Origin of the sequence: Sodalis sp. dw_96 (genome assembly GCF_018449575.1) — a bacterium.
Taxonomy (GTDB): Bacteria; Pseudomonadota; Gammaproteobacteria; order Enterobacterales; family Enterobacteriaceae; genus Acerihabitans.
In genome coordinates this window covers 57,672-115,342 of record NZ_JAAVUT010000016.1, presented here as the reverse complement: position 1 = coordinate 115,342, position 57,671 = coordinate 57,672, and the positions used below count along the sequence as shown (strand labels likewise).

Below are 57,671 nucleotides of genomic sequence, written 5' to 3'. Positions count from 1 at the left end.
CACCCCCGATCTTATGGGCCATGGAATGCACCAACCCCAGCGAAGCATTGGTAAAGGCGATGCCGGCCAGGGCGGAGGCGTTATGCATATTATAGCGGGCAGTCATATTATCCGGCTGCAGATAAGCGATTTCCAGATTTTCAAACACCAGTTGGATTGCCTCGACGGCATAGGGATCGGTAAAAGAGGTTGCCGCCGTGGAAACATAGGCTTCGAGGGCATGAGTAAGCACATCCATACCGGTATGGACGGTAATATCCGGCGGCATTTTCGCCGGGATACAGGGGTCGAGAATAGCGATATCCGGCACCATGTCCGCTGCCACGATGGGATATTTAATATGGTTTTTCGTATCGGTGATAACCGAAAAAGCAGTGATTTCCGACGCGCTGCCGCTGGTGGAGGGGATCGCCACGAAGCGTGCTTTGGTGCGCAACGGCGGCATTGCGCCAACGGGGATGATGTCCTCGAAACTCAATTCCGGATGTTCATAAAAACACCACATCACTTTGGCGGCATCCAGTGCGGAACCCCCGCCGATGGCCACGATCCAGTCCGGCTTAAAGGCCAGCATCGCTTCGGCGCCTTTGCGCACGGTTTCAACCGAGGGGTTGGGCTCGACATTATCAATAATGATGCATTCGAACTTTGCCTGTTTTAACAGGTCCTCGGCCCGTTTTAAAAACCCCAGGCGTTTCATGGAACTGCCGCCGGTCACCAGTGCGGCTCGTTTACCGGTTAATTGCGATAAATGATCTAACGCATTTTCTCCATAAATAATATTACGTGGTAATGAAAAAGTTGAGATTGTCATAGTAAGTCCTCATATATTTGAGTAATTAAAAATGATTTGTGCATCATCCGGGTTAACGATTAAAATGACTCTTTTGGCGGTAAACATCTTTCGCCCAAATAACCCGAATGCTTAAATTAATTTATTTCAACATAATAAGGGCCATTATCCACCTCAGGATATTTAAGCGCGGTCCGGCCGTATCGCGCGTGTTATCGCCGCCCTGGCAATAACAGATGAAGGTCATGTTTTTGCGGAGCAACGCTCGGGAAGTGTCATTGTGTTTATTAGAACATTTATTTCAATAAAAAATAATTATGAAATTTTAATTTTTAGATCCGGCTCATAAAAAAAAACGCACTGAGGTTACTCGCAGATGACCGACTGTCATAGTGCGTTTCGCGGGGCGAAGGTTTTGTTGCCCCGCGCTTTCGGCATCAACGTTCCTGATCGAAAACGATGCCTAACTGACGTCGCACCTCGTCAATGGTTTGCATGGTTATCAGTGAATCCTCTATCGACCGCAGCGGGGATTCCGTCAGGCCTTGTCCGATGCAATAAGCCAAATGGACGGCTTCATGGTAGATATGATCATAAGCGTATTTGGGCTCCTCATAATGAATAACGTGCTTGTCGTTATCGTAGACATGGAAACTGCCGGGGGTGTAAAACATCCCGTCTAAAACGATAAATCCTTCCGTGCCGGCAATGGTGGCCGCGCCAGGGGTATGGCTAAGTAAAGTGGTATGCAACACAGACTGGTTGTCATCCTGGTGAGTGAGGATAATGGATGCCTGCCCGTTGACGCCGGTGGGCGCCTGCTGTCCCGACGCCAGGACGCTTTTCGCCGGACCGAGAAGTTTTGTGGCAAAGGCCACCGGATAAGACCCCAAGTCCAGCAACGGGCCGCCGGCCATATCGGCACGCATGATACGATGATCGGGATTAAAATGTTCGCCATGGTCGGCAACAATGGAACGAATTTCGCCGATAACCCTTGCCTCGAGCAGTTGACTCAGCACGTCGAACTTCGGCAAGAACCAGGTCCACATCGCCTCCATCAGAAAAACATGGCAACTTTGCGCGGTATCCCGCAGCAGCGAGACTTCACGGGCATTGAGCGCCAAGGGTTTTTCCACAAGGACGTGCTTCCCGGCGCGCATGGCGGCCAGCGCGCAGGGTAAATGCAGATGATGGGGCGTGGAGATATAAACCACATCCACATTCGGATCGTTGATCAATTCTTCGCTGGAACCCCAGGCCCGAGGAATGCCGAAACGTTCGGCAAAAGCCCGGGCACCCGCAAGATCGATGTTACCGACAGCGACGATATTCTGTTGAGTATGCTCCTTAACCGACGCGACAAAACGCTGGGCAATCCAGCCAGGGCCTAATATCCCCCAGCGTAACGTCGGTGCTCTCAGCGGATCGGGATTTCTGGCGACGGGCAGTCTAGTGGGTAACGCCATAAAAGAACTCCTGTTTATAGGTTAAGAAATCTGTTTTGGTTAAAAAGCGATGCAATTAATTCGATTCGCTTTCCAGCGCTGTTCCCTGTCTTACATTGCAATAAACCAATTATCCAACATGGACATTTACTTATTTTTTCAGCACTCCTCTGCTATTTATTCAGTGCGGGATGCTCTGCGGGTCGATGCAGTTTTTCAATTTGCCGGGCCATGACCCCTTCAATATCATCAAGAGGGATGCCCTTTGTTTCCGGGACGAAACGCTGCAAGAAGAGAAAACAAAGAATATTCAGCCCGACGAACAGCCACATGGAAAAGGCGCCGTTGAAATGGCGCTGTAACCAGAGATTGTCATTGAGAACCGGGAAGAATTGAGTAATTAGGAAATTGGCCAGCCAGAGCAGGCTGACGGCCAGCCCCATTCCGAAGGCGCGGATTTTTAGCGGAAAAATCTCTGAAATCAGTACCCAGGCGCCGGAACCCCAGCTCATGGCATAGAGCAGGATAAAAAACAGGATGCCGAAGATGGTGATGTAACCCGTATTGTGCGTATAAAGACTGAATGAGGTTATCAGCAAACCGATAATCGCGCCCAGGGTGCCTATTTTCATTATCGGCATCCGACCGAAACGATCGAAAAGAATAATACCGATAAGGCCGCCGATAACATTGAATAAGGCAATAAAAATCGTCTGGAACAATACGGTTTCCGTATTACCGCCGCCATTTTGCAATACCAGAGGCGCGTAATACATCATGACATTGATGCCGGTGCATTGCTGCAATACCGCGATGAGACAACCGACAATAAGGGCAAATTTCAAGACCGGCGACGTCGCCAATAGCGAGAATGTCCCGTTGGTTTTCGTGCCCGGCGCCGCATCCGCTTTGAGCAAACCGGCGTGTTCGGCGTTAAATTCCGGATAGATTCTCCGGAGTACGGCGGCGGCTTTTTCTTTTCCGTTGCGATTATTGCGATTTACGTTCCATACCGGCGATTCCGGCAGGAACAGGAGCAAAAGAAACATGCTGATGGCCGGAACGAGCTGGGCGGCCATCATCCAGCGCCATCCTTCATTTATCAGCCAGGATTCCGCCATGCCGCGGGCAATAAAAAAATTGACGATGAACACGATAATCTGACCCAGCCCCACCGACAGATTATAGATGCCCGACGCCTTGCCCCGAATAGCCGAGGGTGAGATTTCCCCCATGTACATGGGAGAGGCGGTTCCCGTCAGCCCAACCGCCAGACCGCAGAGGATCCGGCTCAGGGAAAACAGCGTGAAAGAGGCAAACCAGGCCGAACCCGCGGCCGAGAGTATAAACAGCAACGCGGCAAGCAGCAGCGTGGCTTTTCGACCGATACGGTCGGCAATTTTTCCGCCCGCCAGCGAGCCGGCGATACAACCGATGATAATACTGGACACCGCCCAGCCGACCTCCACCGGCGTCAGTTGGTAATAACGCTGTATGGAATGAACGGCACCAGTGATGACCGACGTTGAATAACCAAACATCAGGCCGCCGAGCGCGGCGCTACAGCATAGTAGGTAAACATACCCCGATCGGTACTTGCTCTCGTATGACATATCAATCCTTCCGGCGCGGTGAGTAGTCTAGATAAAATGGATAATTATGGATTTTTTATTTCAATGTTGGGGATTTTTTATCATTTATGGAATTTTTATTTTTCTAACCAGATCAAAAAAATGATAATTTTTAAAAATTATCATTCATCGTGCATTTTATAAATGCCTGTTTTTTAGGGGTTTAATCTCAAATGGCTATTTTTCTGCGTAGTCTTAATCTCTAGAACGAGGCGGGCACGTTTAGGTTTGGTTATTTGTTTCCGTCTATATTGTAAATAAAATGTTTAAACATGCTTGAATATCAAGCATGTTTTCCCCTGTTCCTCTGGTTTAAAAACGGCCCTATTCCCTGATAACACTCCCTAATGACGCTTCCTGCCCGTGCAAGAATCCGTCAGTCCGAGTAAAATGGAAAATAAAACCTTAATTTTTTTATTTGATTTTTTTATTTCATTATAGGTACAGTAAATGCCTCACTCAACGCATTAAGGAATAGCATGAACGCTAAAATCACCCTGGAGGAACTGCTGCGCCAGGAAGCGGAAATTCATTTTGACAGCTTCGATATGGACTCGGCCTGGGAAATCGGCCAGGGGATACGCCGGCATGCGCTGGAAAATAACAGCCCGGTTTCCATCGAAGTTTACGCTTTCGGACAAGAGCTTTTTCTGGCGGCATTGCCCGGATCGAGCCAACACAACCTTTCCTGGATGCGGCGGAAAAGGAATACCGTGCTGCATGAGGCTCATTCGTCGATGTATGTCGGGTTGGAAAATGAAAAGAACGGACAGCGCATGGACCAGCAGCGTTATACAGATCAAAGCCGGTTCACCGACCATGGCGGCAGCTTCCCGCTGTTGCTGGCTCACGGCGGGATTATCGGTGCCGTAAGCGTAAGCGGTTTACCCTCTCATGAGGATCATGCCCTGGTGGTTTGGGGTCTAAGACAATATTTGGCGAGATAATCCCCTGGGCATGCCCATAGCCACCCGTTTCGGCAAAATTGTGCGCGGGTTCCCATTAAAATAAAATTTCATAAAAAATTATTTGAAATATTTATTCCGTAAATGTAGGGTTGTACGCAATTCAGTCATTTCAACATGGCCCGACTTCCGCCGCCGGGTGGCGGGTAGCCCTATCCAGCCAAAGGGTGCGGACAAGAAGTCGGTTTGGGTTCGATTGAAACAGGAGGACCGCGTGACGACATTATTATCAAAGAACCGGGCAAGGGATGCCAGCGGACGTATCCAGCATATTACCCCTGAAAATGCCGGCTGGCGCTATGTCGGCTTTGACGCATACCTGCTGAAGAAGGGGCAGACCTTGAATTTGGACAGCGGCGGCCAGGAGCTTTGCCTGGTGCTGGTGGCCGGTTTGGCCACCATCGCCACCCGCGATGCCGAGTTCAGCCATATCGGCAAACGCTTAAGCCCTTTTGAACGCATACCGCCTTATTCAGTTTACGTGCCGCATCACGACGAGGCGCGTGTCACCGCAGAAACCGATTTAGAGCTTGCGGTATGTCGGGCGCCCGGTAGCGGCAATCTGCCGGCCCGGCTTATCCCACCGGATGATGTCGGAGTTGAACAGCGCGGCAAGGGTCGTAACAAGCGGCTGGTGCATAATATCCTGCCGGAAAACGACCCGGCGGATAGCCTGCTGGTGGTAGAGGTATTTACCGGCGAGGGGGATACCAGTTCTTATCCCAGCCATAAGCATGATACGGAAAATTCCGCCCATGAGACCTATCTGGAAGAGACTTATTATCATCGTCTCGATCCTTCGAGGGGATTTTGCCTGCAGCGGGTTTACACCGACGACCGCTCCCTCGATGAATGTTTACCGGTCTATGACCGCGATGTGGTGAAAGTCCCGCGCGGTTATCACCCGGTGGCGACCCTCGCCGGTTACGACAGTTATTATCTTAACGTCATGGCCGGCCCGGTAAGGAAATGGCAGTTCACATGGGAAAAGGACCACGCATGGATCAACACCGAGGCGTATCCGAAGGCGCCGTAAGAATGAGGTCATAATGAGGTCATCCTGAAAAGCGCCGATTAGCGGCGCAGACGGATTGGCAATCGCCCTCGCCCTTGGCGAGGGTTTGCTTATCAAACCGACCGCCGCCGCGTTCAGCCGATATTTTGCGAGTCGGCCAGTTGATGAGTGGCGTTTTGCATCGCCAGGGACAGCATCAGCGTCTGGGACAAACACATGGATGAGACCTGTGAGCGAAATCCATCCACCTGCGCCTCGCGCACCACAAAGCAGACTTCACTGAAGGCGGCCAGCGGACTGACCAGGCTATCGGTAATGGCGATTTGCTTGGCGCCGATTTTCGCCCCCATGGACACCAGCTCCACCACTTCCTGAGCGTACGGCGAATAGCTGATGGCGATCACCACGTCGTCGGGCTGCACCATGCTCAGTTGCTCGGTAAACATACCGCCCAGCCCGTCGATGAGAAAGGCGCGTCGCTCCAGATGCCGTAAGGCATAGGTCAGATAGGAGGCAATGCTGAAGGAGCGCCGCAGCCCGATAACATAAATATTGTTGGCCGCGGCCAGTAAAGATACCGCACGGGACAAATCGGCTTCATTGATCTGCCCCGGCAGTTGCTGAAGCGCCAGGCTGTTAACCATACTGAACATATTCAGGATTTCCATCGGCGTTTCCGGCGCATTGGCTTCAGTGCCGGCGGCGGTCTGGCGGAATAGCCGGGCGCGTTCGGTGTAGCTGACCGTGTCCTCCATCATGTGCTGGCGAAATACCTGTTTCATTTCATTGAAACCGTCAAAGCCGAACGCATTGGCGAAACGGATCAATGTCGAGGGCGGAACGTTGGCCCTTTCAGCGATGGAGGCGATAGTGTCGAAGGGGATGCTGTTACTGTTATCCAGGATATAACGCGCCACCTGCTTCAATCGCTTGCTGAGCGTATCGTAGCGGTTGCGTATATCGTCCTGCAATGACGACAGTTGAGAAGAAGAAGTTGTCATGAAAACCACACGAGTGAATGCAAGCAAAAGCGCTAGTCTTGATTATTATGATTGAAAATTTCAAATCAATCTATTATTGAAAATATTTCGTCATTTTATTAAGCGAATCAAGCTTAGGTTCACGGAAAGTGCAATTTGACGATGATCTCTCCTATCCCTCGGTCTAAAACCAGGATGATTAGACCCCGGCAATAACGCTTTTGCTCCCCGGCAGTCACACGCTTGCTGTTCAAGCATGGGAATCGTCAACGGCAATTCGGCTCAGCCAGCGCCTGGTACAAGGGACAGTGAACGGTGGAACGCCAAAAGATTTAAAAATTTCATTTCAAAATTCAATGGAAGAATATGCAACCAAAGAGAAAAAATAAACTGCCGCGCATTTTCATCTTTCATGGCCTATCCAATTGATTAATAAATGTTATAATTAAAAATTATTAGATTTTAGTTTTTTTAAGCAAAAATAAGCATAAAGAATAAAAATAGTCTGTTTTACACCTCATTAAACAGCGATTCTCTGTAAGATGCGGTATTTGTTCGCGTTTCACTGAAATGAAAACAAAATTTCCAATATTTGATCTTTCTCTCATAAATGGAATTTTTATTTTATTATACGTTTTTTCTGCCGACTAAATTACCTATAATCACCGCATGTCTTCGCAACCCGATCAGTCATTACATCATAACCCTATGCCCTTCTTGGATTTCCTCAGGCCCGGCGGTTGCCATTGCCGGTGGGATCTTCCTCAGGCAAGGGCAACCGGAAGGAAAACATGAACACAATCAGATTGACCATGGCTCAGGCGCTGGTGCGTTTTTTAGATAATCAATATGTGGAAGTTGACGGCGTCGAAACGAAATTCATTAAAGGGATTTTTGCTATTTTCGGCCACGGCAATGTCCTTGGCCTGGGGCAGGCGTTGGAACAGGATTGCGGGCAGCTGCACATCCATCAGGGTCGTAGCGAGCAAGGCATGGCCCATGCGGCCATCGGTTATGCCAAGCAGTCTTTGCGCCGGCAGATATATGCCTGTACCTCTTCCGTCGGTCCCGGCGCCGCCAATATGATTACGGCGGCTGCCACCGCCAGCGCCAATCGCATTCCCCTGCTGCTGCTGCCCGGCGATGTTTACGCCACCCGCCAGCCCGACCCGGTGCTGCAACAAATTGAACAGTCCTATGATCTGAGCATCAGCACCAATGACGCTTTTCGCACCGTGAGCAAATACTGGGATCGCATTTCCCGGCCTGAACAGTTGATGAGCGCCTGCATCAGCGCCTTGCGTGTTCTGACCGACCCGGCGGAAACCGGCGCGGTCACCCTTTCACTGCCGCAGGATGTCCAGGGCGAGGCCTATGATTATCCGGATTATTTCTTTCAAAAACGCGTGCATCGTATCGAACGCCGGCCACCCACGGCGGATATGCTGGACGAGGCGGTGGAATTGCTATTACGAAAACGCAAACCGTTGTTGATCTGCGGCGGTGGCGCCAAATACTCGGACGCCGGCCAGGCGCTGCTGAATCTCGCAGAGCGTTACGGTATTCCTTTCGCTGAAACCCAGGCCGGAAAAGGCACATTGATTTCCGATCACCCGCTGAACGTCGGCGGTATCGGCGAAACAGGGACCCTGGCCGCCAACCAGCTTGCCAAAGAGGCGGATTTAATTATTGGCGTCGGCACACGTTATACCGATTTCACTACCGCCTCCAAATGGATTTTCCAGAATCCGGCGGTGTCGTTCCTGAACCTGAATATCAACCGTTTCGACGCCTTCAAGCTCGACGGTTGCCAGATAAACGCGGACGCACGCGAGGCTCTGCACGCCCTCAATGACTGCCTGGCGTCGGAAGACTGGCGGACGGACTGGGGGGTTCGCGTGGTCGACGTGCGCGACCAATTGCAGGCGGAACGGGAACGGGTTTATGCGGTTAATTATACCGGCGACGATTTTGTTCCCGAAATTGACGATACCCTGGATCGCAAATCCGTTTTCGCCGAATTCAACAGCATTACCGGCTCGTTGCTGACTCAAAGCCGGGTGCTGGGTATCGTCAATGAAAGCATCCCCCGGGATGCGGTGATTGTCGCCGCCTCGGGCAGCCTGCCGGGAGATTTACAGCGTATCTGGCGCACGACCGCTACCCAGGGTTATCACGTGGAATACGGTTATTCCTGCATGGGTTACGAAGTCAACGCGGCCCTGGGGGTCAAAATGGCCGAGCCGGAGCGGGAAGTGTATGCCCTGGTGGGGGACGGCGCCTTTATGATGTCCCATTCCGAACTGGTCTCTTCCATCCAGGAAGGATGCAAAATCAACGTGATACTGTTCGACAACATGACCAACGGCTGTATCAATAACCTGCAGTTAGAGCACGGTATGCACAGTTTTTTCACCGAATTTCGTTTCCGCGAAAAATCCCCTTCCCGGCTTGACGGCGGTTTTGTGCCGGTGGATTTCGCCAAAATTGCCGAAGGCTACGGCTGTAAAAGTTACCATGTCACTACGGTGGAGGAGTTGCATCACGCCCTGGAAGATGCCCGGAAGCAAACCCTCTCGACGCTGATTGATATTAAAGTATTGCCGAAAACCATGATCCATAAATATTTCAGCTGGTGGCGGGTAGGGGGTGCCCAGGTATCGGAAAGCGCCGGGATACAGGCCGTAGCGCAAATGCTGGCGGAGAATATCAGCAAAGCCCGTCAATACTGAAGATTAAACAAACCCGGCGCAGGGGTATTTCCCGGCGCATTTATTCGATCCGCAAAACATCGATCCGCAAAGATCGCCGGTGGTATTACTGTCATTTATCACCGGTCGGCTGCTGTTGGTAAAGGAGTGAAAAGAATGAAAATCGCTTTCGACGTGGATGTCATTAAAGAGTTGAGTATTACCGATATGGTGAGACAGGTGGCCGATTGGGGCTACCGTTATATTGAGCAGTCACCTCATCCACGTATTAATCCTTTTTATAAACATCCCAAAGCCGGCAAGGATGTCATAACCGAATATAAACAGGCGATGAAAGACAATGGCGTCGATATTTCATCCTTCATCGTGGTGTATCGCTGGTCGGGTCCCGACGAGGCCAGGCGCCAGGCGGCGGTGAAAAACTGGAAACGGATGATAGAAATTGCGGTGGAAATGGGTGTACAGGTCATTAATACCGAATTATCCGGCAACCCCAATGAACCTGAAATCTGCGAAGAGATGTGGTACCGGTCCATGGAAGACTTATTGCCCATCATCGAGCGGGAAGGCATCCGCGTGGAAATCCAGTCCCATCCCTGGGATTTTTGCGAGCTCAATAACGAAACGGCCGATTTGGTAAAATCCCTGCGCAGCGAACATGTTAAATACCTTTACGCGGCAGCCCACACCTTTTTCTACGATAAAGGCGTGGGTGATATAGACGGAATGCTCGCTTATGCCGGCGAGGAGTTATCCCACGTATTAATTGCCGATACCATGAACCACACTCGGAACTGCCGTTACATTGTTAACCCGCCGGGGGTAGACGCGACAATCCATCAGCATGTGGCGATTGGCGAAGGCGAGGTGAATTTTGAGAGCCTGTTCAAAAAGCTACGGGATATGGATTTTGCCAACCGAACCTTTAAGGTTGGGGGCGAGGCAATTATCGCCGCATCGCTGTTCGGCTACCCGGAAAAAATGGCCCGCCAGGCCGTGGAAACCCGCGAAAGAATCGAGCGGGAATTGCTGTAGGAACACGTTTGACAGGTGATATTGCCGACCGTCGCGACGTATGGCGACGATCGGCATCGAGTTATGTTTTCTATGGCTATGAATGGGTTAGCAGGTCAAGGCTTTGGTGGATTTCCCGCTCGATTTGCCCTTCGCTCCAGCTGGCAAGCACTGAAGAAAATGGCTCGAATGAATAGATGCCATGGTAGCCGAGTTTTTCCAGGCGCGTTACCTGGGCAATGTTTTTCATCCGATCCCGGCCGCTCAGCATCAGACGTTCTTCGTCGCTCAGTGTGGATTTGGCACGGCCGTCTTCCACGCCGGACAAATGCACCAGACCGATAAGACTGATATCGATGTTGGCTTCGAAATCCGTCTCGTCCTCAACGAACAGGTAATGATGGAAGGTATCCAGTACGATGCTAAAGGGTACCTGCGCATCACGGATCAGGGACTGGGCCTGCACTGCGGAACGCAGCGAGCTCTGTGGGAAACCCAGTGGCTCCACCAGCCCTTTCACGCCGTATTTCTTAAACAACGGCGCCAGGGTTTGCATCGCCGCCACCGTCTGTTCCGGTTGAATCGGCGTGCCGTCATTCAACGGGCAAAGGACCAGCGCTTTAGCATTGACGCCCTGAGCCTCCGCCAGCAGCCCTTCGGTTTTTTCCAACAGCGCGTCGGTTATCTGATTGAACGGATATACCGCATTGATAGTGATGATTTCCATGCCGTACTTATCCGCCAGCACGCTAACCTGCCCTGCGCTGAGCGCATCCGTCACCTTGCCGCTGGGCATATCGTTACGTAATTCAACTTTGTTCAGCCCGCAGCGTTTAACCAGCTTGAAGAATTGTTCGATAGTCAGATTGGGCGCGATTTTCCGATTGATACAAAACCTGTTTTGAGCAATGTCCATACCTAGACCCCTGCCTCTCGTTGGAGAGGATGATGTTATTCCCATGTTCAAGCAAAAGGCTGTTGCCTTGAACGCCTATGGATTAGCAATGCCGGTCGCGGCCATCTTCGGTAAAACGACTGAGGGTTAAATAGTTAAGCGTGCGGAGATGTCCCGGGACGCGCATATGACGGACATATGAAAACATTTATTTCATAATAAGTTAATATTGAAATTTTAATTTTTAGATCCAGCTCATAAAAAAAAGCATCCCGCGCATATTGCCGGTCATCGGTTTTCACCCTTTCTGGCCGGCCTCTCTCCGCCACGCCTTGAACCCAGGGAAAAAAAAGACGACTTAAAGCACATAATTTTTCTTTAAAACAATTAATTATCATCATATTGACCGCCGTCGAATCTTCTTGGGAGAGTCTGAATTCAGAGGAGGCGGCAAAAAAAAACCTTCAATATATGATCTTCATCGCAGAACAGAACGTTTTTTTTGTATTAGTATTTTATGAAATATATATTTTCATATGAACAAAATATGAATGCGATAACTCATTATCCGGCGCGGTCCCTTTGCGCAATAGGGTTAACGGGTTGCGGTAGATGTGAACTTCAACAGCTGAAAGATAACGTCTTACAGGAGAATGAACATGACGCTGAAATTAGGGGTGATTGGTACCGGGGCTATCGGTCAGGAACATATCCGCCGCTGTAGCCAGGTGCTGCAGGGCGCAAAGGTGGTTGCTGTTTCCGATATCAACCTCAACGGCGCCGCCCAGGCGGTCAAGCGGCTGGGTTTGGACGCCGAGGTATTGCCAGACGGAAAGCAGGTCATCAAGGCCTCCAATGTCGATGCGCTGATCATAACATCTTGGGACCCCACCCATGAAGAGTTCGTTTTGGCGGCCATTGCCGCGGGCAAACCGGTGTTTTGCGAAAAGCCGCTGGCGGTAACCGCCGCAGGGTGTAAACGCATCGTCGACGCCGAAATCGCCTATGGGCGCCGTCTGGTTCAGGTGGGTTTTATGCGGCCTTACGATCAGGGCTACCGGGCGCTGAAAAAGGTGATCGACAGCGGCGAAATCGGTCAACCGCTCATGCTCCACTGCGCGCACCGCAACCCGAACGTGGATGAAGGCTACACCACCGATATGGCCATCACCAATACCATGATCCACGAACTGGGCGTATTGCGCTGGCTGCTAAACGATGATTACGTCTCCGCGCAGGTTATTTTCCCTCGTGCTACCGCGCACACCCACGCCAAACTGCGCGATCCGCAGATCGTTTTGCTGGAAACCGTCAAGGGAGCGCGCATTGATGTGGAAGTCTTCGTCAACTGCCAGTACGGCTATGACATCCAAACCGAAGTGGTGGGGGAAAACGGTATCGCCAGCCTGCCGGAACCGTCCAGTGTTCTGTTGCGCAGCGGCGCCAAACGTTCGCACACCATCCTCACCGACTGGAAGGATCGCTTTATCGACGCTTATGACGTCGAACTGCAGGATTTCATCAACGGCGTGATTCACGGAGAATTGACCGGCCCCTCCGCCTGGGACGGCTACGCGGCCTCGGTGGCGGCGGATGCCTGTGTCGCGGCGCAAAAGACCCCCGGCTTGGTCAGCATCTCGCTCCCGCCCCGCCCGGCTTTTTATGAACGCTAAGCAACCCTGTTTTGTTACATGCGGCGCAAAACTGCGCGCCGGAACAGCTAATCGAATATTACTCCGTTCAAGGTGTATTTATCATGGATAAAAACAAGGTCAGACTCGCCATCGCCCCCATCGGCTGGACGAATGACGACATGCCCGATTTAGGTAAGGAAAATACATTCCAGCAGATTGTCAGCGAGATGGCCCTGGCGGGTTTTACCGGCAGCGAAGTGGGCAGTAAATATCCCCGCGACCCGAAGATCCTCAAACCGATGCTGGATATTCGCGGTATTCAAATCTGCAATGCCTGGTTCAGCACTTTTTTTGCCGACGGGCAAAGGGCCAAAACCATCGAAGAGTTCATCGTGCACCGGGATTTTCTGAATGCCATGGGGGCAAAGGTCATCGGCTGTTCCGAACAGTCGCGCAGTACCCAGGGTACGCCAAAGCCGGTACTGGAGGGCCGGCCTAACTTTACCGACAGCGAATGGCAACTGGTGGCGACCGGCTATAACGAACTGGCGGATCTCGCCGCCCAAAAAGGCATGACCGTCGGCCTGCATCACCATATGGGTACCGGTATTCAGACGGCCAAGGAAATCGACCATTTCCTGGATCTGGTGAATGACGACGTGTATCTGCTTTACGATACCGGCCATGCCTATTATTCCGAAGGCTCGCAGGACGCGATGCTGGACATCCTGAAAAAACACCTGCCGCGCATTAACCACGTACATCTAAAAGATGTGAGGGATAACGTGGTTGCCGAGGTTCGCGCCCACAAACTCAGTTTCCTTGATGGCGTGAAAAAAGGCACTTTTACCGTACCAGGCGATGGGGTAATTGATTTCAACCCAGTATTTAAGCTGCTGGAGGATAGCGGGTACCAAGGATGGATAGTCGTGGAGGCGGAACAGGATCCCGCCAAAGCCAATCCCTTTGAATATGCGGTCAAGGCACGACGCTATATTCGGGAAGTTGCCGGTATTTAACGCCTCGGCACAGGGTTGATTCAATCTCGGTCATTTTCCGCAGGGCGGCTTATTGAGCCCTGCGGCTTTTGGCTAACCGGTATTATGCCTGCCAACACATGAAGTAAAAATTTCAAAAAAAATATTATTAATAAATTCCATATCCGGTCCTTTGTCCGCTATAAAAAAGCCCTCAATAGACATTATATAACTTATTGATTATTAGATATGTTAATTTGATTTTTTGAACCACAACACAAAAATTAAATTTCATATTATATAAAAATGAAAAATAAGATCTAAAGTAGAGTGGCAAGCTGATCAATTGTTGCCCTATTTTCTTTTGCAAGATGTCCCTACAACCCGGTCTAAAAGATCACTGGAGTCATCATGGAACATGAGCAATTTATAACAAATAATCCGGCCTCCGGACCGAACAGTAAGACCAGAACAGAACCCTTCGTTAAAATCATTGCGATCATCTCGACACTGGGCGGCCTGCTATTCGGCTACGATACGGGCGTGATATCCGGCGCATTACTGTTTATGGGTCGGGAATTACACCTTACGCCTCTCACCACCGGCCTGGTCACCAGTTCATTGCTGTTTGGCGCCGCATTTGGCGCGCTGACCGCCGGGCATCTAGCCGACAGCGCCGGACGTAAAAAAATCATTATCCTGCTGGCGATAATCTTCGCCGTCGGTGCGGCGGGCACGTCCCTCTCGCCGGACGTTCACTGGATGGTTTTCTTTCGTCTGGTTCTCGGCGTGGCCGTGGGCGGTGCAGCGGCTACCGTACCGGTATATATCGCCGAAATCGCGCCGGCCAATAAGCGGGGCCAACTGGTCACCATACAGGAGCTGATGATTGTCTCCGGACAAATGCTGGCGTATATCTCCAATGCGACGTTCCATGAAATCTGGGGCGGCGATACCACCTGGCGCTGGATGTTGGCTATTGCAACCATTCCGGCCGTACTGTTGTGGATCGGCATGATGTTTATGCCCGACACGCCGCGCTGGTATGCCATGAAAGGCCGTTTTGCCGAGGCGCGCCGAGTCCTGGAACGCACCCGCGCCAAGGAAGACGTGGAATGGGAAATGACCGAAATCGAGGAAACCATCGAAGAGAACCGAGTCCAGGGTAAAGGCCAACTGCGCGACCTGGCCATACCTTGGTTAAAAAAACTGTTCCTGCTGGGTATCGGTATTGCGGTTATTCAGCAACTCACGGGCGTCAACACTATCATGTATTATGCCCCTACCGTGCTTAAAACCGCCGGACTCAGTACTGACGCGGCCCTGTTCGCCACCATTGCCAACGGCGTGGTATCGGTATTGATGACGCTTGTCGGGATCTGGGTTCTGGGTCGGGTTGGCCGGCGTCCGCTGGTGCTGCTGGGCCAACTGGGCTGCACCTGCTGCCTGTTCCTGATTGGCCTGGTATGTTATCTGCTGCCGGAGTTTCGAAGCAACGGTGACATAAATCTGGTCCGCTGTTATATGATCCTGGGGGGAATGTTACTGTTCTTATGCTTCCAACAAGGTGCGCTATCGCCGGTGACCTGGCTGCTGCTGTCGGAAATTTTCCCCATCCGGATGCGCGGAATCTGCATGGGCGCCGCGGTATTCTCCTTGTGGATAGCCAACTTTTGCATATCCATGGCGTTCCCGCTGCTACTGGCTGCCTTCGGTCTGTCCGGCGCCTTCTTTATCTTCGGGATCATCGGTATCGGCGGCGCGGTGTTTGTTATCCGCTGCATACCGGAGACCCGCGGCCGCAGTTTGGAACAAATAGAGCATTATTTCTATGCCCGCTACAATAATACCCCCGCCACACCAAAACCCCTGTTGAGCAGCGCGGAAAAACGTAAAGTCTGAGCATCGCGGCTTACTCTCTGCCCGCGCTATAGCGCGGGCAGAATCGTTTATAAGGGGCGTATTAAATACGGTTTACCCAGTGCCGCCGCCCTTGTCTGCCCCAGGGGCCCGTCCGGCATCCACAGCCCGGCGCAGCGCATCCAGCAGTAAGGCCAACACCGGATTATCATTATCATCGCGACGGATCAGGGACAGCTCGCTGAAGACCCCTTCTCCCAGATCAATGTCACGAAATACCACGTTTTCAAAACGAATGCGCGCCGCGCAGGCCGGCACCAGCGCCAGTCCCATGCCGCCGTTCACCAGGGAAAGCATGGTGACGGTGGAGCCGATTTGATGCACATAGCGCGGTTGGATATTATTGGCTCGGAACACGCCGGCGAACAGTTCGTAAAATGGCTGCCAGGAGGCATGTCCGTAGGTGATGAACGGTTCCTTATCCAGAGCCTGGAGCCGGATATCCCGGGCCGTTGCCAGGGGATGGTCCCGGGGCACAGCCAGCACAAAAGGCTCTTTGACCAGACTTTCGCAAATAAAGCCGTGCCGGCAATCGGCCGAACGCACAATGCCGATATCCACCTGCCGCAAACGAACCCCTTCAAGCTGCTCGCTGGTGGACATCTCCTGCAGATTGATATCGATCTGCGGGTGCAGGCGCTTCACCTGATTTATCACCTCGGGCAAGAATTCATACACCGCGCAGGACACAAAGCTGATGGTAATAGTACCGATATCTCCCCGGGCAATTCGGCGGGCGGTGTTAACCGCGCTCTGCGCACGCTCCAGCAGATGATTGGCCTCGATAAAAAAGGCGCGTCCCGCCGGCGTCAAGGTCACCGAACGCGTGGTACGCTCGAATAACTGCACGCCGAGATGGTGCTCCAGCAACTGTACCTGGCGGCTCAGCGGCGGCTGGGTCATATTCAGCCTTTCGGCGGCCCGCCGAAAGCTCAACTCGGTTGCCACCGTGGTGAAACAGCGCAACTGCCCCAACTCAAACATTGATTCAATCCCCGTATTAATCCATGCCCTGATTGGAATAGACAGTATTAGTCGTCCATTACAAGATACCAGTAAGAACTAATGAATAAATGTGCTGCTTGCGGCACTTTTATGCGTTGAAAACCGGTTTACCCCACCACCACCCATAAGGACAGCTCATGTCAAAACCAGTAGCGGTAACCCCCTCCGATCGTATCCGCAGCATCAAATTATCCTCGGTGAATGTGCCGCTAAACATGGCGGTCAGCGATGCCAAAGTCCTCACCGGCCGGCAAAAAGCCCTGAAAGACGTGGCGCTGCTGTTTGCCGAAATAGAAACCGAGCAAGGATACAGCGGGCTGGGTTTTACCTATACCCTGCGCACCGGCGCGCCGGCGCAGTTCGCTCATGCCAAAGAGGTGGCGCCGGTATTAATTGGCGAAGATCCGAACGATATCAGCCGTCTGTGGGACAAAGTGGTTTGGGCCGGCGCCTCGGTGGGACGCAGCGGCGTGGCAACCCAGGCCATCGCGTCCATGGATACCGCGCTATGGGATTTGAAGGCCAAACGGGCCGGCCTGCCGCTGGCCAAGCTGCTGGGCGCCCACCGTAATGAAGTGCGCTGCTATAACACCTCCGGCGGTTATCTGCAGGCTTCGGTGGAAGAGATCGTCGACAAATCGGCGCAGTCTTTGGCCCGCGGCATTGGCGGCATCAAAATGAAAGTCGGCCACCCGGATCGCAAGCTGGATCTGCAGCGCGTGGAGCAAGTGCGTAAACATTTGGGGGATCAGGTGCCGCTGATGGTGGACGCCAATCAGCAGTGGGATCGCACCACCGCCCTGCGCATGGGTAAAGCGCTGGAGCAATACGAATTGCAGTGGATTGAAGAGCCGTTGGACGCGTATGACATCGAGGGTCATGGCGCGCTGTCGGCGCAGCTGATTACGCCCATCGGCACCGGTGAAATGCTCACCAGCGTCAACGAAGTGGCCGACTATATCAAAACCGGGGCGGTGGATCTGTTAATGCATGATGCGCCGCGCATCGGCGGCATCACTCCCTTTTTGAAGATTGCCGCACTGGCGGAGAACCGCGGTCTGATGATGGCGCCGCACTTTGTCATGGAGATCCATATACATCTGGCCGCCGCCTACCCCCATGAAACTTGGGTCGAGCATTTTGAGTGGCTGGAGCCTGTATTTAATGAACGGGTTGAGATTGCCGACGGCCATATGCGGGTGCCCCAGCGGCCTGGACTCGGGCTGACGCTGCATGAGCGGTCCGCCGGTTGGACCGTGGCCCAGGTCACCATCGACCGCCGTGATGTCTAAGTCCGCCGGGCCGTCAATGCCAGTTTAATTCTCTCCATCGCCGTTTATCCGGTTAACCGCAACGTACTCTACAACATAAGAATATCAGTATGAGGGAATATAAAAATGTCATCAGAAATAAAGGCAGACATCGTTGAAAAAAAATCCAATATTCGGTTTATCGTTTTGGGATTTATATTCTTGGCCACCGTATTCAATTATGTGGACCGGGCCACCCTGTCCGTGGCCGCCCCCTTTATGAGCAAGGAACTGGGCTTTAGCGCCTCCGCCATGGGATGGGCCTTTTCGGCCTTCGGCTGGGCTTATGTGCTGATGCAGATCCCCGGCGGCTGGTTCCTGGATAAGCTCGGTGCCCGGCTGGTCTATGGCGTCACCCTGCTGGTCTGGTCGGTAATCACCGTGATGCAGGGCTATGTCTATCTGTTTGCCTCGCCTTTTATTGTTCTGTTTATTCTGCGGTTTTTGATGGGGTCGGTGGAAGCGCCGGCATTTCCGGCCAACAGTCGCCTGACGGTACAATGGTTTCCCAATAAAGAACGCGCCTTTGCCACCGCCATTTACTCCGCGGCACAGTATATTTCCCTGGCGATTTTCACGCCGCTGATGACCTGGATATTGCAGGCCCTGAGCTGGCACTTTATTTTTTATTATATCGGCGGCATCGGTATATTTATCGGCATTGCCTGGCTGTGGTATGTAAACGATCCGCTGCGGCACAAAAGCGTCAATTCCGCCGAGATCGACTATATCCGCGACGGTGGCGGTATTCCCGACCTGACGGCAGCCCGTAATATCTCGGCGATTAATCTCGAGCACGTCAAAATACTGGTATGCAATCGGATGATGGTCGGGGTCTATATCGGCCAGTTCTGCTTGACCTCCATTACCTGGTTTTTCCTGACCTGGTTTCCAACCTATCTTTATCAGGCCCGGGGGATGACCATCATTAAAGTCGGGCTGGTGGCGTCCATACCCGCCATCGCCGGTTTTATCGGCGGCATATTAGGAGGCTTATTTTCCGATTACCTGCTGAGAAAAGGCAAAAGCATGACCTTCGCCCGCAAAACGCCGGTGATGGCCGGCATGATTTTCTCAAGCGTGATTGTCGGCGCCAATTATGTGCATTCGGATCTCTTTGTGGTCTGTGTGATGAGCGTGGCGTTTTTTTCCAAGGGTTTCGGCAACCTGGGCTGGTGCATATTAAGCGATACCTCGCCCAAGGAGCTGCTGGGTATCGCCGGCGGCTTGTTTAACTTCTTCGGCAATATCGCCAGTATCGTGACGCCGCTGCTAATTGGCTACATTATTTCCGCCACCGGCTCGTTTGATTATGCCATCCTGTACGTTGGGTTGATGGGTATTCTCGGCACCTGCTCCTACCTGTTTATCGTCGGGCCGCTAAAACGCCTGAAGATAGAATAACCTTACCGAGGAAAACCGTCGACCTGGGTGAATGATTATGTAGGCCGCGTCGGCGGGCTTACATAAATCAAACGATATTCATATCGTCCGAAAGCTCTTGCTGCACTACGGCCAACAGGCAGCGTCTAAATAACTTATGTAGCGATGACTGGCGCTGTGAATAACGCATGATCAAAATAAGCTCACGGTGGAATGTTTGTTCGGCAAGGGAAATGATGCGCAGATTGACCTCCCGCTCCAGCCAGAGACCCGCCCGCGGCACCAGTGCCACGCCCAGGCCCACTTCGACCATTTTAACGATGGAATCAATTTCATCGATTTCAAGCGTATGCGGGGGGTCGATATGGTGTTCGCGCAAAAACTGTGAAACCAGTCGTCCGCCAAACGCGGTGCGATCGTAACGGATAAAGGGTTGGCTGCGCATTATCGTAATAGGATCGGACTCTTTGATGGTCGAAGGGGTAATCAGAACAAAAGGCTCACGCTTCAACGTTTCCCAATACAGCTCTTTGGTCAGGGGGAAATCGGGTTTAATCACCAGGGCAAGATCAATATTTCCCGCTTCCACCTCTCTGAGCAGATTAAATGAAACACCGGGTATTAGCTTTGGTTCAATGGCCGGCGCCTCCACGTGCAGCCTGAGCAACGCATTGGGCAATACGCCGGTTTGCGCGGTGGCGATGGCGCCAATCTTGATGGGACCGCGATATTCGCTGACGTTATCGGGCTGTGACATGCGGGCAAATATCGCCACGATTTCTTCAGCCATGGGCAATATCCGTGCGCCAGTGGCATTGAGCACCGCCGTTCGTCCGGACCGGTCGAACAGCTGCATGCCTATGGCATTTTCCAAAATTCGTATTTGGGCGCTTACCGCGGACTGGGTCAAGCCGATGCACTGGCCGGCTGCGGAAAAAGTGCCGTATTGGAAAACAGCCAGAAAGGTTTTTAATTCGCGCAGCATACCGCTTCTCCATTCATTCAAAATTTTAATGTTTTACGCGAAAAAAATTCGCTTTTAATAAGAAAAATTATAGTTAATGATACGTTTTTACAACATTTAAATGCAATATTTAACATATGAGGTTTTTATGAAGCTTAGCCCTTTTCACTTGGCTATACCGGTTTATGATTTGCCCGCGTCCCGTCGGTTTTATGGTGAAGTGTTTGATCTCAAAGAGGGCCGCGCCAGTGAGCAGTGGGTTGATTTTGATTTTTACGGCCATCAGCTGGTCATCCATGAACATCCGATCACCCCGCTGCAACAGCATGTCCACACCAATCCGGTTGATGGTCACGATGTACCGGTACCCCATTTCGGCATTGTCCTGGAATGGGAACAGTGGCAGCGCCTTGCCGAACGGCTAACTTCCTTCAATATTTCTTTTGTGATTGAACCGGGCATCCGTTTTAAAGGAGAAGTGGGTGAACAGGCCACCATGTTTTTAATGGATCCCTGTGGAAATGCTCTCGAATTTAAAGCCTTTAAAGATATCGGACAGCTGTTTGCGAAATAAGCCACGGTATATGGTTCGATGACAGGACGCACCAGAATGACGCCCCATCAACGCATTATGTCGTAATCTGGTTCAAAGAAATATCGGAAAAATATCTCGGGGCTTTTTATGGCTTATGTCCGAGGAGGAAGTTGGAAATATATTATGACGTATCGGGATGGCGAGGAAATTCTTGGCATTGATTCATCAAAAAAATCTATTAATAAGACATCGTGCGCAAATTTTTTGTGTATCGAATTACTGGCTCGCATATTGCTTTATTTTTAATAGGGGGAATTAAGCCATCGTGAAACAGTGGAATATCAAGGAAATGGAAAAATAGGTTTTCTACTTGGCGGAGTTTTCCCTTTGATAACGTATTCGATTTTATCAGAGACTTTCTGGGATTCAATCGGTACAGCCGTCGTCAGAAGATGACCAAACGTTACTAGCGGAGTAAGAAGAGCATGCAGCAAATATCTGTCGTGGCCGGTAAGAAAAAATCATTCAGGATGATTTTCTGGGGGTTGATCAGCAGTGCCATTATCTTTGCGCAGCCCGCCATAAGCGCCGACGGCGATACCCTGGCGAATATAAAAAAAACCGGTGTGCTGAAAGTCGCCACCGTAGCGGCCAATGCCCCTTGGGAATCGATAAATCCTGATGGGAGCTTTACCGGATACGATATTGATATCGCCGAATTGCTCGGTAAGCAATTAGGCGTAAAAGTCCAATATATCCGTACGGATATTGCCGGACGGGTGGCATCCTTGCAAACTCACAAAGCCGACATCACCATCGCGGTATTTACGCCGACGCCGGAACGCCAGGCCGTGGTGTCCTTTTCCACGCCCTATATGATGGACGGCGTTCAATTGCTGACCCGCGCCGACAGCCCATACAAGGACGTCAAAAGTTTTGATAACGATGGCCTCACCATAGGCGTGACCCGGGGGAGCACCACCGCCGCGAAAATCGGCACCCAATTGCCTAAAGCGAAGGTTTCCGAATTCGCCGGCCAGGCGGACTTGATCAGCGCGCTGGACAGTAAACAGGTCAGCGCGGTTGCGTCGAATAATGGCTTGATAGCATTGGTTGCCAAGAACAGCGGTAATAAATTTCTGGCGTTGTCGCCGCTATTGCTTACCGAAGAGGATGCCATCGGCGCAGCGAAAGGGGACGACGCTTGGGTCAAATTGCTCAATGATTTTATCAACAAGATAAACAGTGACGGCACCAATTACCGGTTGGCCAAAAAATGGTTCGGCATTGAGCCTCCGGATTTTATTAAAGCTCCCGCACAATAAAAGAACTTATAACACATCGGTTTGGCCTGAAAGGCTCACGAGGAAAGACAAATGGAACGTAAGGCGGATTTTCCACTCTTCAACCCGGTTGACTTTAATTTACCCGAAGGCGTTACCCATATTTGCGCCGGCGGTGAAACCGCAGTGCTGCACCGCCACCAAACGGCGGTAGCGACCTATTTCTCCGATAAAGCGAACGGTATGCCGGGTAGGACAGCGCAGGAAGAAAAGCTCCAGCTTGTGCGTCGGCAAATAGCCGCCTCCTGGCAGGTCCAGCCGCGGGATATTGGTTTTGTCAGCAATGTGGCGGAGGGGATGTCGATGCTTATTGAAAGCATCCACTGGCGACCGGGGGATAATGTCTGCGTCTACGCCAATGAATATCCTTCCCTGGTCAGTACACTGTCACTGCAAAAGCAAAAGATGGAGCTGCGGCTGGCGCAGAGCATCGTCCCCCAGGAAATGGCCAGGCATATCGACAACCGTACCCGGCTTATCGCGGTGAGTTATATTTCTTATCTTAACGGCGAGCGGGCGGATTTAATGAAGCTTCGGGAACTGGCGGACGCGGTGGGGGCGATGCTGGTGGTGGATTATACCCAGGCGGCCGGTTACCTGCCTATTAACGCCGACATTGCCGATTTTGCCTTTTCCGCCTGTTATAAATGGCTGCTGGGGGTCACCGGCACCGCTATCGCCTACTGGAACAGCCGGCGCCGGCCGGATTGGCGTCCCCTCAGCGCCGGCTGGCATTCCATTTCCATCGGCACCAAGCGGCCGGATTATCTCGGTGAATTAACGCTGCATCAGGACGCGCTGTGCTTCACCCGCGGCAATCCTTCCCATATTTCCCTGTATGTCCTGTCGTCGGCACTTGACTATTTATCGGCATTCGATATGCATCGGGTGGAGGCGCATATCCGCCAACTGACGGTACCCTTGTTGGCGGCGCTGGTCGACCATTCTATTTCCACATCCACCCCGGCCGAACCTCATCGCCATGGCGCCAGCGTATGCATCGATACTCCCCATAACGCCGAGGTGGTGGCGCTGTTGCGCGAGGAAAAGATTTTCGCCTGGGGCGGTCGCGGGCGGGTAAGGTTCAGTTTCCACGGTTATAACACCCTGGCAGATGTTGCCCATCTCATTGAGGTCCTGCCGCGCATAAAAGAACTTTGCGTAAACTCTTAATCGGAAGCCGGCCTCATGCACATTGGTGAATATCAGACCGATTTCTCAGTATTGTTGCCCTATATGCCGCAGTTGGGTCAAGGGGCGTTATTGACGTTGTGGATCAGCGTGTTATCCCTGCTGCTGAGTTTCCCCCTTGGCCTGGGGGGCTCCCTGCTGCGCCGCTCGCCGAACCGCCTTTTACGCGGGCTGACGGCCGCTTACGTGGAAATTTTCCGCAATATCCCCATCATCGTGGTGCTTTATCTGCTGTTCTTTGTTCTGCCGGCTAACGGCGTTCCGCTGACTGGCTGGCAGGCTGGGGTATTGGGCTTGACGCTTAACAGCACCGCGTTCGTGATCGAAATATGTCGCGGCGGCCTCAGCGCCATTCCCGCCGGGCAATATGAAGCCGCCCAGGCTTTGAGCCTGTCGCGGTCTAAAACGTTCAGCAAAGTCATTTTGCCGCAGTTACTCAGGGTGGTGTTTCCCTCATTAGGCAACCAGGTGGTGATGGTGGTGCTCGGCTCGGCGCAGGCGTCGATTATCGGCGTGGCGGAGCTGACCTACCGTACTCAATCCATCGGTTCGGTGGTTTTTCGCTATTTTGAAGTTTTTTTAGTCGCGGCGCTTTTTTACATTATTTGCGTGCAGCTGATAAACCTTATCTGGCGGTTGTTGGGTAAGCGCCTGGTTAAGGAGATCGTGATGCGATGATGTATTTTACCGTGCCAGTCCAATACCTGAATATTCTCCTGCTCGGCGGCTGGGTGACGTTGAAATTATGTGGTTTATCGTTGGTCCTGGGAGGGCTGTTGGGGACCTTGTTGGGATCCCTGCGCGCCTTCGGAAATAAATTTATCCGGGCATGGATCATAGCCTATGTGGAATTGGTGAGATCGGTGCCGTTCCTGATTCTGCTGTTTTTCTTTTTTTACGGACTGCCGCTCACCACCGGTTTGGATATGCCTCCCTATACCGCTGCCATCGCCGCTCTCAGTATTAACTGTGCGGCTTATATAGCACAAGTGGTTTACGGCGGGGTGAAATCATTATCCAAAGGACAGATTGAGGCCGGCATGGCGCTGGGGCTCGGCCATTATAAAATATTTTCGAAAATCATTTTTCCGCAGGCGTTAAGGACAATGGCGCCGGCCATGGTCAATGTGGCCATTACCGTTATCAAGGAATCGGCGCTGACCTCTACCATCGGTTTTCTCGATCTGTTGGGCACCGGGCTTGCCATCCGGGAATCGAGGGTCGGGCAGCCGGGGCCGGATATTATTATCCTGGTGGCACTGTTTTATTTCATTTTGTGTTTCCTGCTGTCACGGCTTGAATTCGTATTTATCAAAAAATGGCGCTCTGGCTGACATCGCCGCGAACCTACAGGAAAAAGAGTCAATGAATCGGGGAAATGGTGAAAAACACGGGTTGGACCGCGCCTCTTCCATTGTATTGCTTGAAGCGGTATATAAAAATTTCGGCCAATTCATCGCCCTGTCGGAAATCGATCTGGCGGTGAAAAAAGGGGAAAGAATCATTATTTGCGGGCCTTCCGGCTCCGGCAAGTCGACAATGATTCGCTGCATTAATCATATTGAAAAGCATGACTCGGGTCTTATCGTGGTGAACGGTAAAACCTTGACGGACCAGACGCAGGATATCATCTCCATACGTCGCGATGTCGGCATGGTGTTTCAGCATTTCAATTTATTTCCCCATTTGACCATTCTGGAAAATTGCACCCTGGCGCCCATCAACGCCCGGGGGAAAAGCAAGCAGGAAGCGGAGCAGGTGGCCATGGAGTATTTGACGAAGGTGCGCATTGCCGATCAGGCGAAAAAATACCCCGGAGAACTTTCCGGCGGCCAGCAGCAGCGGGTGGCCATCGCCCGGGCGCTGTGTATGCAGCCCAAAGTGATGTTGTTTGATGAACCGACGTCGGCGCTGGATCCCGAAATGGTCAATGAAGTGCTGGAAACCATGATCCAGCTGGCCCGGGAAGGAATGACCATGTTATGCGTAACGCACGAAATGGGTTTCGCCCGGGAAGTGGCCGACCGGGTGGTCTTTATGGATCAAGGCCGGATCCTGGAACAAGCCGCTCCCGAGGAGTTTTTCCAGCATCCCCGGACAGAACGGGCAAAAGATTTTCTCAGTAAAATCATTCATTAATAACGAATAAACCGGATTGATCATGCAAAAAACATTACGTGTCGGCATCGCGGGTTTCGGCTCCCTAGGTCGGGGCGTGGCGAAAGCGCTGGATCAGGGCAAGGCGGGTTATACGCTGGCGGCCATCGCCGTCAGGGATCCCTTATCCCCTCCCGCTGTAAGGTGGCAAAGCGCTGAACCCCTTTTCACCAACATCGCGGGCCTGGCGCCGCTGTGCGATCTTATCATCGAGTGCGCGCCGTCCAGCCTGCTGGAATCCATTGCCGCGCCGGCGCTGCGTCTAGGTAAAACGGTGGTGGTGCTCAGCTCCACCGGATTACTCGCCCTCCCCGGTTTGCAGGATATTGCCCGTGAAAACGGCGGGAAAATCATTGTGCCCTCGGGAGGCATCGCCGGTTTGGATGCCCTGGCGGCCGCCGCGGTGGGCGAGTTGTATTCGGTAAAAATGGTGACCCGTAAACCGCCTAAGTCGCTGGCCGGCGCCCCTTATCTGGTGGATAACGCCATCGATGTGGATGCAATGACCGAACCGACGCGGATTTTCAAGGGCTCCCCCAGGGAAGCGGCGCGTCTGTTCCCCGCCAATGCCAACGTATTGGCCAGCGTGGCGCTGGCGGGTATGGGACCGGATCGTACCGAATACGAAATCTGGGCGGTACCGGGGCTGCAATACAATACCCATACGGTGGCAGTGGATTCTTCCGCCTCCCGTTTTACCCTCAATATTGAAAATGTACCTTCCGCCGATAATCCGCGTACCGGTATTCTCACGCTGTACAGTGTGCTGGCGGTATTGGATCGGTTGAACGCTCCGGTGCGCATCGGTACCTGAACGCCCGGGCCTGACGGTTATCCACCTTAACGGATTAATGACTGCTTTTTGCTGGCAAGGTATATTTCATATTATGAAATAATTACGTCTGGCGTCGCGTTCAATAAATGGCTACGGCTGTGAGCATAGGATTAATTATGCGTTGTTTTCGGTGTATAGCCATGATAAGGTTTTTTATCAGGGCAAACCGGTTTTAATATATTCATCTTTGTTATTTCATAATATGAAATAATTTTCCCGTGGCGCCTGGATCCCGCCATTCTTACCCCCCGCGCGCTATTTCCCGGGGAGGGTGGCGGGGAACGACAATCCATTCATCAGGAGCGGTTGTTATGCAGCGTTTTACTCTCTGGGTGATGGCGTTAACCGCCGGGCTGGTGGTGGCCAATAACTATTACAATCAGCCTCTGCTGGCCACCCTGGCGAAGAGTTTCCATGTCACGCAGCAAAGCGCCAGCGCGGTGGCGGCCCTGACCCAATTCGGCTATGCGCTGGGGATGTTTTTGCTTTTGCCCCTGGGGGACAAAATCGAACGCCGCCGACTGGTGACTATCATGCTGGCGTTGGCGTGCATGATGCTGCTGCTGTTTGCCCGCGCGACGGATTTCCGGCTGCTGTTGGTTTTTGCTTTTCTAATCGGCTTCACCAGCATCGTGCCGCAAATCCTGCCGCCGTTCGCGGCTAAACTGGCCGGCCCGGAAAAGGCGGGGGAAGCGGTGGGACTGGTGATGGCCGGGTTGCTGCTGGGTATCTTGCTGTCGCGCTTTGTCTCGGGCCAGATCGGCACATGGCTGGGCTGGCAGGCGGTCTATTATATGGCGGCGGTCATCATGATTCTTTTGCTGTTCGCGCTGCGGGCGCTGCTGCCCGCCGCCAAGCCGACCTTTAACGGTAACTATATTTCGCTGCTGGTCAGCCTGGCCGGGCTGGTCAGGCGTCATCCGGTATTACGCATCACCTCCCTGGCGGCCGCGTTGCAGTTCGGCGCGTTCAGTATCTTCTGGACCACGCTGGCGTTTTATCTGGATAGCCTGCATCGGGGCTATACCGCCAGAGACGCCGGATTGTTCGCTCTGGTGGGCGCTGCGGGAGTCATGGCCGCGCCGGCGGCCGGTCGTTTGTCCACGCGCATTAGACCGACCCTGCTGTTATTGATCGGCGGAGTGTTGATGCTGCTGTCGTTCGTGTCGTTTGCATTGAGTTTCGGCAATGCATTCGCGCTGATACCCGGGGTGATCATGATGGATTTGGGTATGCAGGTCAGCCACGTTATCAGTATGAATCGCAACTATCAGCTGGATATGAAAGCCGTGAGCAGGCTGAATACGCTGTACATGGTCACGCGTTTTCTCGGCGGTGCGCTGGGCACGCTAGTGGGAGGAGTGGTATGGCAACAGGGCCACTGGTATGGGATTTGTGTTGCAGGCGCACTCTTTTGCGCCCTGGCATTAGTGATACAATCCCGTCTGCTGCGTATCGATCGTCAACTGGCCGGCGCCGGCTGACTTTTCCTCGTGACGGCGCTTCGTTTTCCGCAATAAGGATTTATCGTGACCAGACCCACCGACCCCAGTGCACGGCCTTATAAGACCCCCCCTCGCCGACTGGAGCCGGAGGATGTCAGCCCTATGACGGATTCCCCCCGAGACATTGTGCCGGCGGATACCCTCAGTCCGACGTTATCCCCTGTCAAGCCGGCGGCGCCGGTTAATGACAAAACGCTGATTCAATCGCTAAGCCGCGCGCTGGATATTCTGGAAATCCTTGCCAACCGCCCCGGCCCATTGCGGCTGCAAGAGATTGCCGTAGGATGCGGCCTGAACAGTTCCACCTGCCATCATTTGCTTAATACCCTGGTTTACCGGGGTTATGTGCACCGTCAAGATGATAACCGGACCTATCAATTAGGGAGCCGGCTGCTGGAGCTGGCGCAGGGCAACAGTGGTTCCTTTGATTTGGTAACCGAGTCGCTGCCGGAACTGCGGCGGTTAAGTCATGCGATGGACGAAACGGTATTATTGGCGGCGTTTTCCGGCTCCAACCTGACCATTATGACGCGCCAGGAGCCGAAGGATAACGAACGCGGGATAGCGATAGGCGATATCAGCGCCGCCGCCCATGCCACCGCGGTGGGAAAAGCGATGCTGGCCTGGCTGCCCGAACCGCAGATTGCCCGAGTGGTTGCCGACCGGGGGCTTACGCTCTTTACCGGCAAAACCATTGATTCACTGACTACGCTTCTTGAAAGCCTGCGGCAGATTCGCCGCCATGGTTTTGCGTTGGAAGATGAGGAGTATAAGCCGGGCATATCCGGCATCGCCTGCGCGCTGCGGGGAGAATCCGGCGAAGTGCTGGGCGCCCTGGGCTGTATCCTGCCAACCGACGAGGCCGATACCGTCCGGCTTCAACAGCTGCGGCGGACGCTGTGCGACAGCGCCGCCCTGCTCTCCCGGCGTTTTGTTCGCCGCGCCGAACCGGATACCCGCCAACCACGCAGGTAATCACAGCCGTGTTGCCTATAAGAGCGGATTGCGCAGGAAATGTGTAATAGGGGCATCAGTCAATGGCCCCACCGCCGTCCGCCGGCACGATGGACAGCGGTGGCATACGGCGAGGCCATTATACCGGCTGACACGGTTTTATCTTGGATCTTCAGCGGTGCCGGCCGGCAGCAGCTGGCGTGGCGCGCCATCGTGGGTAAAGCATTGCAGCACCGCCGCCAAAATCGCGGCGCCGGAACCGACGGCAAACCCTATCAGGTAACCCTGGGGATGATCCCAACCGCCGAAATGGTCGATAAGCCAGCCGGCCAGCGGCGAGGCCGGCAGCGTACCGAGAAAAGTCAGCATCAGCAATAATCCCATGGCAGATCCGGAGGCTTTCGGCGCGTGATCCGCCACCATGGCGTAATAGACCGGGAACACAGCGTTTAATCCCAGCCCCCACAGCAGCAGTACCGCCCACAGCATACTGATGCCGGTGATAAATACCAGGGCGGCAATGCTGACGGCATACCAAAGGGAAAGAAAAATCAGCGTATTGCGTCGACCGAAATGATCGGAGATATAACCGAAAAATAACTGGCCGAACCAGCCGGTGATATAAGGTACCACGCCGATAATGGCGCCGGCGGTATCCTGCTGGTGCATGGTAAAGACGATGTAGGGCGCCAGAAACCACAAGCCGACGGTTTGCGCGAAATTTATCAGCGCCGCGCCGATTACCGTCAGGCGGATATTCCTATCCTTCAACACCCGGCGGGTCTCGATTAACTGATCTTTAAACGCCAGTGCCGGCTCTGCTTCGTCATCCGGCGGCGTCAGTTCGTGTGCACGGGCATAATCGTTCACCTGCTGATAGCTTTGCGGCGTGGCGCTTACCCATAGCAATAACGCCAGCAGATAACCGATAAGCGGCGTAAACAGAAACACCAGGCGCCAATTTTCACTGCCGAAGGCAGAAAGAATCCAACTGGTGGCCAAGCCGCCCAGCAGCGCGCCCACCGGATAGCCGGTATGGTGCAATCCAAGGGCAAATCCCCGGTGTTCTTTCGGCCAATATTCCGCGCACTGGGCGATATTGGTCACTTCGGCGCCGCCGGCCGCACCCATGCCCAATACGCGCCATAACATGAATTGCCACAGGTGCAGACAGGTGGCCTTAATGCCCACCAGGATAGACAGGGTGGTAAAAATAATCATATACCACACCTGGCTTTTCTTTCTGCGCCATCCGCGGCCGAGCTTATCGGCAAAGATGCCCGCAGGCAGCGCTATCAAAGCATAGGCGGTAAAAAAAAGACTGATAATATAACCCCACTCGGTGCCGCTCAGCTTGAATTCATTTACGATGGCCGGCTGTACCCGAAACATGATTTCGCGGTCATTGGCATTCATCAGCCACAGCAGCCAGGTTAAAAAAAGAATAATCCAGCTGGCGCGCGCGCCCTTGGGAACGGTTAATATCATGATATTGTCTCCGGGAATGTTCTATCGAGTTTTATAACGATAAACCTTAATAAAATAGGCCAACGCATTTATAAATGTTATACCTGTTGCCATAAAACCAAAGCGGCTAATAAATGGCAGCGGCAACAGAGCCGAGGTGCAAAAGGCAAAAAAAAGGCTGATGGCCATTCCGCAAAAAAACAGTAATGCTATTTCGCGGCGAATAATGATCAGCGTGGTGCGATAATGTAATGGGATTAATTCATTCATCATATCTCTCTTATAATAGAATTCAGTAGGATATAGGCGTTCGGACGCCGGGTACGGTATACCCGCCGGTAATAACAGCGTTGTCTCCTGGTTAAATCGCGTTTCAGATACGATAGTATTTTTCGCAATTACGATAAAACAGCCTGTGCCGCTCGTCGCAGGACAAATTTTCCGTGAGCGTGCCATATGCCTGCCAGAGATCATGGTAGCTGGAATAAAGGCTATCCACCGGCCAGTTCGAGGCAAACATACAGCGTTCCACGCCGAAGACTTCCAGGCAATGTTGAATATAGGGACGTATGGAATCCAGGCTCCAGCAGTGATCGCTCATGCCCAAGCCCGATATTTTACACACCACGTTATTATGGGCCGCGATTTGCGACATGGCCCGGCGCCAATAATCAAAGTAGCGTGGGCTGCGGTATTTTGGGAATCCCGCGTGGCCGATGATGAAGAGCTGATGCGGATGGCGAATAAACAGCTCCTGAAATACCGGGGCCTGAGTCCAGTCCAGATCGACGTCAAGTACCCACTCTTGCTGTGTTAATAAATCGATACCGGTATCGATCTTTTCATTATATAGCGCGGAATCATCACGCAGACAAAACAGACGAATACCGCGAAAATTGGCCGCCGCCCGGTGTTTTTGCAGCACCTCGGACAAATTATCGTCTAACAGATCGGCATAACCGATTATACCGTCGGCGAGTCCGTACCGGTCGGATAGGGCTTGCAGCCATAAGGTTTCCAGCCAGGGCGTGACGGTATCGCCCTGGGTTTCGATGCAGACTGATTTTGCCAGGGTATAGCCGGCGGGCAGGGTTTGCCCTTCCCGAATCAAATCCGGCGGCAGAAAATTTCGGACTAAATTATCCATCTGGCCAAGAATTGGCGCCATATCGGACTCAACCGGCTCACCGTTCATATGGCGGATATGGTCTTTCAGCCATTGATACCCGCCGCGGCCGAGGTCCCAGTAATGGTGGTGCGCATCGGCGATAGGATAGTCCATAACGCATTCTCCCCATGAAAGCCCGGGGATACCGCCGGTCCGGCGTATCCCGTCCAGGGCAAAGCTATTGTTCCTTGCGCTGGTTGAATTTATCCGCGCCGTCTTTATTCTGACCCATGGCAAAACACAGGGTCATCAATTCGTTTTCCAACTGTAGGCCGCTTTGCAAATTACCGTTAAGGGATGCGCGAACGGCCGCTTTAACCGATTCAGTGGCCACCGGCGGCAGAGCGGCGATATTTTGCGCCAAGGCGCGTCCCCGCTGTAGCGCATCGGCCACCGGCATTACCTCCTCCACCAGGCCGATGCGCAGCGCTTCGGCGGCGTCGATGCGCTCGCCGGTCACCAACAGCTTCATCGCCTGGCCGTAACCGATAAGCTTGGGTAAAAACTGCGACGTGCCGCCGGCGCCTATCCAGCCCAGCGTCACTTCCGGCGCCCCGAACACCGCATTATCGGCCGCGATGCGAATATCCGCGGCGGCGGCCAGCTCCAGCCCGCCCCCCAGCGTCCAGCCGTGGGCCACGCAAACCACCGGCTTACGCAGATTACGGATTTGGGTGACATAATCCACCCGATTGCGCCAGGCCCAAAAAGAATCATAATTTTTCAAGGTGTTGATATCGGTTCCGGCGCAAAAGGCGCGCTCCCCGGCGCCGTAAAGCAAAACGGCGTGCACCTCCTCGTCTTCATTGGCCCGTTGGCAGATATCGCGCAGCTGGCTGAACATCTCCGGCGTCAGGGTATTTAATTTGGCCGGCCGGTCCAGAATAATTTCCCCCACGTGCCCCTGCTTTTCAAAACGAATCATCGAATTACTCCTTGCTGCATTAACCGTTCAATGTCTTGATCCCCAAGCCCCAGTTCAGCCATGACCTCGACGGTATGCTCTCCCAGGCGCGGCGCCGGGCGGATGGCGGGACCGTTTTGGCAAACGATGGACGGCGCCAGGGTGCGGTAGGTACCGCCCACCGGATGCTCGATGTCGGTAAACAGCGACTGGTATTGCGGGTGTGCCGCCACCTGGGCGTAATCCATCACCGGTCCGACCCAGATACCCAGCGCGGTCATGAGCTCAAGCCACTCATCGGTCTTGCGGGTGAGAAAGTGCGCGGAAACAATATCGCAGACCCGATCCCGCCAGTCCAGGTAAGGCTGTTCGTCGGTGATATCCGGCCGGGACTGCCCCAGTTCCACCAGTTCGGGCACTGAAAACGCCTCGGCGATGGCCGGGAAGGTGGCCTGGGCAATGGCAATCCAACCATCGGCGGTCTGGTAAATGTTGTAAGGAGGCTCCATCCAGGTGGAAACAAAATGGCGCCCGGAGCGCTTAGCCTGCCGCCCGCTGGTCATGTAGGTGGAAATTTCCTGGATTTGGACTTCCATTACCGCCGAGAGCAGCGACACTTTCATATGCTGGCCCAGTCCGGTACGCAGCCGTTCGATATAACCGGCCAGCGCCGCCTCCACCGCCAAATGGGAGGCGCAGGTATCCACCAGATACACCGGCGACGGCTGCGGTTTTTCACCCCGCACACCGCCGTTGAAGGCCAGGCCGGAAAAGCTCTGCACCAGCAAATCCTGCCCCGGCCGGTCCACCATCGGTCCCTGGTCGCCGTAGCCGGAAATGGAGATATACACCAGCCGGGGATTGACGGACTTCAGGGTGTCAAAGTCGATGGACAGGCGTTTGGCCACCTTGGGGCGAAAATTTTGCACCAGGATGTCCGCATCGGCCACCAGCCGGTAAAGCAATTCCAGCCCCTGCGGCTGCTTCAGGTCGATAACAATGGCGCGTTTGCTGCGGTTCAACGTCAGGAACGCGCTGGATTCCCCGCCGTGAAAGTAACCGGCCAGCGGCCAGAGACGGGAAAAGTCGCCGCTTGGAGACTCTACCTTGATCACATCGGCGCCTAAATCACCCATCCGTGACGTCGCCAGCGGTCCGGCCATGGCAATGGTTAAATCGATCACTTTCAGGCCCGCCAGGGGACCCGGCTGATTATTGGGTATAAACATACTGCTCTCCGTAGATAATGTCCGGGCGGCGCCGCTCCAGCGCATCCCGGATGAAATAATGAGTCAGGATTGCTTTCCCGCCGCGAATTCCTGGATAAACCGCGCCGCCAGCGCGCTAAGAGCCGTCCAGTCTTCCTGTTCAACCACTTTGCGCCGGGTCAGCTCACCGCCGACGCCGACGGCGAACGCTCCGGCGCGGGAAAATGCCTGAACATTGCCTTGATTTATTCCGCCCACCGGAATGATGGCGGCGTGATTGAGCGGCCCGAGCAGGTCTTTAAGATAAGCGATACCCAGCGCGCCGGCGGGAAACAGCTTGAGTAAATCCACCCCCAGCCGATGGGCCTGCATCGCTTCGCTGGGGGTGGCGATGCCTGGGATCATCAATCGCTGATGCTCGTGTACCAGCGTGACCACCGCCGGATTGAAATCCGGCGCCAGGATGAAATCCGCGCCGGCATCGATAGCCAGCTGCGCCATCACCGGATTAAGTATGGTGCCGGCGCCTATCTGCATCCGGCTGCCGAAATGCGCGTTTAACGCCCGGATACCGGACAGGTGATCGAGACTGTTGGCGGTCACCTCAATGACCCGGATACCTCCCTGGTAGAGCGCATCGGCCAAGGGCAGCAGGCAGTCGTGAGGCACGCCGCGCATTATGGCGATAATGCCGGTGTCGCGAATGGCGTTAATCACCTCGAATTTTTTCATGACGGGTTCTCATTGACATAAAAAGTGGAAGGCACTATTCCGCGCCGGCGAGCCAGGGCCAGGGCACCGAGACCCGACAGCGACGTCGGGATGCTCTCGGGGGTCGACAACTCGCCGGTAAAATAGGGATCGTGACGCAAAAGCAGCGCCAGTCCGCGGCGCAGCACCGCTTTGCCATAGATAATGATCCGGGTATCGCCCCTCATACCCAGCGCCGCGCTGTTTTTTATCGCCTGAACATCGGCGTCCAGTACCGCCCCAAGCAAAATATTGGCGCGCTGGTTGCGGCTGAGATCCGAGAACATATCCATGATGCGGATGGTAAAGCAGACCCGGGACAGTCCGACCCGCCGGCTCATCGCCGCGCCGCGCAGCAGCATCGTCTCATCGATGTCATCGCAAAAGCCGCTTTCCAGCGCGTCGGCGATAAGGGTATTTTTGCTGATCACATCCAACAGCTCGCCGGAAAGCGTCGTGATGCAGCCGGTAATGAGACCCTCCCCGCTGATGCTGACCATTTTGGCATGGGACCCGGGCAGCAGGACCAGCGACGCTCCCGTCGAGCCTTCTCGCAGCAGGCCGAAGGTTTCAGTTTCCTCGCCGCGCATCATGTCCATGGATTCGATATTCTCGAGCGTCACCTCCGGCACCGCGTTTTTCACGCCGGGGATAAACCACACCGGACGGTTCAGAAACCCGTCAATACGCCGGTTGACCATGCCCTGCGCCAATTGGCCAAGCCCTACCGGCGCGGTCAGGTGCGGCAGTTCCACCAGCCCCAGGGCGGAGGTGATCATGCCGGCGGCAATCACCACCGGCTCCTCGTCAGGTGCCAGACAACCCTCGTCAACCACCCTATCGCAGAGCCGGGAAATCCCGGCCTTTAACGCAAGGTTATCGCCGGTCAGCACCGTGTCGCGCACGCCTACCGGCGCCGAAGCCTGCGCCAGGCAGCCCGATGCGTTCCACAGGCAAACGCGGGTATTGGTGGTGCCGGTATCAATGGTTATGACATACATGGTTATTCGTCACCCCCGGCCGCTTTTCCATGAACCGGCGAAGCGGCCCGTTGAAATATCGCCCCCGACGCCAGTAATTCCTCCAGTTGCCGCCGGGTGAATCCCCGGGACTCGAGCACCCGGCAGGTATCGGCGGCGTAAGCCGGGGCGCCGGTCAGTTCGGCGGGTTCCGCGCCGATAAAATCAATCACCGGTTTGACCGTGGTATAACTGCCGTAGACCTCATGATCCACTTGCGTCAGGTAAGGTTGGGTTTGGGGGTGGGCCAGGAACTGCGCATAATTCAACACCTTCATGCACCAGATGCCGTGTTCGTTAAGGTAGTTATCCCATTCCGAGGCGCTTTTACCGGCAAACAGCTGCCCCAACAGCCGGTAAACCCGGTCTTTCCACTCGGCATATTCAGCCGGATGCTCGCTGCCGGGCACTTCCGCCGCCAGCGCCGTCAGTTCGCCGGAGTCAAGCAGCCCGCCCAGCAGCGCCAGGTCGCACTGCGCCAGCGCCAAATACCCCTCGGCGGTGGCGTGAATGCCATAGGGCGGCGGCATCCAAACGGTGGCGGACGGGTAATCCACTCGCTCAGGCGGATGATCGTGGGCCAAAAAGGTGCTGATTTCCTGCAGTTGCATTTCCATGATGCCGCCAAGCATGGATAAAGTGGCTTCCTGCCCTCGGCCGGTGCGCGCCGCGTTAAACAACCCCGCCAGCACTGCTTCTGTGGCCGAGTGCGAGGCAATCACATCGGCGATAAACGGCGGGCAGGCCACCGGATGTCCATTGCGGCGGCCCGCGTTAAACGTCAGTCCGCTGAAGCTTTGCAGAAGCAGGTCTTGCCCCGGCCTCGCCGCCAGCGGGCCGCTTTCGCCGTAGCCGGTAATGGAGACGTAGACCAAGCGGGGATTGAAAGCTTTCAGCGTCGGATAATCGATGGCCAAACGCCGGGTCACGCCGGGCCGGAAATTCACCACCACCGCATCGGCGTTTTTGACCAGTGAATAAAAAACTTCCCGGCCCGCGGCGGACTTGAGGTCGACGGCCACTGATTCTTTGTTGCGATTCATCATCACAAACGCCGTGGAATCGCCGAAGGCGCGGCAATCGCCGACAATGTTATAGCGGGAAAAATCTCCCCCGTCCGGCGCTTCGATTTTGATCACCTCAGCGCCCATTTCACCCAGCCGCTGCGTGCACAGCGGACCTGACAGAGCTATCGTCAGGTCCAGGATGGTAATCCCCTCCAGAGGCAGACCTTTTTTTCCCATGGTTGTTACTCCAGGATCGGTCCGGGCGAACGGCCGAAACCCATGGCCGGCGCCGCGGACGGAATCCGTAAAATGTCAAAAACGTCAGCCGGCATTGGCCGGATGAGCCACCGCCAGGGCCAACAGACCGTCCACCGCGTCGTCAAGGCCGACCCGGCCGCGCAAATGAGATTCCAGCAGCGCGCCGGCCCGGGTTTCAAATTCCTGATAGCCCGCGTAACGCGGCCGCATCCACGCGCTTTCCATGGAAGGACGCACCGCGGAAAAAAATCCGTTGAATTTTTTGTCCAACGCCGGGGAGTTCCAGGCTTCCACCCGACCCGGCTGGCCGTGAAAACCGGCGATAACGCCGCGCTGCGTGGCGTCTACCATCAGCCAGTCCAAATAGCGCAGCGCCTGCGGCTGCCGGCGGCTGTAGCGGCTCAGGCCGATAGCGGCGCCCCCTAACACCGAGCCCGCATGGTAAGGCGCCCGGACCCCGGCAAAGCCGGCAAAAGACAGGGGGTGCTGATAGATACCCGGTTCGCCATAGACCGCGAAGCCATAAACGCAGGGGCAGTAGACCAGGTCGTCACGTAAGGACATCTGGTTATGCAGCGCAATGGAATTCCACTCAATGGACTGAGGCGGGCAAAAAGCCATTAATTTATCCAGCCAGTCCACCGCCTGCGCCAGAGTCCGGCGGTGGATCTCCAGCGTCCCTTCCCGCTCGCCTTCCCGCCATGGATTGCCCATATTGGCGCACAGGGCGGCCACCGCCAGCAGCCCGTGATGCGCATTGGCGGCCATGGCGAGATAGAGCCCCTGGCGGCGAGCCGCCTCCCCCAAAACCAATGCCTGCTGCCAGCTTTGCGGCAGCGGCAGGCCGAGCCGGGCCAACAGATCGGCGCGATAGACCGCGTGATTGGTGGCGCCATCCACCGGCGCGCCCCACTGTTTATTCTGGTAACGGTAGCTGGACAGCGAGGAACCGATAAAATCGGCATCGTGCTCCGCCGACAGCGCGTCCAGGGCATCAAGGGGCACAAACAGCCCCTGTTGCGCCAGCATGCCGCAGTGCGGATGATCGAATACCACCATATCCACCCGGCGCACAATATCGGCAAGGGATTGATGCTCAAAATCCCGCAAATCCCTGACCTGCCAGTCAACGTCGCAGCCCTCCGCCGTGTTGCTGTATTCTCTGGCCGAAGCCACCAGGGGATCCATGGCTCTGATGTGTCCCCATGTCATGCCTGTGAGTGTCATAACGTTGTCCGTGGTGCTGTAATTAGCAATAATAATATATCATATATTAATATCAGATGTGATACGTATCCCAAAATTAAGCACAACTGACAATATTGCTGCTAAATATAACCGTTTTAGTGATTATCATCACACAAAGAGAATATTTTGCGTTAAATTGCAGCTTATTCATAGACAGGATCTTCGGATATCATTAATTATAATATACGATTTATTATCCTGGTTCGCTCACCAGAATCGGCGATGGGTAAAGATCTGTTTCATCACTGTCCGGACGTTTTTTTCCATAATAAAAATGCGGGAAAGGATGGCAGTTGCCTTTCAGCTGGAATTACAGAGGAACTTTTTTATGAGTGCTTTGAACCCTACAGCCCTTCAGGCGCCGAACTCCCGCAAGCCGATGCTGGCCGCCATGATGGGCAGTATTGTCGAATGGTATGATTTCGCGTTATATGGCGCCGCCGCCGCGCTGGTGTTTTCCAAACTGTTTTTTGACGCCAACGCAGCCGAAGCCTCGGCGGTCTGGGCCTTTATGACGTTTGCCGCCGGGTTTCTGGTCCGTCCCCTGGGGGGCATCATCTTCGGTCATTATGGCGATAAATTGGGCCGGCGGCCGATGCTGGTGATTACACTGATTTTGATGGGTGTCTCCACCACCCTGATCGGGCTGCTGCCGACGCGGGATATGGTGGGCCCCTGGGCGGCGGGTTTATTGATCGTACTGCGCTGTTTGCAGGGGCTGGGAGCCGGCGCCGAGTATGCCGGCGCCATCCTGGTGGCGTCCGAATCCAGCCAGGCAGCCAAACGCGGCAGCGCCGGCGCCTGGCCGGCGGCGGGCAGTTGGATCGGTTCGCTGCTGGCCCTCGGCGTCATGGGCGCGGTATCTTCCAGCCTGTCCGATGCGCAGTTCCTCAGCTGGGGCTGGCGCGTGCCGTTTCTTATCAGCATTCTGATTGTGGCGTTCGGCTATTGGGTCAGGACCAGCGTGTCGGAAACCGCCGAATTTGAAAAGACCAAACGGGCACAGGCGCTCACTAAACACCGACCCGCCCGGGCGCCGATTGTGGAAGTATTGCGTGATGACTGGCCACGCCTGCTGGTGGCAATGGGATCCACGGTCATTCATACCGGTTATTCTTATATTCTTCAGGTATTCGCGTTACGTTATATGACCGCCCAGATCCATTTGACCTCGGCGCAGGCTTTATCCATCAGCTCCACCGCCTATGCGGTGGGGATTATCGTTTTGCCGCTGTGGGGCAAACTGTGCGACCGTATCGGCAGCCGCGAGGTCTATCTGGGGGGCGCCATTTTCAGTCTGCTTTACATCGTGCCGTTCTTTTATCTGGTGAATACCGGCAACGTCTATCTCGGCGCACTGGCCCTGACCCTTGGGCTGGCGGGAGGAATGGGGTCACAATTCGCCGCGCAGGCATCGTTTTTAACGCAGCTGTTCCCGGTACATATCCGCTATAGCGGAATCGCCTTTTCCCGTGAAATCACCAGCGCGCTCATCGCGGGCCCCGCGCCGGCAATCGCCACTCTTCTGGTGAGCTACGATCGCGGCGGCTGGCATTATCTGTCACTGGAAATGGCCGCCTGCGCCATTATTACCATTATCTCGCTGCTGTGCGCCCGTAAATTTATGACCGAATAATCCTAACACGGGCTCGATTTGGCACATGTGCATGGAATTCATGGGGAGGGACAGGATGCTGGAAGAGTAAACCGTCCGCGCCAGGGACCAATACGCCGGGAGCGTATTGGAACAACGCCGTCAGGCGTTGGCCCGAAGGGTGACCCTCAGGGATGAGGGTCATAATCGCGCGGATCGAGCCTAAATGGATGGATTCACGGCGTGTTTACGATCCGGCATCCTGTCCTGACCGGGCAGCGTTTGAGCTTGAAGTGCTGCATAAACGGCTGCCGTAGGATAAAAATATCGGGTAAACCCTGTCAAAGTTGTTGACTTGAAAGACGGCTACTTTACTCATCCTGACGATTTATTGATTTCAGGCCCCCATTCCTCTACCCTGTTTACAACAAAGCGCCCTTCCCGGGATGACCGGCGCAGAGGGGGGTTAAACATGGTGTACCCGTTGAACGATAACACGTTAATTCAATCCGACAGCATCAGCCATCAGGTTTATAAAGCGCTCAGAAAGCGCATTATTTCCGGACAGGATGCTCCCGGCGCGAAGTTGATCATCAGCCGCCTGGCGCTGGAATACGGCGTGAGCGTTATTCCGGTGCGTGAGGCGCTGGCGCGGCTGCATGCGGAAAAATTGCTCTCGTTCGAGCAAAACAAGGGATACCAAATATCGCCGGTCCCCTCAAGTGAAGACATGCTCAAATGGCACGAAGCCCGCCTGATGATTGAGGCCACCATTGGTGAGTATGTCATGGAGAATATTACCGAGCAGGAAATAGCCGAGCTGGAAGAGCTTAACCAGACGATGCTGAACGGGGAATACGGCGCCGATTATCAGCATTACGATAAATTCATTGAATTAAACAGCCAATTCCATAAAAAAATCGTTTCCACCACCCGTAACCCCTACATCATCGAAATGTATGCCACCCTCAGCTACGGCCCGCAGGTCGGTCGGGTGCATCATGGCCGCGGCGTGCCGGATATTGAGCTGCTCTGTCAGGAACACGCCGCCATAATCCAGGCGATCAAGCGCGGCAATGTGCAAAAATTTATCCTGGCGGTCAATGAACATATCAAAGGCGGCTACAACCGGACGATACATTACCCGGAGCTGCCGCGCTAGCAAGCCGGCAAACGACTTTAACCGTCAGACTTCGCGTTGCGGGTTCGTAGGCTTTCCCGCATCTTGAATTATCTAGGCCATATATCACCCGTTGGTGATTCATGAGCGGTACGGTTCTTCTCCTTCATGGCCGGTATCCGTTGCCTTGCCCTAGCGAATATCGCGATATTCGGAGGTCGCGGGTTTATTGCGGATCGCTTCGGACATAAAATTAATCACATAGCGTACCGCGGTTGTCACAAAGCCCTCCTCTTTCAGGCGACGCGCCGACGTTTCCATGATCATTTCCAGGTCGAATTGCACCCGGCCCTCGCCGGACAGTCGGCGGGCGATATTGGTATCTTCCCCATAAAACGCAATGGAGGTATCGAATCCGCCAATGCGCAACAGGGCCTGTTTACTGGCGGCGAAATTGCCGCCTACCGCCATATAGCCGGTGAACCAGTAAGTGGGTTTGGCCAGCAGCAGCCAATAAAGCTTCACCAGCAACCCCTTCACCCCCGGCAAGTCGAAATAACGGTACGGACCGCTGACGCACACCAGATCGCTTCTTTTCTCATAGGCAGCCAGCACTTTGCCCAGCCAGCCGGACGGCATACGCGTATCGGCGTCGATAAAGGCCAGAATATCGCCGGATGCCGACTCCAGCCCCTTCTGCCGGGCGCGGGTCAGTCCTTTTATCGGCTCGTAAACCACCTTCACATTGTCAAATCCGGCGGCAACGGCCGATGTCCGGTCAGTGCTGGCATTATTGACGACGATAATTTCAAACTCTCCGGGATTTGCATGCGCCGTCAGCTCCTTCATCGCGCATTGCAGGCAGGTCGCAAGATACAGCTCTTCGTTATAAGCGGGAATTATCAGACTGAGTTTCACGATTACGCTCCTGAAATACGCGACATTTCCTCGGGTACTGCCAGACTGATCCGGGCATAAATCTCTTCCCAGCGGCTTGTCACGGTAGTGATGGAAAATTGTTTCGTTTTAAGGGCGGCATGCTCGCCCATTTGTTTGCGCAACGCCGGCGAGCGTAGCAAGTGTGTCAGCCTGCGGGCAAAATCCTCACTGTCGCCCGGCTGCGCCAGAAAACCCGACTGGGGGTCGATATATTCCGGCAACGCACGCCAGCGCGCCCCTACCACGGGCAAACCCGCGCTCATCGCTTGAATCAATACCATACTTTGGGTTTCAGACGTGCTGGCGATGGCGAAGATATCCGCCGCATGAAAAGCCTCCGCCAGTGTGGCTTTATCCAGGGTGCCGAGAAACCGGATGCGTTCCCTTACCCCCAAATCCCGCGCCAGTTGTTCAAGATGACGGCGCGCGGAACCGTGTCCCGCCAGCGCCAGCATCACATCGGGCATCTCCGTTGCGATAAGCGGCAGGGCACGGATCAATACATCGATTTTTTTTTCTTCCGCCAAACGACCGGCGTAGATAATGGTTGAATGACTGAAGCCGTAGATTTTTTTGAGGGCTTGGCGATGTGCGTCCGGCAGCGGGCGAAATTGAGACGTATCCACCGGATTGGAGATCACGCAGTGGGGGCGGCGCAGCCCGAACGCGCTCATTTCGTCCGTCACGGAATGTGACGGACCGGTCACCATGTCGCAGTGATTGTAGTAGCGGGTTACCGCCCGGACGCTGATGTCGCGGAAAAAATTCGCCGAAAAGGGCGTATAATTGCTGAATTCGCCAATGGCCCAGTGGTTGGTTCCCACCACCGGGACGTCAAGATGGCGCGCCGCGCTCAGCGCTTCCAGCCCCGCGCCCAGAAAGGTATGGGTGTGGATAATATCCGGCGCGAAAGGCAGTAACTGTCGCCAACGCCGCCCGGTAGGCACCAGAAGACGGGACTGCCCGGTGGAACTGGGCACCGGCAGCGAAAACAGCCGCCGGATCTCGACATTTTGCCCGGCGTCAACTTCACGCCCGGGTACGCCGGCAACGTTAAAGTCATGGCGGGTGGCATGTGGAGCGAATATCACCACCTGATGACCGCGTTTGCCAAGCTCCCGGCACCCGGTTAATACCGAGTCCTGGATCCCTCCCAGCTCAGGATAAAAACTGTCGGTAAACACAGCGATACGCATACTTCTACCCTCCTGGCAGCACAGATCCGGTGATCCTACGCAGATAAACCACAAGCATGATGCAAAGCACAACCAGGAACGAACAGGATAATAACCACAGCCATAAATCGATACGCTGCCATGCGGCGCCGGCAAAAAATCCCAGTAACACTAACAAACCGGACTTGGGTAAGGTCGCCAGCAGATTAAAGCCCAGAAACAGCCAGACAGGAATCCTTGCCGCCCCGGCGCTTACCAGTACCACAAACCCCGCCACGTGCGTCAGTTTCGCCGTCACCAGAATACGTCCGGGATGAATACGAAACCGTTGCACAAGCGGCTCCAGTCGCCGGCGGCCAAGGTCAAAACGGCGGCACCACGGCAACGCCGTTATGCGGCCACTCATGCCAAGCCCGTAGAGAATCAAATCTCCGGTCAGATCCCCCGCCACGGCGACGGTGTAGACACCCCCCAGATGCAGCAGTCCCTGTGACGCCAGAGCCGCGCCAAAGAGCGTCGCCATCGGGCCTTCAATCAGAGCGGCGATGAACAGCGCGGCGTATCCATAGTTGGAAATGGCGGACAACAACCATTCCGGCATGTTCCCTCCCGGCATAGCCCCTCCCTAATCCTTGTTATTCACAGGTGCGAAAGATGTGGTTTAGGTTGCTTGTTCGGTCCGGCGGCCGACATGTCCTGTGCACAACCTTGAACAGACATCCTGAGACTTCATAGTCACGGAACCTGCTCCGCTTTACTGCTGTTTGAATCATACTATCGGGATGTTACTGGAATCTTACTAAAGCTCTGTATTGGAATAGCTGGTATAAACGACTTATGTGGAAATTCAAAAGGAAATATGTGTAACATTATGATAAATAATATGTTTAAAAATATTACTTAATACACTATTCCCATTGCCTATTACCATTTGTATCAGACCCCGTATAGCGCGCGGTTATCATTGAGTATAAGTTGCGCTATAAAATTGGCCCGCCGATTTTTTTAAAATCCTATTTTCCAGATCAGCCGGTGAGATAATAAAAACCGGTGACAGACGCAAAGAAAGATAACCGGCAGTCTGAAGCAGCGTGCGACGCGTAGTATTTTAGCCGCCCATAGGCTATTTTTATCAGAGACTGCCTATTAAATAACCGAGTCCGATTCATGTCGTTGGCAGCCTATCCGGCATGGTCTGTACGGCAATGCCCTTCCTGTGCCTACCCAGAGAACTCTCATCATGACAACGAAAAAAATTTTAATGCTGATCGGCGATTACGTCGAAGATTATGAAACCATGGTGCCTTTCCAGGCGCTGCAAATGGTTGGCCATCGCGTGGATGCCGTCTGTCCCGATAAAAACAAAGGCGATTATGTTTTAACGGCAATTCATGATTTTGACGGCGCGCAGACCTACAGTGAAAAACCGGGACATCGTTTTGTGCTTAACGCCGATTTTGCCGAAACGCGGGCGCGGGATTATGACGCCTTGGTGATCCCCGGCGGAAGAGCGCCGGAGTATCTGCGTTTGAACCCGGATGTGATAAAGCTGGTGCGGGATTTCGACGACGCCGGTAAACCCATCGCCGCCGTCTGCCATGGACCGCAAATATTGGCGGCCGCCGGCGTGTTGAAAGGACGAACCTGCAGCGCCTACCCCGCGTGCGCGCCCGAGGTTCGCCTGAGCGGCGGCCAGTTTGCCGATATCGGCATCGATCAGGCTTATGTGGATGGTAACCTGGTCACGGCGCCGGCCTGGCCGGCCCACCCGCAGTGGCTGGCAAAGTTCATTGAACTGCTGGATAGGTAACCACATTACGTGACGTTATCACCGGTAGCGATTTGCCATCGGTGATAACCGGGTCGATTAGGACCGAAGCCCGTTGATAAATAACCTCAATTTTTTTTGAAAATGGCCCATGTCAAATCTCCAGGATTGTCGGCGATAATTCTGCTCACCTCAGTCGGCAATAACGCCGACTTGGCCGCAAAGCAGCCTTTTTGCCCATAGGCCGATCTTTTGAGGATCTGCTTAAAGCAGCTTCGATATTTTGCCAGCCCAAGATTCCGGGTATATTCTGAACCGTTCGTTCTTTTACATAAACCGCAGGCAACGTGAGCCGAGGAAGATTTCTATGGGTAAGCTGGATAACAAGGTAGCGGTGGTGACCGGCGCGACGGAAGGTATCGGCCTCGCCATTGCAAAGACATTTGTCCATGAAGGCGCCTTTGTATTTATCACCGGCCGGCGCGAAAAAGAACTCGCCGAAGCCGTTGACCAATTAGGGCCAATGGCCGTCGGCGTCCAAGGGGATGTGGCAAAAATAGCCGATATCGTCAGGCTTTACGACCGGGTGGCGCAGCAAAAAGGCCATCTTGATATTGTCGTCGCCAATGCCGGTCTGGGAGACGTCATGCCCCTGGCGAAGGTAGACGAATCGTTTTTCGATCGCCTGTTCGACGTCAATGTGAAAGGGGCGTTTTTTACCCTTCAGCAGTCCCTTCCCCTGTTGCGCAACGGTGCTTCCCTTATTATCACCGGCTCGGTGGCGGGTTCAAAAGGGACGCCCGGCTTGGGCATTTACGGTGCGACCAAAGCCGCCGTCCGTTCGTTCGTGCGCACATTAACGGCGGAGCTGGCCGATCGAGGCATCCGCGCTAATGTGCTAAGCCCGGGGCCGATCCAAACGCCGCTCATGGATCGCCAGCCGGCGGAAACCCTTCACAGAATGGTTTCAACCATTCCCATGGGCCGCATCGGTAACGTGGATGAAGTGGCCAAAGCCGCGCTTTTTTTGGCTTCCGATGATTCGAGTTTCACCACCGGAGCGGAAATTTTTGTTGATGGCGGTCGGGCACAGGTGTGAATGATCACGTGCGTCGGGAAAAATGAATGAGGCCCGGGGATGATGGACCGTCCAAGAATGAAAATCATCAGTGATAAGCGACCCTGACCGGGAATATTTTCCTATAGTGGTAAAGGTGGAATTCTGCGGATAATATCCAAAGACTAAGGCATGTCCCGGTTAACCTTCAACACAGGGGGGTGATGCAATGGCAGGTCTGACAAGACGGCAATTCTGTCTGGCGGGCGCGGCGATAAGCCTCTTGGGAGGCCGCGCAATGGCGCAGCCGGCAATGTCAGGCGTGCCGCTGCCGGACGGCAGCAAAGCGCCGGCCCTGGGCCAGGGATCCTGGCATCTGGCACTGGGCCGCCATCCGGCCGCAGAAGAGGAGGCCGCCCTGCGAACCGGCATCTCGCTGGGTATGACGCTTCTTGATACCGCCGAGCTGTACGGTGAGGGCCGTGCCGAGCGGATGATTGGACGCGTTATCGCCGGACAGCGCGATAAGGTATTTCTGGTATCCAAGGTACTGCCCTATCACGCCACCACCGCCGACGGGATCCGCCAGGCCTGCATGGGAAGTCTGAGCCGGTTGGGCACCCATTATCTCGACCTTTACCTGCTCCACTGGCGCGGCGACGTATCGGATCTGAGCGTGGTGGTCAATACCTTCGAAAGCCTGCGTGGGGAAGGACGTATCCGGCGCTGGGGGGTATCAAACTTTGACGTCGCGGATATGGAAGACCTGTTCCGCGTCCCCGGCGGCAATGCCTGTGCCGCTAACCAGGTGCTTTATAATCTCACGCAACGGAGCATCGAGGCGGACCTGCTGCCCTGGTGCATACAGCACGGACTGCCGATTATGGCCTATTCCCCCCTCGGCATGACCGGCGGCCTGTTAAGCAATGCCGCCTTAACCCGGGTTGCCCAGCGGCATCAGCGCAGCCCGGCCGCGGTGGCTCTCGCCTGGACGATGCGAAGCGGGCATGTCATCGCCATTCCTGAATCCGGTTCGCCCGATCATGTGAAAGAAAATGCCTCTGCATTGTCGTTGCGGCTGACGGAACAGGATGTGAACGAGCTGAGCCATGGCTTTTAAAACCACGGTATCTGACCTGTTAAATCGGCTCTTGTTGCAACCACAGCGGTTTGCCCACATACGCCGGGATGAGATCCGCATGCTGGCCTGGTCCTGGCTTTATATTTTCGCGCTTTTCCTGGCCTACTATGTACTGCGCCCCATCAGGGACGAACTGGGCGTCGCGGGCGGCGTGCGAAACCTGCCCTGGCTCTTCACCGGCACGCTGCTGGCCATGCTGGCGATCCATCCCGCTTTCGCCTTTGCGGTGCGGCACTGGCCGCGCGAACGGTTTATTGCCATTACCTACCGTTTCTTTATGCTGAATTTGCTGGTGTTTCTGATTTTGCTCGCCCTGGCGACGCCGGCGCAACATGTCTGGATCGGACGGCTGTTCTTTATCTGGGTCTCGGTCTTCAACCTCTTTGTGGTGTCGGTGTTCTGGTCCTTTATCGTGGATGTGTTTGATGCGGAGCAAGGCAAACGACTGTTCGGCTTCCTGGCCGGGGGGGCTACGCTCGGGGGTATCGCAGGTTCGGCGCTGACGTCCGGTTTCGTCGAGCGGCTGGGGCAAAGCGTCCTGCTGCTCGCCTCCATTATACTGCTTGAGGTGGCGGTATTCGCATCGGGGCGGCTGTCCCGCATAAGCGATGCGTTCAAGCGTCCGCTGCCCGGCGAGGATCCGCACCAACCGGTAGGGGGCGGCATCTTCACCGGGATGACACACACCTTCCGATCGCCCTATTTACTGGGTATCGCTTTTTTCATCTTTTTTTATTCCACGACTTCCACCATTTTGTACTTTCAACAGGCGGCCATCGCCGCGGCGCATTTCGTCGATGGCAGAGCCCGCACCGCCTTCTTCGCCAATATCGATTTCTGGGTCAACGTGCTGACCCTGGTGTTTCAGCTGTTCATTACCGGACGGTTTATGAAATGGGCGGGGGTTGCGGTGACCCTCTGCGCGCTGCCGCTTTTCAGCGTGGCGGGATTTACCGTGCTATCGGCCTCTCCGGCCATCGGCGTCTTTGTTGCGGTACAGGTGGCGCGGCGGGTCAGCAACTTTGCCTTGGCCCGTCCGGCCAGGGAGGTGCTTTTTACCTCCGTACCCAAGGAAGATCGCTACAAGACAAAAAACTTCATCGACACCGTTGTCTATCGCAGCGGGGATCAACTGGCCGGCTGGACCTATGCGGGGCTCCTTGCCCTGGGCCTCGGCGTCACCGGCATTGCCATCGTGGCCATACCCCTCTCCGCCCTGTGGCTGGGGTTGAGTTTCTGGCTTGGGCGCAGGCAGGAGGATTTGGAGCGCGTACGAAAAGAGGAAATCGCCTTGCTAACGCCTGACAAAGAATAGAATCCGCCTTTCATGAAGGCGGATTTAAATCGTTATGTTTACAGCACATTATTATTGGGGTGTTTAAACAGGGCTTTTATTTCATCGCTCATGTCGAAATTCATATTAAGCCCTTTGGGCGGTATCGGCTGTTTAAACCATTTTTCATACCATGTGGCGGCTTCACCCGACAGCTGCGCATCCGCAATCGTTTTATTCACCAGCGAGGAGAATTGCGGATCGTCTTTTCGCATCATGCAGCCATAGGCTTCATGGGATTGAGGCGTACCGACAATCACCCAGTTTGAGGGATCCCGGCCTTTGGAACGATCGCCGGCCAGCAAGGCATCATCCATCATATAGGCCACCGCCCGGCCGCTTTGCAGTGTGTAAAAGGCCGGCGCGCCGCCCTCTTTAGAGGTCACAATCCGCATACCCATATTCTGCGTATCGTTCAGCTTATTCAGTATGACCTCGGATGTCGTTCCGGTATTGGTGGTAACGGGCTTACCTTTTAAATCGCTAAAATCCTTGATATTACTGTCTTTAGCCGTTAACAAGCGGGTACCGACGATAAAGATGGTATCTGAAAATTCAACCTGCTGAGCCCGTTCTTTATTGTTGGTTGTCGACCCGCATTCAACATCATACACGCCGTTTTGCAGCAGAGGGATACGATCGGGAGAGGTTATGGGTACAAATTTAACCGTCAAATTGGGTTTATTCAGTTTCTTTTTAACGGCATCGATAATTTTGTCGGAATATTCCTGCGAATACCCCATGACGTGGTGAGCATCATCCTGATAAGAGAAGGGTATATTGGTCTCTCTGTAGCCCACCGCAATGACGTCCGAATCATTTATTTTTTTTAATGTTCCGCTCAGTTCTTCCGCCAGCGCCGAACCTGAAGAGATGAGTATTCCCATACCGATGACCAACGTTGCGCCTCGTTTCATATCGCTATCCTTTTTTTGTGGAAAATGACATACAGCAAGCAATAATCGAGCCAATATTTTTTTAGGCAAAGATAACGCAGGTGGGACTGGGGGTGCTGATAACCCTGCCCGTGTTCTCCAACATGCCGCTTTCCGCATTCACCAGGAATTCCGTCAAGGTATCACTTTCCTCATTGGCGCTGTAAAAACGCCGGCCATCCGGTGTCAAGGTGGTAAAGCGGGGGTTTTTACCCCCACAAGGTACCCAGCCGATCGGATGAACGCCGCCGCTTACCCTATCAATACCAAACACGCCGATACTGTCGTGCCCGCGATTGGAAGCATAAAGAAACCGTCCGTTGGCATGGACTTCGATTTCACCGGCATCACTGCGGCCCGCATAGTCCGGCGGCAAACTGCTTAGCGTCTGCCGCAACGCCAGCGATCCCGCCGTTTCATCATAGTCAAATACGCTGATGGTGTTGCTTATTTCATTGAGAACATACAAAAAGCGTCCATCCGGGTGGAAATCAACATGCCGGGGCCAACTGCCGGCGGCCATGTCGACTTCATCGGTGAGAACGCATTGGCCGGCGTTGAAGGCATAAATCCGCACCCTATCAATACCATTCCCGGCGCTTCTTCCCTGAATGGGCAATGCAAAATGTTTACCGCCGTGATCAAACACGATTTCATGAGGGCGGGATAACCCGGGGGCATGATGATCCGGCGACGACCTTCCGGGGATCGGGATGATTGAACAAACCGGGTCGGGTATACCTTTGATTCCTATTGGGAATACGGCGACATTGCCCGCGTTAAGATTGGCCACCAGCAAATAGCGTCCGGAGGGATCATACGCCACATGCACCGGATTATTGCGCTGCTTGGGATCCAGGGCGGGATGGGGATTTTGCGGTCCGGTTGACCGCTCACCCAGCAAGGTCAACAGCCCCGACAACGGATCGCGGCCATAGGTCGCCAGGGCGGTGCCGTCGCCATGAACGGCGTGCAGCAGCCCTCCCCGGCTATCCAGGATAAGCCATGACGGATTATCCTGAACGGGCTGAACCGTTTGTTTCAAAAACCACTTTCCGGCGTTATCTATCTCATACACCTCAATCCCGCGGCCTCGCGCGGCACGCTGGCGCGATGTATAGCAGCCGACATAGGCAAATTGTGCCATTACCCTCTCCCTCAAGGTTTTAATCGCCGTGACGTTGCATTCTCATGTCAAGAAAAACACACAGGCGGATGTGATGTATAAAAGGGTATCAGGCTGGCCGGCCTTAAACGCCCGGCTTGTTCAGCATGTGAGATACCGGGCCGCAGCTGGCGCGGTTTTCGAACCAGGTCGGCAAAAGCACCTGCTCTTTTTCATGGGGGTTTTCCAATTGTCCCAATAAGAGCTGGGCGGCACGCTTACCTAATAAAATATTGTCCCGCATTACCGTGGCAATCGGCGGAGAAAACAAGCGACTGAGGGCGACGTCATCACAGCACACCAGCGAAAAGTCACGGCCGAGGATCAGCTTGTGTTGCTCAATCACGGTTAATGCCCCTTCCAGCAGCTGATTGCCGCCCAAAATCACCGCGGTGGGCGGGTTCGGCAACGCCAATAAATGCGCCATTGCCCGCTCGCCGTGGGCAACGGACAGGATGCCGGTTTCAATGAGATAATCGGGCGCCGCGTTGCATGCCTGATAGGCATCCTGTACGGCGCGGATCCGTTCCCGGGTCGGCCGGACATCCCGTCCGACGATCAGTCCGATGCGTCGGTGGCCTTGTTGCAACAGCGCCCTGGCGGCAACGCCCACGCCAAGATAATGATCGGAGAGCACCGTATTCGCTTCAACGTCATCCGGCAACGTGCGGTCAATCACCACCAACGGCATAGTACTTTTACGCAGGGCATGCAAGGTAGCGTCATCATTTTCCAGCGACGGTAGTAAAATCAGGCCGTCCACCTGCCGCTGCTGTAATACTTCTATATGCTCCGCATCCATTTCCGGCATTCCGCCGGAGTTGGTAAGCAGCAGGGAATACCCCGAGGCTGCCAGGACGCTTTCCGCCCCGCTGACAATGGACGCCAGCAGAGGGTTGGTGATGTCCGAACAGACAAAGCCGATTGAGCGGGTTGAGCGGCGTCGCAGGCTTTGCGCCAGGACATTCGGCGTATAGTTCAATTGTTCCGCCGCCAGCAAAACCCGTTCGGTCATTTTTTTACTGACGCCCGATTGCCCGGAAAGGACCCGGGAAACGGAGGCAATACCTACCCCTGCCAGTTCAGCAACTTGACGGATCCCGGCACGTTCATTGACCGGTGTCTCATTTTTAGAACTCATATTCATCCTCTGGCTCGAGAAACTTGACAGTAGCTGATAACCGATTTTAAATTATGGAAACGTTTCCGGAAACGTTTCCATTTTGTCAGAAACCGAACATAACGGCCTATTTCCATTTTATAAGCATCATTACAAGCTGACCGAGAGTGTAGCAACAAAGAGCCGTTAGCCGTTTTCATTCCAACGTTGGCCAAACCTGTACACCTATAGCTGTACACCTACATAAGGGGCTCGTCGTGGAACAAACAATCGCTGAAACGCCGGAAACCCGGCAAGCAATACGTAATACCATTCTCAGCGCCATCATCGGCACCACCGTTGAATGGTATGATTATTATCTTTATGCTACCGCGGCGGCAACGTTATTCAATAGATTGTTTTTCCCCTCTTTCGACCACCTGATCGGCACCATTTTAGCCTTTGGCAGCTTTAGCATCGGGTTTTTTGTCCGTCCGTTCGGCAGCGTGCTGTTTGGACATCTCGGCGATCGCATCGGCCGTAAAAAAGTCCTGGTGATCACGCTATTATTAATGGGCGGGTCCACCACCCTAATGGGGTTTTTGCCCACCTATGCCCAAGCCGGTATTGCGGCACCGGTGCTATTGACCCTGCTTCGCGCCCTGCAAGGGCTTGGCTCGGGGGCGGAATACGCCGGCGCGGTATTAATGGTGGTTGAAAATGCGCCGGTCAAACGGCGCGGTCTCTATGGCGCAATGCCTTATATGGGCGTTGCCCTGGGTTTATTACTCTCTCTGGCCACCTTTAACCTCTCTTCCCATTTTTCCAAAGAGGCTTTTGACATCTGGGGCTGGCGTATCCCCTTTTTGTTGAGCACCGTGGTGATTGTGATTGGCGTTATCCTGCGCATGAAGCTGAAGGAGTCGCCCATATTTGAAGAGCTCAAACGCAGGAATGCCGTCATCAAGAATCCGGTTCGCGAGGTTTTCAGGACATCAAAACGCCAACTGTTTTGTGCCTGGGGCGCAAGGTTGGGCGACAATTCACTGGCCTATATCTATGAATCGTTTGTTATCGTCTATGTCACCCAGCAGCTGCACATCCCCAGAGAAACCATTGTTACCGCGCTGATGTTCAGTACCGCATTACAATTTATCACCGTGCCTTTATTTGGCTGGGTCTCCGATAAGGTGGGACGTAAACCTGTTTATATAGGAGGCGCCATTTTATCCGGTCTGGCTATTATCCCTTTTTTCCATCTATTACAAACCCGTGAATTGATCTGGATTTACAGCGGTCTGTTTCTGGTCTCCTCCATTGCCAAAACCATGATGACGTCGGCGCAAAGCCCATGGCTGGCGGAAATGTTTCCTTCGCGGGTCCGCTATACCGGGTTTTCACTGGCGAGAGAGGTTACATCGCCGATTTCCGGCGGAATAGCCCCGATTATTGCCCTGAGTTTATTGGCCGTGGGCGGAGGAGATCCCAAGCTGGTTTCCGTCTACGTCATTGTTTTATCGGTTCTCACCGCCCTGTCCGTTTTTTTGGGACCGGAAACCCGCGGCCGCGATTTACGTGATATCGACACCAAAAACGATGAGCAGGCCGGAGCACACAGCGCATATTCATCCACTCTGAGCCGGTAATGAAGGGTATTTGTGACATAAACATTAAGTGAGGAGCCTATGAAAATAATCCGGGTTGAGCCATTACATGTCGGCCAGTTCATGTTTGCCCGTGTGGAAACCGAAAGCGGACTGGTTGGCTATGGAGAATCGGGTGCCTGGGGACATATTGAGGCGTCGGGCGCGGCAATCCGCCGTTTTGCCGAATACCTTGAAGGGAAATCGGCTTTTGATATCGAGCATCATTGGAATGTGATGCACCGCTTTAGTTATTTCCAGGGGCTTGCCATCAATGCCGCCATTTCAGCGATAGATATCGCGCTTTGGGATATTAAAGGCCAGGCGCTGAATGTGCCGATTTATCAATTACTGGGGGGGCCGGTTCGTCAAAAAGCCCGGATATACGGTCATATCTACGAGCAAAACATCGAAAAAATACTCGAAGAGTGTCAGGCTAAAATGGAGGCGGGATTTACCGCATTCGGTCATCTCAACCCCTTCCTTGACGAAGGCAATGACCAGATTTATTTCAAAACCCACATTCGCAAAATGCGTGATGCCATCGATAATGTCCGGCGCATGCGTGAAGTGGTCGGAGATCGGGTAGATTTACTCATTGAGCTTCATCGTCGCCTGACGCCGCCGGAAGCGGTGACATTTACCCGCGGCATAGAAGAGTATCACCCGATGTTTGTGGAGGACCCGATCCGGCCGGAAGGTGCCGATGCCATGGCGCGGGTGGCGGATAAAATCCATGTTCCCATAGCCACCGGCGAGCGTTTTTCCACAATCTATGAATTCCAGGCCCTGTTAAGCCGTAATGCCATGGAGTTTGCCCGAGTGGATTTGTGCCTGTGCGGCGGCATTACCGGCGGCAAAAAAGTCGCGGCGATGGCCGAAGCGCACCATGTCCAGGTTGTCCCCCACAACCCCTTGTCCCCCATAGGATTGGCCGCCTGTTTACAATTGGCGGCCGCCATTCCCAATTTTGCCATCCAGGAATATGCCACCGGGTTTGAAGCGGGAATCTTTGAATCTCGTCCCGAGCATTTGGGAAGCAATATCGTGGATAAGGTTCCCCTGCCGTTGAACGGTTTTGTGGATATTCCCGACGGGGCCGGTCTGGGCATGCGCTTATTACCGGATGCGCAACGTATTCGTCCGCCATTGAGCAAACCGATTTCCATGCGTCCCCATCTGGACGGATTTATTGTCGATCAATAACCAGGTGACAGGGACATGGACACTAAGGAGCGACGCCCAGGGAGGGGCTGATTATTGCCAACGCATCCGCATCTTGAAGTATGACGGGTATATCGATTATAAGCTAACGGCATTATAATAAGGCACCCTGTCGTCTGAGCTTTTCTTTTATTATGACCGAGCTTTTGAAAACCCTGCCTGTTGATGTGATCTCCATTCAGTCACAGGTCGTCTATGGCTGTGTAGGTAATAGTGTTGCCGTCCCCACCCTGCAGAAAATGGGGCTGAACGTTGTCCCCGTGCCCACCGTGATGTTCAGTAATACACCGCATTATCCCACCCTTTACGGCGGTGCGCTGCCGGATGACTGGTTCAGCGGCTATTTGCAGGGCCTGCACGATCGCGGCGTCACCGAGAAGGCCAAAGCCATATTGGTGGGATACATGGGCGGCCCTTCCCAGGCCAAAATTTTGGCCGAATGGTTAGCCCGGCTTATCGCCGCCCGGCCCGATATACAGGTGATCATTGATCCGGTTATCGGCGATTATGACACCGGCATTTACGTCAATCCCCTGATGACCGAGGCTTATCTTGACGCCTTACTCCCCCTGGCCCAGGGGATGACGCCTAACTGTTTTGAGCTTGAGTTATTAACCGGACATCCCATCACCGATATCAACAGCGTGATTGCCGCGGCCCGGACGCTGCTCACCGGCAGAACCCAATGGGTCGTGGTCACCAGTGCCGCGCCAGGGGACAACAGCGGCAGTCATGATGAATTGCGGGTAATTATGGTGACCCGGCACAAGGAGCAGGTTTTTTCACACCCGCGCATTGCCATTTATCCTAAAGGGACCGGGGATCTGTTCAGCGCGGCGTTAACCGGTTATCTACTGAAAAACGCCACCCTGCCGGATGCCATCGAGCGCTCCTATGGCGATGTGATGGCGGCCCTTGAGCGCACCCGCAAGTTTGGCTATGGCGAGTTGTTGCTTCATGACGTTGAACGTTGAACGTTGGATGTTTAATGTTGAATGCCGATCTTTGACCGGATGGGCAGGTCGGGCCTTCACGGGCCGTCCGATCCGGGGGTTTTAAGACGGCGAACGATAACCACACAAAGAATATGGACTTATGGCTGTTCTACGCTTACAGTTTATCGGTAGCGATTCATTTTTTTGACTTATCGTCCACGGGAGAAAAAGCGTAATGCCAATAAACAATGCACTTCCCGATACTGTTATCGAAGCGTTCCATCTGATGTGGGACAACTTTCCGGAACCGGCTTCGCTGGTGCATAAAAGCCGCGAGGTCATAGCGCTGAACAAGGCCCACCAGAAACTGGGCTATTTACAGCCGGGAATGAACTGTGCCAAGCAAGGTTCGCCTGAGGCGCACAAGGGATGCCTGGCCAACAAGACACTGAAGTTCGGGCAGGCGGCCTACACCATCATGCGACCCACCGCCGATAAGGAAGTTATTGCCTACTGGCTTCCGGTGGATGGCTATCCGGATTTTTTCATTCATTTCGGCGTGGGAAACACTATCGATTACCGGAAAGGATCCAGTGCCGCCAAATCGGTGGTTATCTTGCGGGAACAGGCATAACGCTGGTTCGCGTTTCCTCCATTGAGCCGCTATACCGATGAAACTGATTCTGTAAACAGATCGGTAGACAGATAATGTAAACCGGTATCAGCGAAGATAACGACAATGGTCTTGCCTTTATTTTCAGCCCGTCTGGCCAATAGCGTTGCGGCGTGCAGAACGGCTCCCGAGGATGTCCCTACCAATATTCCGTCGGATTTCGCCACCGCCCTGGCAGCCGTTCTGGCCTCGCTGGTCTCTACGGCAATAGCTTCATCAAGGATGTCCAGGTTGAAAGTATGGGGAATGCGATCCGGCGGCATGTCTGAGAATCGATGGACACCGGCTATTTCATCCGGTTCCGGATTGTCGTCGGTTGGGACCGAATCCGGTCCCGGCTGTACCGCGACGATGTGGATAAGAGGCTTTTTTTTGCGCAAATAGGCGCCGGCGCCGGATAATGTTCCTCCGGTACCCACGGCCGCTACCAGAATATCCACATCGCCATCGGTATCACGCCAAATCTCGGGGCCGGTGGATTTTTCATGGATTGCAGGATTGATTTTATTTTCAATTTGATATGAAAAGAAAATATTCTTTTCTTTTGACAGAATCACATCCACCAGGGCGCGGGTAGCCGCAATAAAATCCCCGTGGGTTTCTTCCATAATCCTGTTATAGGGCTCCACTTGCGAAAATTTTATGACTTCGCCGCCGAAAGCCTGGATAACTTTCGTTCTTTCGATACTCACCCGATCCTGTATATAGGTTCTGAATTTATATCCCCGTGAAGCAGCAATCGCAGCCAGCGCTATACCGGTATTGCCGCTGGTTGTTTCGATGATTGTGTCGCCTTTTTTCAGTAATCCCCGGTTTTCCGCATCTTCCACCATCGCCAGGGCAATTCGGTCTTTGACACTATTATTGGGATTGAAATATTCGAGTTTTGCAATGATGTGTGCATCCAAGCCCAGCAGTTTCTCGTATTGAGATAATTCCAGCAAGGGGGTATAACCGATGAGTTCCGCAATGGATTTCTTTATATTTCTGCCCATGATAAATCCTCTTTAAAAATTTAATTCATTAATTAAATCGCCGCGTTTCCTAATGGCATTAATTTTATTAATTAAAAATAAAACCCGCCTATGAGACATATTTTATACACGTCACGCAGGTTATGTATGCCATATACGTTATGCAGACTATCGATACAATGACTGTTATGATTGCGATAAATGTTATTGGCCGGTATAAATTATTTATTTAAGGAAGATAAACTATAAAACCAATCTTGACATGCCAACCGTATAAATATCTTCCAATAACTTTAACCCACCGCTGTAACCGGCAATACTGCTGTTCATCACCAGTTTCTCCAGCATAGGATAAGAAATATTGATATAGAGCCCCTCCAACCGTGCGGCGAGTTTTTTTTCATAACTGCTGCCAAAAATCAATGGAATGCCGGCAAAGTCCACTTTTGCGATCTCTTCATGAATTTCATAACCATTAGTGGAAAATTCAACTTCGGTTTCGATACCATAATTTAATTTTTTGAATTCATTTTCTATCAAAGAACGGTATTTTTTAGGCGTATCATCCGTGATAAATTGTTTGGTGGGGAACATGCCCAAATCGTTGGTTAAAAATTTTGTTACCGCCAGGCTGTACTGCGCGTCGGACACCACTGCGAAGCGCTTGGACATAATACGTAACTCTAAAAAGGTGTTGGCATA

Annotated in this window: 53 protein-coding genes (2 of these 53 cut by a window edge); 28 read left to right on the top strand and 25 right to left on the bottom strand. The window is 53.8% G+C overall.

Going from position 1 to position 57,671, the window contains the following annotated elements; all coding sequences use genetic code 11:
* The 3 genes from HB631_RS20115 to HB631_RS20105 all read right to left on the bottom strand — a co-directional run.
* Positions 1-814 carry the 5' portion of an iron-containing alcohol dehydrogenase gene (locus HB631_RS20115; RefSeq protein WP_218627068.1) on the bottom strand. Its footprint begins 356 nt before the window's first position, so 814 of the gene's 1,170 nt are visible here — the first part of the coding sequence; the start codon lies at positions 812-814; the stop codon falls past the left edge of the window.
* Positions 815-1,230: 416 nt separating this feature from the next.
* Complete coding sequence (locus HB631_RS20110) at positions 1,231-2,262, bottom strand: Gfo/Idh/MocA family oxidoreductase (RefSeq protein ID WP_213992961.1); 1,032 nt, start codon at positions 2,260-2,262, stop codon at positions 1,231-1,233.
* A gap of 152 nt (positions 2,263-2,414) precedes the next feature.
* On the bottom strand, positions 2,415-3,854 hold the full coding sequence (locus HB631_RS20105; RefSeq protein WP_213992960.1) for a sugar porter family MFS transporter: 1,440 nt from the start codon (positions 3,852-3,854) through the stop codon (positions 2,415-2,417).
* A 497-nt stretch (positions 3,855-4,351) separates the two neighbouring features.
* On the opposite strand from HB631_RS20105, the gene HB631_RS20100 reads away from it, so the two are divergent.
* Positions 4,352-4,819 (top strand): heme-degrading domain-containing protein, encoded by a 468-nt coding sequence (locus HB631_RS20100; RefSeq protein WP_213992959.1) that lies wholly within the window; start codon positions 4,352-4,354, stop codon positions 4,817-4,819.
* Between the two features lie 232 nt (positions 4,820-5,051).
* Positions 5,052-5,873, top strand: a complete 822-nt coding sequence (gene iolB / locus HB631_RS20095) for a 5-deoxy-glucuronate isomerase (protein ID WP_213992958.1) — start codon at positions 5,052-5,054, stop codon at positions 5,871-5,873.
* 113 nt (positions 5,874-5,986) lie between these two features.
* Here the strand turns inward: iolB and HB631_RS20090 are convergent, their stop codons facing one another.
* Positions 5,987-6,853, bottom strand: a complete 867-nt coding sequence (locus HB631_RS20090; protein ID WP_213992957.1) for a MurR/RpiR family transcriptional regulator — start codon at positions 6,851-6,853, stop codon at positions 5,987-5,989.
* A 261-nt stretch (positions 6,854-7,114) separates the two neighbouring features.
* Positions 7,115-7,246, bottom strand: coding sequence for a hypothetical protein (locus tag HB631_RS27120; protein WP_255557150.1), 132 nt, complete (start codon positions 7,244-7,246; stop codon positions 7,115-7,117).
* 377 nt (positions 7,247-7,623) lie between these two features.
* Here HB631_RS27120 and iolD point away from each other — a divergent pair, with 377 nt between their 5' ends.
* Entirely contained in the window at positions 7,624-9,564 is a 1,941-nt protein-coding gene (gene iolD, locus HB631_RS20085; RefSeq protein ID WP_213992956.1) for a 3D-(3,5/4)-trihydroxycyclohexane-1,2-dione acylhydrolase (decyclizing), read from the top strand.
* Positions 9,565-9,699: 135 nt separating this feature from the next.
* A complete protein-coding gene (locus HB631_RS20080; protein WP_213992955.1) occupies positions 9,700-10,578 on the top strand; it encodes a sugar phosphate isomerase/epimerase in 879 nt (292 codons plus the stop codon).
* A 76-nt stretch (positions 10,579-10,654) separates the two neighbouring features.
* Here the strand turns inward: HB631_RS20080 and HB631_RS20075 are convergent, their stop codons facing one another.
* A complete protein-coding gene (locus HB631_RS20075) occupies positions 10,655-11,473 on the bottom strand; it encodes a TIM barrel protein (RefSeq protein ID WP_213992954.1) in 819 nt (272 codons plus the stop codon).
* Between the two features lie 638 nt (positions 11,474-12,111).
* Between HB631_RS20075 and HB631_RS20070 the strand changes: the two genes are divergently transcribed.
* The 3 genes from HB631_RS20070 to HB631_RS20060 all read left to right on the top strand — a co-directional run bounded on the left by HB631_RS20070 (position 12,112) and on the right by HB631_RS20060 (position 15,965).
* A complete protein-coding gene (locus HB631_RS20070) occupies positions 12,112-13,125 on the top strand; it encodes a Gfo/Idh/MocA family oxidoreductase (RefSeq protein ID WP_213992953.1) in 1,014 nt (337 codons plus the stop codon).
* Positions 13,126-13,208: 83 nt separating this feature from the next.
* A complete protein-coding gene (iolE, locus tag HB631_RS20065; protein WP_213992952.1) occupies positions 13,209-14,105 on the top strand; it encodes a myo-inosose-2 dehydratase in 897 nt (298 codons plus the stop codon).
* A gap of 369 nt (positions 14,106-14,474) precedes the next feature.
* The gene (locus tag HB631_RS20060; RefSeq protein WP_213992951.1) at positions 14,475-15,965 is read left to right on the top strand and encodes a sugar porter family MFS transporter; all 1,491 of its coding nucleotides are present in this window, start codon (positions 14,475-14,477) and stop codon (positions 15,963-15,965) included.
* 72 nt (positions 15,966-16,037) lie between these two features.
* Here HB631_RS20060 and HB631_RS20055 read toward each other — a convergent pair whose 3' ends face one another.
* Positions 16,038-16,967, bottom strand: coding sequence for a LysR family transcriptional regulator (locus HB631_RS20055; protein WP_213992950.1), 930 nt, complete (start codon positions 16,965-16,967; stop codon positions 16,038-16,040).
* Between the two features lie 158 nt (positions 16,968-17,125).
* Between HB631_RS20055 and HB631_RS20050 the strand changes: the two genes are divergently transcribed.
* Both HB631_RS20050 and HB631_RS20045 read left to right on the top strand, forming a co-directional pair.
* The gene (locus HB631_RS20050; RefSeq protein ID WP_213992949.1) at positions 17,126-18,280 is read left to right on the top strand and encodes a mandelate racemase/muconate lactonizing enzyme family protein; all 1,155 of its coding nucleotides are present in this window, start codon (positions 17,126-17,128) and stop codon (positions 18,278-18,280) included.
* A 105-nt stretch (positions 18,281-18,385) separates the two neighbouring features.
* Complete coding sequence (locus HB631_RS20045) at positions 18,386-19,702, top strand: MFS transporter (protein ID WP_213992948.1); 1,317 nt, start codon at positions 18,386-18,388, stop codon at positions 19,700-19,702.
* A gap of 67 nt (positions 19,703-19,769) precedes the next feature.
* Here the strand turns inward: HB631_RS20045 and HB631_RS20040 are convergent, their stop codons facing one another.
* Positions 19,770-20,666: a LysR family transcriptional regulator gene (locus HB631_RS20040; RefSeq protein ID WP_213992947.1), complete on the bottom strand. Its 897-nt coding sequence runs from the start codon at positions 20,664-20,666 to the stop codon at positions 19,770-19,772.
* A 127-nt stretch (positions 20,667-20,793) separates the two neighbouring features.
* On the opposite strand from HB631_RS20040, the gene HB631_RS20035 reads away from it, so the two are divergent.
* The 9 genes from HB631_RS20035 (at position 20,794) to HB631_RS19995 (ending at position 29,186) form a co-directional block, all read left to right on the top strand.
* Positions 20,794-21,219: a VOC family protein gene (locus HB631_RS20035; protein WP_213992946.1), complete on the top strand. Its 426-nt coding sequence runs from the start codon at positions 20,794-20,796 to the stop codon at positions 21,217-21,219.
* A gap of 446 nt (positions 21,220-21,665) precedes the next feature.
* A complete protein-coding gene (locus HB631_RS20030) occupies positions 21,666-22,505 on the top strand; it encodes a transporter substrate-binding domain-containing protein (protein WP_213992945.1) in 840 nt (279 codons plus the stop codon).
* 51 nt (positions 22,506-22,556) lie between these two features.
* Complete coding sequence (locus HB631_RS20025; protein WP_213992944.1) at positions 22,557-23,696, top strand: aminotransferase class V-fold PLP-dependent enzyme; 1,140 nt, start codon at positions 22,557-22,559, stop codon at positions 23,694-23,696.
* Positions 23,697-23,711: 15 nt separating this feature from the next.
* Positions 23,712-24,392 carry an amino acid ABC transporter permease gene (locus HB631_RS20020; RefSeq protein ID WP_213992943.1) on the top strand — a complete coding sequence of 227 codons (681 nt, stop codon included), beginning with the start codon at positions 23,712-23,714 and terminating at the stop codon, positions 24,390-24,392.
* Positions 24,389-25,048 (top strand): ABC transporter permease subunit, encoded by a 660-nt coding sequence (locus HB631_RS20015; RefSeq protein WP_213992942.1) that lies wholly within the window; start codon positions 24,389-24,391, stop codon positions 25,046-25,048. Before HB631_RS20020 ends, HB631_RS20015 begins: the two co-directional genes overlap by 4 nt.
* Before the next feature lie 31 nt (positions 25,049-25,079).
* Positions 25,080-25,853, top strand: a complete 774-nt coding sequence (locus tag HB631_RS20010; RefSeq protein WP_218627066.1) for an amino acid ABC transporter ATP-binding protein — start codon at positions 25,080-25,082, stop codon at positions 25,851-25,853.
* Positions 25,854-25,875: 22 nt separating this feature from the next.
* Positions 25,876-26,685, top strand: a complete 810-nt coding sequence (locus HB631_RS20005) for an aspartate dehydrogenase (RefSeq protein WP_213992941.1) — start codon at positions 25,876-25,878, stop codon at positions 26,683-26,685.
* A 332-nt stretch (positions 26,686-27,017) separates the two neighbouring features.
* Positions 27,018-28,190, top strand: a complete 1,173-nt coding sequence (locus HB631_RS20000) for an MFS transporter (RefSeq protein ID WP_213992940.1) — start codon at positions 27,018-27,020, stop codon at positions 28,188-28,190.
* A gap of 123 nt (positions 28,191-28,313) precedes the next feature.
* The gene (locus HB631_RS19995; RefSeq protein ID WP_213992939.1) at positions 28,314-29,186 is read left to right on the top strand and encodes an IclR family transcriptional regulator; all 873 of its coding nucleotides are present in this window, start codon (positions 28,314-28,316) and stop codon (positions 29,184-29,186) included.
* A 138-nt stretch (positions 29,187-29,324) separates the two neighbouring features.
* Here the strand turns inward: HB631_RS19995 and HB631_RS19990 are convergent, their stop codons facing one another.
* The 9 genes from HB631_RS19990 to HB631_RS19950 form a co-directional block, all read right to left on the bottom strand.
* The gene (locus HB631_RS19990; protein WP_213992938.1) at positions 29,325-30,653 is read right to left on the bottom strand and encodes an MFS transporter; all 1,329 of its coding nucleotides are present in this window, start codon (positions 30,651-30,653) and stop codon (positions 29,325-29,327) included.
* A 21-nt stretch (positions 30,654-30,674) separates the two neighbouring features.
* Positions 30,675-30,905 carry a hypothetical protein gene (locus HB631_RS19985; protein ID WP_213992937.1) on the bottom strand — a complete coding sequence of 77 codons (231 nt, stop codon included), beginning with the start codon at positions 30,903-30,905 and terminating at the stop codon, positions 30,675-30,677.
* A 100-nt stretch (positions 30,906-31,005) separates the two neighbouring features.
* Positions 31,006-31,914, bottom strand: coding sequence for an amidohydrolase family protein (locus HB631_RS19980; protein WP_213992936.1), 909 nt, complete (start codon positions 31,912-31,914; stop codon positions 31,006-31,008).
* 64 nt (positions 31,915-31,978) lie between these two features.
* Positions 31,979-32,725 (bottom strand): enoyl-CoA hydratase/isomerase family protein, encoded by a 747-nt coding sequence (locus HB631_RS19975; protein WP_213992935.1) that lies wholly within the window; start codon positions 32,723-32,725, stop codon positions 31,979-31,981.
* The gene (locus tag HB631_RS19970; RefSeq protein WP_213992934.1) at positions 32,722-33,933 is read right to left on the bottom strand and encodes a CaiB/BaiF CoA-transferase family protein; all 1,212 of its coding nucleotides are present in this window, start codon (positions 33,931-33,933) and stop codon (positions 32,722-32,724) included. Before HB631_RS19970 ends, HB631_RS19975 begins: the two co-directional genes overlap by 4 nt.
* 63 nt (positions 33,934-33,996) lie before the next feature.
* The gene (locus HB631_RS19965; RefSeq protein ID WP_213992933.1) at positions 33,997-34,644 is read right to left on the bottom strand and encodes a bifunctional 4-hydroxy-2-oxoglutarate aldolase/2-dehydro-3-deoxy-phosphogluconate aldolase; all 648 of its coding nucleotides are present in this window, start codon (positions 34,642-34,644) and stop codon (positions 33,997-33,999) included.
* Positions 34,641-35,663, bottom strand: a complete 1,023-nt coding sequence (locus HB631_RS19960) for a 2-dehydro-3-deoxygalactonokinase (RefSeq protein WP_213992932.1) — start codon at positions 35,661-35,663, stop codon at positions 34,641-34,643. Before HB631_RS19960 ends, HB631_RS19965 begins: the two co-directional genes overlap by 4 nt.
* A 2-nt stretch (positions 35,664-35,665) precedes the next feature.
* On the bottom strand, positions 35,666-36,925 hold the full coding sequence (locus HB631_RS19955) for a CoA transferase (RefSeq protein ID WP_213992931.1): 1,260 nt from the start codon (positions 36,923-36,925) through the stop codon (positions 35,666-35,668).
* 84 nt (positions 36,926-37,009) lie between these two features.
* Positions 37,010-38,173, bottom strand: a complete 1,164-nt coding sequence (locus HB631_RS19950; RefSeq protein ID WP_213992930.1) for an extracellular solute-binding protein — start codon at positions 38,171-38,173, stop codon at positions 37,010-37,012.
* 349 nt (positions 38,174-38,522) lie between these two features.
* Here HB631_RS19950 and HB631_RS19945 point away from each other — a divergent pair, with 349 nt between their 5' ends.
* Both HB631_RS19945 and HB631_RS19940 read left to right on the top strand, forming a co-directional pair.
* Complete coding sequence (locus tag HB631_RS19945) at positions 38,523-39,830, top strand: MFS transporter (protein WP_213992929.1); 1,308 nt, start codon at positions 38,523-38,525, stop codon at positions 39,828-39,830.
* Positions 39,831-40,260: 430 nt separating this feature from the next.
* Entirely contained in the window at positions 40,261-40,950 is a 690-nt protein-coding gene (locus HB631_RS19940) for a GntR family transcriptional regulator (RefSeq protein ID WP_213992928.1), read from the top strand.
* 150 nt (positions 40,951-41,100) lie between these two features.
* Here the strand turns inward: HB631_RS19940 and HB631_RS19935 are convergent, their stop codons facing one another.
* Genes HB631_RS19935 through HB631_RS19925 form a run of 3 tightly spaced genes read right to left on the bottom strand, consistent with a single transcriptional unit; the run spans position 41,101 to position 43,623 of the window.
* Positions 41,101-41,826 (bottom strand): glycosyltransferase family A protein, encoded by a 726-nt coding sequence (locus tag HB631_RS19935; protein ID WP_213992927.1) that lies wholly within the window; start codon positions 41,824-41,826, stop codon positions 41,101-41,103.
* A 2-nt stretch (positions 41,827-41,828) separates the two neighbouring features.
* Positions 41,829-43,043, bottom strand: coding sequence for a glycosyltransferase (locus HB631_RS19930; protein WP_213992926.1), 1,215 nt, complete (start codon positions 43,041-43,043; stop codon positions 41,829-41,831).
* 4 nt (positions 43,044-43,047) lie between these two features.
* Positions 43,048-43,623 (bottom strand): hypothetical protein, encoded by a 576-nt coding sequence (locus HB631_RS19925; protein WP_213992925.1) that lies wholly within the window; start codon positions 43,621-43,623, stop codon positions 43,048-43,050.
* Between the two features lie 639 nt (positions 43,624-44,262).
* Between HB631_RS19925 and HB631_RS19920 the strand changes: the two genes are divergently transcribed.
* The 4 genes from HB631_RS19920 to HB631_RS19905 all read left to right on the top strand — a co-directional run bounded on the left by HB631_RS19920 (position 44,263) and on the right by HB631_RS19905 (position 48,303).
* Entirely contained in the window at positions 44,263-44,832 is a 570-nt protein-coding gene (locus HB631_RS19920) for a DJ-1/PfpI family protein (RefSeq protein WP_213992924.1), read from the top strand.
* Positions 44,833-45,157: 325 nt separating this feature from the next.
* Positions 45,158-45,889 carry a glucose 1-dehydrogenase gene (locus tag HB631_RS19915; protein WP_213992923.1) on the top strand — a complete coding sequence of 244 codons (732 nt, stop codon included), beginning with the start codon at positions 45,158-45,160 and terminating at the stop codon, positions 45,887-45,889.
* A 187-nt stretch (positions 45,890-46,076) separates the two neighbouring features.
* Entirely contained in the window at positions 46,077-46,967 is an 891-nt protein-coding gene (locus HB631_RS19910; RefSeq protein ID WP_345945726.1) for an aldo/keto reductase, read from the top strand.
* Positions 46,957-48,303 (top strand): MFS transporter, encoded by a 1,347-nt coding sequence (locus HB631_RS19905; RefSeq protein WP_213992922.1) that lies wholly within the window; start codon positions 46,957-46,959, stop codon positions 48,301-48,303. Before HB631_RS19910 ends, HB631_RS19905 begins: the two co-directional genes overlap by 11 nt.
* A gap of 38 nt (positions 48,304-48,341) precedes the next feature.
* Here HB631_RS19905 and HB631_RS19900 read toward each other — a convergent pair whose 3' ends face one another.
* From HB631_RS19900 to HB631_RS19890, 3 genes are all read right to left on the bottom strand, one after another.
* Positions 48,342-49,238: a glutamate/aspartate ABC transporter substrate-binding protein gene (locus HB631_RS19900; RefSeq protein ID WP_213992921.1), complete on the bottom strand. Its 897-nt coding sequence runs from the start codon at positions 49,236-49,238 to the stop codon at positions 48,342-48,344.
* Positions 49,239-49,299: 61 nt separating this feature from the next.
* The gene (locus tag HB631_RS19895) at positions 49,300-50,403 is read right to left on the bottom strand and encodes a lactonase family protein (RefSeq protein WP_213992920.1); all 1,104 of its coding nucleotides are present in this window, start codon (positions 50,401-50,403) and stop codon (positions 49,300-49,302) included.
* Between the two features lie 103 nt (positions 50,404-50,506).
* Positions 50,507-51,562: a LacI family DNA-binding transcriptional regulator gene (locus tag HB631_RS19890; RefSeq protein ID WP_213992919.1), complete on the bottom strand. Its 1,056-nt coding sequence runs from the start codon at positions 51,560-51,562 to the stop codon at positions 50,507-50,509.
* Between the two features lie 236 nt (positions 51,563-51,798).
* Here HB631_RS19890 and HB631_RS19885 point away from each other — a divergent pair, with 236 nt between their 5' ends.
* From HB631_RS19885 to HB631_RS19870, 4 genes are all read left to right on the top strand, one after another.
* A complete protein-coding gene (locus HB631_RS19885) occupies positions 51,799-53,166 on the top strand; it encodes an MFS transporter (RefSeq protein WP_213992918.1) in 1,368 nt (455 codons plus the stop codon).
* 39 nt (positions 53,167-53,205) lie between these two features.
* On the top strand, positions 53,206-54,369 hold the full coding sequence (locus HB631_RS19880) for a mandelate racemase/muconate lactonizing enzyme family protein (protein WP_213992917.1): 1,164 nt from the start codon (positions 53,206-53,208) through the stop codon (positions 54,367-54,369).
* A 152-nt stretch (positions 54,370-54,521) separates the two neighbouring features.
* Positions 54,522-55,361, top strand: a complete 840-nt coding sequence (gene pdxK / locus HB631_RS19875) for a pyridoxine/pyridoxal/pyridoxamine kinase (protein WP_213992916.1) — start codon at positions 54,522-54,524, stop codon at positions 55,359-55,361.
* Positions 55,362-55,557: 196 nt separating this feature from the next.
* On the top strand, positions 55,558-55,956 hold the full coding sequence (locus HB631_RS19870) for a hypothetical protein (protein ID WP_213992915.1): 399 nt from the start codon (positions 55,558-55,560) through the stop codon (positions 55,954-55,956).
* A 29-nt stretch (positions 55,957-55,985) separates the two neighbouring features.
* On the opposite strand, the gene HB631_RS19865 is transcribed toward HB631_RS19870, so the two are convergent.
* Both HB631_RS19865 and HB631_RS19860 read right to left on the bottom strand, forming a co-directional pair.
* Positions 55,986-56,990, bottom strand: a complete 1,005-nt coding sequence (locus HB631_RS19865) for a cysteine synthase family protein (protein ID WP_213992914.1) — start codon at positions 56,988-56,990, stop codon at positions 55,986-55,988.
* A 222-nt stretch (positions 56,991-57,212) separates the two neighbouring features.
* Positions 57,213-57,671, bottom strand: the end of a protein-coding gene (locus HB631_RS19860) for a nitrogenase component 1 (protein ID WP_213992913.1). Its footprint extends 849 nt past the window's final position; 459 of the gene's 1,308 nt are visible here — the last part of the coding sequence; its start codon lies off the right edge, out of view — the gene reads right to left on this strand; it ends in the stop codon at positions 57,213-57,215.

What these genes read in the sequence shown, in the direction of transcription:
- HB631_RS20020 (WP_213992943.1), top strand. Translation starts at nt 23,712, where the DNA reads ATGCACATTGGTGAATATCAGACCGATTTCTCAGTATTGTTGCCCTAT.
- HB631_RS20010 (WP_218627066.1), top strand. Translation starts at nt 25,080, where the DNA reads ATGAATCGGGGAAATGGTGAAAAACACGGGTTGGACCGCGCCTCTTCC.
- pdxK (WP_213992916.1), top strand. Translation starts at nt 54,522, where the DNA reads ATGACCGAGCTTTTGAAAACCCTGCCTGTTGATGTGATCTCCATTCAG.
- iolE (WP_213992952.1), top strand. Translation starts at nt 13,209, where the DNA reads ATGGATAAAAACAAGGTCAGACTCGCCATCGCCCCCATCGGCTGGACG.
- HB631_RS20110 (WP_213992961.1), bottom strand. Translation starts at nt 2,262, where the DNA reads ATGGCGTTACCCACTAGACTGCCCGTCGCCAGAAATCCCGATCCGCTG.
- HB631_RS19870 (WP_213992915.1), top strand. Translation starts at nt 55,558, where the DNA reads ATGCCAATAAACAATGCACTTCCCGATACTGTTATCGAAGCGTTCCAT.
- HB631_RS19940 (WP_213992928.1), top strand. Translation starts at nt 40,261, where the DNA reads ATGGTGTACCCGTTGAACGATAACACGTTAATTCAATCCGACAGCATC.
- HB631_RS19975 (WP_213992935.1), bottom strand. Translation starts at nt 32,725, where the DNA reads ATGATTCGTTTTGAAAAGCAGGGGCACGTGGGGGAAATTATTCTGGAC.
- HB631_RS27120 (WP_255557150.1), bottom strand. Translation starts at nt 7,246, where the DNA reads ATGAAAGATGAAAATGCGCGGCAGTTTATTTTTTCTCTTTGGTTGCAT.
- HB631_RS20025 (WP_213992944.1), top strand. Translation starts at nt 22,557, where the DNA reads ATGGAACGTAAGGCGGATTTTCCACTCTTCAACCCGGTTGACTTTAAT.
- HB631_RS19930 (WP_213992926.1), bottom strand. Translation starts at nt 43,043, where the DNA reads ATGCGTATCGCTGTGTTTACCGACAGTTTTTATCCTGAGCTGGGAGGG.
- HB631_RS20080 (WP_213992955.1), top strand. Translation starts at nt 9,700, where the DNA reads ATGAAAATCGCTTTCGACGTGGATGTCATTAAAGAGTTGAGTATTACC.
- HB631_RS19900 (WP_213992921.1), bottom strand. Translation starts at nt 49,238, where the DNA reads ATGAAACGAGGCGCAACGTTGGTCATCGGTATGGGAATACTCATCTCT.
- HB631_RS20015 (WP_213992942.1), top strand. Translation starts at nt 24,389, where the DNA reads ATGATGTATTTTACCGTGCCAGTCCAATACCTGAATATTCTCCTGCTC.
- HB631_RS19865 (WP_213992914.1), bottom strand. Translation starts at nt 56,990, where the DNA reads ATGGGCAGAAATATAAAGAAATCCATTGCGGAACTCATCGGTTATACC.
- HB631_RS19995 (WP_213992939.1), top strand. Translation starts at nt 28,314, where the DNA reads ATGACGGATTCCCCCCGAGACATTGTGCCGGCGGATACCCTCAGTCCG.
- HB631_RS19880 (WP_213992917.1), top strand. Translation starts at nt 53,206, where the DNA reads ATGAAAATAATCCGGGTTGAGCCATTACATGTCGGCCAGTTCATGTTT.
- HB631_RS20105 (WP_213992960.1), bottom strand. Translation starts at nt 3,854, where the DNA reads ATGTCATACGAGAGCAAGTACCGATCGGGGTATGTTTACCTACTATGC.
- iolD (WP_213992956.1), top strand. Translation starts at nt 7,624, where the DNA reads ATGAACACAATCAGATTGACCATGGCTCAGGCGCTGGTGCGTTTTTTA.
- HB631_RS20000 (WP_213992940.1), top strand. Translation starts at nt 27,018, where the DNA reads ATGCAGCGTTTTACTCTCTGGGTGATGGCGTTAACCGCCGGGCTGGTG.
- HB631_RS19925 (WP_213992925.1), bottom strand. Translation starts at nt 43,623, where the DNA reads ATGCCGGAATGGTTGTTGTCCGCCATTTCCAACTATGGATACGCCGCG.
- HB631_RS19985 (WP_213992937.1), bottom strand. Translation starts at nt 30,905, where the DNA reads ATGATGAATGAATTAATCCCATTACATTATCGCACCACGCTGATCATT.
- HB631_RS20055 (WP_213992950.1), bottom strand. Translation starts at nt 16,967, where the DNA reads ATGTTTGAGTTGGGGCAGTTGCGCTGTTTCACCACGGTGGCAACCGAG.
- HB631_RS20090 (WP_213992957.1), bottom strand. Translation starts at nt 6,853, where the DNA reads ATGACAACTTCTTCTTCTCAACTGTCGTCATTGCAGGACGATATACGC.
- HB631_RS19945 (WP_213992929.1), top strand. Translation starts at nt 38,523, where the DNA reads ATGAGTGCTTTGAACCCTACAGCCCTTCAGGCGCCGAACTCCCGCAAG.
- HB631_RS20070 (WP_213992953.1), top strand. Translation starts at nt 12,112, where the DNA reads ATGACGCTGAAATTAGGGGTGATTGGTACCGGGGCTATCGGTCAGGAA.
- HB631_RS20030 (WP_213992945.1), top strand. Translation starts at nt 21,666, where the DNA reads ATGCAGCAAATATCTGTCGTGGCCGGTAAGAAAAAATCATTCAGGATG.
- HB631_RS20060 (WP_213992951.1), top strand. Translation starts at nt 14,475, where the DNA reads ATGGAACATGAGCAATTTATAACAAATAATCCGGCCTCCGGACCGAAC.
- HB631_RS19890 (WP_213992919.1), bottom strand. Translation starts at nt 51,562, where the DNA reads ATGAGTTCTAAAAATGAGACACCGGTCAATGAACGTGCCGGGATCCGT.
- HB631_RS20075 (WP_213992954.1), bottom strand. Translation starts at nt 11,473, where the DNA reads ATGGACATTGCTCAAAACAGGTTTTGTATCAATCGGAAAATCGCGCCC.
- HB631_RS20100 (WP_213992959.1), top strand. Translation starts at nt 4,352, where the DNA reads ATGAACGCTAAAATCACCCTGGAGGAACTGCTGCGCCAGGAAGCGGAA.
- HB631_RS19965 (WP_213992933.1), bottom strand. Translation starts at nt 34,644, where the DNA reads ATGAAAAAATTCGAGGTGATTAACGCCATTCGCGACACCGGCATTATC.
- HB631_RS19905 (WP_213992922.1), top strand. Translation starts at nt 46,957, where the DNA reads ATGGCTTTTAAAACCACGGTATCTGACCTGTTAAATCGGCTCTTGTTG.
- HB631_RS20005 (WP_213992941.1), top strand. Translation starts at nt 25,876, where the DNA reads ATGCAAAAAACATTACGTGTCGGCATCGCGGGTTTCGGCTCCCTAGGT.
- HB631_RS19910 (WP_345945726.1), top strand. Translation starts at nt 46,077, where the DNA reads ATGGCAGGTCTGACAAGACGGCAATTCTGTCTGGCGGGCGCGGCGATA.
- HB631_RS20045 (WP_213992948.1), top strand. Translation starts at nt 18,386, where the DNA reads ATGTCATCAGAAATAAAGGCAGACATCGTTGAAAAAAAATCCAATATT.
- HB631_RS19990 (WP_213992938.1), bottom strand. Translation starts at nt 30,653, where the DNA reads ATGATATTAACCGTTCCCAAGGGCGCGCGCGCCAGCTGGATTATTCTT.
- HB631_RS20040 (WP_213992947.1), bottom strand. Translation starts at nt 20,666, where the DNA reads ATGCTGCGCGAATTAAAAACCTTTCTGGCTGTTTTCCAATACGGCACT.
- HB631_RS20035 (WP_213992946.1), top strand. Translation starts at nt 20,794, where the DNA reads ATGAAGCTTAGCCCTTTTCACTTGGCTATACCGGTTTATGATTTGCCC.
- HB631_RS19980 (WP_213992936.1), bottom strand. Translation starts at nt 31,914, where the DNA reads ATGGACTATCCTATCGCCGATGCGCACCACCATTACTGGGACCTCGGC.
- HB631_RS19960 (WP_213992932.1), bottom strand. Translation starts at nt 35,663, where the DNA reads ATGTATGTCATAACCATTGATACCGGCACCACCAATACCCGCGTTTGC.
- HB631_RS19895 (WP_213992920.1), bottom strand. Translation starts at nt 50,403, where the DNA reads ATGGCACAATTTGCCTATGTCGGCTGCTATACATCGCGCCAGCGTGCC.
- HB631_RS19950 (WP_213992930.1), bottom strand. Translation starts at nt 38,173, where the DNA reads ATGACACTCACAGGCATGACATGGGGACACATCAGAGCCATGGATCCC.
- HB631_RS20050 (WP_213992949.1), top strand. Translation starts at nt 17,126, where the DNA reads ATGTCAAAACCAGTAGCGGTAACCCCCTCCGATCGTATCCGCAGCATC.
- HB631_RS19955 (WP_213992931.1), bottom strand. Translation starts at nt 36,925, where the DNA reads ATGGGAAAAAAAGGTCTGCCTCTGGAGGGGATTACCATCCTGGACCTG.
- HB631_RS19920 (WP_213992924.1), top strand. Translation starts at nt 44,263, where the DNA reads ATGACAACGAAAAAAATTTTAATGCTGATCGGCGATTACGTCGAAGAT.
- HB631_RS19970 (WP_213992934.1), bottom strand. Translation starts at nt 33,933, where the DNA reads ATGTTTATACCCAATAATCAGCCGGGTCCCCTGGCGGGCCTGAAAGTG.
- HB631_RS19915 (WP_213992923.1), top strand. Translation starts at nt 45,158, where the DNA reads ATGGGTAAGCTGGATAACAAGGTAGCGGTGGTGACCGGCGCGACGGAA.